Annotated in this window: 51 protein-coding genes and 1 other RNA gene (1 of these 52 only partly in view); 20 read left to right on the plus strand and 32 right to left on the minus strand. The window is 62.0% G+C overall.

From position 1 onward, the window contains the following. Positions 1-312: 312 nt before the first annotated feature. Positions 313-1,182: a LuxR C-terminal-related transcriptional regulator gene (locus tag C4K27_RS25250; protein WP_053262537.1), complete on the minus strand. Its 870-nt coding sequence runs from the start codon at positions 1,180-1,182 to the stop codon at positions 313-315. Next, positions 1,179-3,020, minus strand: coding sequence for a fatty acyl-AMP ligase (locus C4K27_RS25255; protein ID WP_053262538.1), 1,842 nt, complete (start codon positions 3,018-3,020; stop codon positions 1,179-1,181). The genes C4K27_RS25250 and C4K27_RS25255 overlap by 4 nt, the downstream gene beginning before the upstream one ends. Before the next feature lie 346 nt (positions 3,021-3,366). Between C4K27_RS25255 and C4K27_RS25260 the strand changes: the two genes are divergently transcribed. From C4K27_RS25260 to C4K27_RS25270, 3 genes are all read left to right on the plus strand, one after another. Beyond that, a complete protein-coding gene (locus C4K27_RS25260; RefSeq protein ID WP_053262539.1) occupies positions 3,367-4,836 on the plus strand; it encodes an amidase in 1,470 nt (489 codons plus the stop codon). Positions 4,837-4,850: 14 nt separating this feature from the next. Then, positions 4,851-5,993, plus strand: coding sequence for a fatty acid desaturase family protein (locus C4K27_RS25265; RefSeq protein WP_053262540.1), 1,143 nt, complete (start codon positions 4,851-4,853; stop codon positions 5,991-5,993). A 234-nt stretch (positions 5,994-6,227) separates the two neighbouring features. Then, positions 6,228-6,932 carry a hypothetical protein gene (locus C4K27_RS25270; protein ID WP_007929715.1) on the plus strand — a complete coding sequence of 235 codons (705 nt, stop codon included), beginning with the start codon at positions 6,228-6,230 and terminating at the stop codon, positions 6,930-6,932. A gap of 99 nt (positions 6,933-7,031) precedes the next feature. Here C4K27_RS25270 and C4K27_RS25275 read toward each other — a convergent pair whose 3' ends face one another. After that, on the minus strand, positions 7,032-8,387 hold the full coding sequence (locus C4K27_RS25275; protein WP_053262541.1) for a serine hydroxymethyltransferase: 1,356 nt from the start codon (positions 8,385-8,387) through the stop codon (positions 7,032-7,034). A 494-nt stretch (positions 8,388-8,881) separates the two neighbouring features. Here C4K27_RS25275 and C4K27_RS25280 point away from each other — a divergent pair, with 494 nt between their 5' ends. Both C4K27_RS25280 and C4K27_RS25285 read left to right on the plus strand, forming a co-directional pair. After that, on the plus strand, positions 8,882-9,484 hold the full coding sequence (locus tag C4K27_RS25280; RefSeq protein ID WP_053262542.1) for a helix-turn-helix transcriptional regulator: 603 nt from the start codon (positions 8,882-8,884) through the stop codon (positions 9,482-9,484). Next, positions 9,471-10,352, plus strand: coding sequence for a queuosine precursor transporter (locus C4K27_RS25285; protein ID WP_053262543.1), 882 nt, complete (start codon positions 9,471-9,473; stop codon positions 10,350-10,352). Before C4K27_RS25280 ends, C4K27_RS25285 begins: the two co-directional genes overlap by 14 nt. Before the next feature lie 92 nt (positions 10,353-10,444). Here the strand turns inward: C4K27_RS25285 and queC are convergent, their stop codons facing one another. The 10 genes from queC to hmpA form a co-directional block, all read right to left on the minus strand. Beyond that, entirely contained in the window at positions 10,445-11,143 is a 699-nt protein-coding gene (queC, locus tag C4K27_RS25290; protein WP_053262677.1) for a 7-cyano-7-deazaguanine synthase QueC, read from the minus strand. 118 nt (positions 11,144-11,261) lie between these two features. Beyond that, entirely contained in the window at positions 11,262-12,149 is an 888-nt protein-coding gene (cyoE, locus tag C4K27_RS25295; RefSeq protein WP_025806166.1) for a heme o synthase, read from the minus strand. Between the two features lie 11 nt (positions 12,150-12,160). Further along, complete coding sequence (cyoD, locus tag C4K27_RS25300) at positions 12,161-12,496, minus strand: cytochrome o ubiquinol oxidase subunit IV (RefSeq protein WP_053262544.1); 336 nt, start codon at positions 12,494-12,496, stop codon at positions 12,161-12,163. Beyond that, entirely contained in the window at positions 12,496-13,122 is a 627-nt protein-coding gene (locus tag C4K27_RS25305; protein ID WP_007929702.1) for a cytochrome o ubiquinol oxidase subunit III, read from the minus strand. Before C4K27_RS25305 ends, cyoD begins: the two co-directional genes overlap by 1 nt. Before the next feature lie 3 nt (positions 13,123-13,125). Beyond that, the gene (gene cyoB, locus C4K27_RS25310; RefSeq protein ID WP_009045490.1) at positions 13,126-15,144 is read right to left on the minus strand and encodes a cytochrome o ubiquinol oxidase subunit I; all 2,019 of its coding nucleotides are present in this window, start codon (positions 15,142-15,144) and stop codon (positions 13,126-13,128) included. A gap of 3 nt (positions 15,145-15,147) precedes the next feature. Next, on the minus strand, positions 15,148-16,089 hold the full coding sequence (cyoA, locus tag C4K27_RS25315; protein WP_009045491.1) for a ubiquinol oxidase subunit II: 942 nt from the start codon (positions 16,087-16,089) through the stop codon (positions 15,148-15,150). Positions 16,090-16,431: 342 nt separating this feature from the next. Next, positions 16,432-16,593, minus strand: a complete 162-nt coding sequence (locus C4K27_RS31320; protein WP_155500344.1) for a hypothetical protein — start codon at positions 16,591-16,593, stop codon at positions 16,432-16,434. Between the two features lie 289 nt (positions 16,594-16,882). Continuing rightward, positions 16,883-17,392, minus strand: a complete 510-nt coding sequence (locus C4K27_RS25325) for a disulfide bond formation protein B (RefSeq protein WP_053262545.1) — start codon at positions 17,390-17,392, stop codon at positions 16,883-16,885. Between the two features lie 24 nt (positions 17,393-17,416). Further along, a complete protein-coding gene (locus C4K27_RS25330) occupies positions 17,417-17,956 on the minus strand; it encodes an ester cyclase (protein ID WP_053262546.1) in 540 nt (179 codons plus the stop codon). A 275-nt stretch (positions 17,957-18,231) separates the two neighbouring features. Then, on the minus strand, positions 18,232-19,413 hold the full coding sequence (gene hmpA / locus C4K27_RS25335) for an NO-inducible flavohemoprotein (protein WP_053262547.1): 1,182 nt from the start codon (positions 19,411-19,413) through the stop codon (positions 18,232-18,234). A gap of 156 nt (positions 19,414-19,569) precedes the next feature. On the opposite strand from hmpA, the gene norR reads away from it, so the two are divergent. From norR to C4K27_RS25360, 5 genes are all read left to right on the plus strand, one after another. Then, entirely contained in the window at positions 19,570-21,123 is a 1,554-nt protein-coding gene (gene norR / locus C4K27_RS25340) for a nitric oxide reductase transcriptional regulator NorR (protein WP_053262548.1), read from the plus strand. A gap of 273 nt (positions 21,124-21,396) precedes the next feature. Then, positions 21,397-22,299 (plus strand): chemotaxis protein CheV, encoded by a 903-nt coding sequence (locus tag C4K27_RS25345; protein ID WP_053262549.1) that lies wholly within the window; start codon positions 21,397-21,399, stop codon positions 22,297-22,299. Positions 22,300-22,302: 3 nt separating this feature from the next. Then, on the plus strand, positions 22,303-22,794 hold the full coding sequence (locus C4K27_RS25350) for a GNAT family N-acetyltransferase (protein WP_053262550.1): 492 nt from the start codon (positions 22,303-22,305) through the stop codon (positions 22,792-22,794). Positions 22,795-22,982: 188 nt separating this feature from the next. Continuing rightward, complete coding sequence (locus C4K27_RS25355) at positions 22,983-23,318, plus strand: hypothetical protein (protein WP_053262551.1); 336 nt, start codon at positions 22,983-22,985, stop codon at positions 23,316-23,318. A gap of 92 nt (positions 23,319-23,410) precedes the next feature. Next, complete coding sequence (locus C4K27_RS25360) at positions 23,411-24,157, plus strand: YkgJ family cysteine cluster protein (RefSeq protein WP_053262552.1); 747 nt, start codon at positions 23,411-23,413, stop codon at positions 24,155-24,157. Between the two features lie 244 nt (positions 24,158-24,401). Here C4K27_RS25360 and C4K27_RS25365 read toward each other — a convergent pair whose 3' ends face one another. Next, positions 24,402-24,644 carry a hypothetical protein gene (locus tag C4K27_RS25365; protein ID WP_007922116.1) on the minus strand — a complete coding sequence of 81 codons (243 nt, stop codon included), beginning with the start codon at positions 24,642-24,644 and terminating at the stop codon, positions 24,402-24,404. A 239-nt stretch (positions 24,645-24,883) separates the two neighbouring features. On the opposite strand from C4K27_RS25365, the gene C4K27_RS25370 reads away from it, so the two are divergent. The 7 genes from C4K27_RS25370 to C4K27_RS25400 all read left to right on the plus strand — a co-directional run bounded on the left by C4K27_RS25370 (position 24,884) and on the right by C4K27_RS25400 (position 34,794). After that, on the plus strand, positions 24,884-26,053 hold the full coding sequence (locus tag C4K27_RS25370) for an efflux RND transporter periplasmic adaptor subunit (RefSeq protein ID WP_053262553.1): 1,170 nt from the start codon (positions 24,884-24,886) through the stop codon (positions 26,051-26,053). Further along, positions 26,050-29,145 carry a multidrug efflux RND transporter permease subunit gene (locus tag C4K27_RS25375; RefSeq protein ID WP_053262554.1) on the plus strand — a complete coding sequence of 1,032 codons (3,096 nt, stop codon included), beginning with the start codon at positions 26,050-26,052 and terminating at the stop codon, positions 29,143-29,145. Before C4K27_RS25370 ends, C4K27_RS25375 begins: the two co-directional genes overlap by 4 nt. A gap of 9 nt (positions 29,146-29,154) precedes the next feature. Continuing rightward, positions 29,155-29,832 carry a heavy metal response regulator transcription factor gene (locus C4K27_RS25380; protein WP_007922121.1) on the plus strand — a complete coding sequence of 226 codons (678 nt, stop codon included), beginning with the start codon at positions 29,155-29,157 and terminating at the stop codon, positions 29,830-29,832. After that, entirely contained in the window at positions 29,822-31,186 is a 1,365-nt protein-coding gene (locus C4K27_RS25385; protein ID WP_125738111.1) for a heavy metal sensor histidine kinase, read from the plus strand. The genes C4K27_RS25380 and C4K27_RS25385 overlap by 11 nt, the downstream gene beginning before the upstream one ends. Before the next feature lie 234 nt (positions 31,187-31,420). Beyond that, complete coding sequence (locus C4K27_RS25390; protein WP_053262556.1) at positions 31,421-31,645, plus strand: hypothetical protein; 225 nt, start codon at positions 31,421-31,423, stop codon at positions 31,643-31,645. Between the two features lie 230 nt (positions 31,646-31,875). Next, positions 31,876-33,156, plus strand: coding sequence for an OprD family porin (locus C4K27_RS25395; protein WP_053262678.1), 1,281 nt, complete (start codon positions 31,876-31,878; stop codon positions 33,154-33,156). 150 nt (positions 33,157-33,306) lie between these two features. Further along, a complete protein-coding gene (locus C4K27_RS25400) occupies positions 33,307-34,794 on the plus strand; it encodes a sensor domain-containing diguanylate cyclase (protein ID WP_053262557.1) in 1,488 nt (495 codons plus the stop codon). A gap of 127 nt (positions 34,795-34,921) precedes the next feature. Here the strand turns inward: C4K27_RS25400 and lpxC are convergent, their stop codons facing one another. The 18 genes from lpxC to rsmI all read right to left on the minus strand — a co-directional run bounded on the left by lpxC (position 34,922) and on the right by rsmI (position 54,296). Next, positions 34,922-35,833 (minus strand): UDP-3-O-acyl-N-acetylglucosamine deacetylase, encoded by a 912-nt coding sequence (lpxC, locus tag C4K27_RS25405; RefSeq protein WP_009045509.1) that lies wholly within the window; start codon positions 35,831-35,833, stop codon positions 34,922-34,924. A gap of 112 nt (positions 35,834-35,945) precedes the next feature. Next, positions 35,946-37,136, minus strand: a complete 1,191-nt coding sequence (ftsZ, locus tag C4K27_RS25410; protein WP_007922129.1) for a cell division protein FtsZ — start codon at positions 37,134-37,136, stop codon at positions 35,946-35,948. Positions 37,137-37,201: 65 nt separating this feature from the next. Next, positions 37,202-38,461 (minus strand): cell division protein FtsA, encoded by a 1,260-nt coding sequence (ftsA, locus tag C4K27_RS25415; RefSeq protein ID WP_007922131.1) that lies wholly within the window; start codon positions 38,459-38,461, stop codon positions 37,202-37,204. A gap of 14 nt (positions 38,462-38,475) precedes the next feature. Further along, positions 38,476-39,342 (minus strand): cell division protein FtsQ/DivIB, encoded by an 867-nt coding sequence (locus C4K27_RS25420; RefSeq protein WP_007922133.1) that lies wholly within the window; start codon positions 39,340-39,342, stop codon positions 38,476-38,478. Between the two features lie 4 nt (positions 39,343-39,346). Beyond that, a complete protein-coding gene (locus C4K27_RS25425; protein ID WP_053262558.1) occupies positions 39,347-40,315 on the minus strand; it encodes a D-alanine--D-alanine ligase in 969 nt (322 codons plus the stop codon). Beyond that, positions 40,312-41,769 (minus strand): UDP-N-acetylmuramate--L-alanine ligase, encoded by a 1,458-nt coding sequence (gene murC, locus C4K27_RS25430; RefSeq protein WP_007922136.1) that lies wholly within the window; start codon positions 41,767-41,769, stop codon positions 40,312-40,314. Before murC ends, C4K27_RS25425 begins: the two co-directional genes overlap by 4 nt. Further along, positions 41,762-42,832: an undecaprenyldiphospho-muramoylpentapeptide beta-N-acetylglucosaminyltransferase gene (gene murG, locus C4K27_RS25435; protein ID WP_009050717.1), complete on the minus strand. Its 1,071-nt coding sequence runs from the start codon at positions 42,830-42,832 to the stop codon at positions 41,762-41,764. Before murG ends, murC begins: the two co-directional genes overlap by 8 nt. After that, complete coding sequence (gene ftsW / locus C4K27_RS25440; RefSeq protein ID WP_007928477.1) at positions 42,822-44,039, minus strand: putative lipid II flippase FtsW; 1,218 nt, start codon at positions 44,037-44,039, stop codon at positions 42,822-42,824. Before ftsW ends, murG begins: the two co-directional genes overlap by 11 nt. Beyond that, entirely contained in the window at positions 44,036-45,382 is a 1,347-nt protein-coding gene (murD, locus tag C4K27_RS25445; RefSeq protein WP_007928476.1) for a UDP-N-acetylmuramoyl-L-alanine--D-glutamate ligase, read from the minus strand. Before murD ends, ftsW begins: the two co-directional genes overlap by 4 nt. A gap of 5 nt (positions 45,383-45,387) precedes the next feature. Then, positions 45,388-46,470, minus strand: coding sequence for a phospho-N-acetylmuramoyl-pentapeptide-transferase (gene mraY, locus C4K27_RS25450; RefSeq protein ID WP_007928475.1), 1,083 nt, complete (start codon positions 46,468-46,470; stop codon positions 45,388-45,390). Then, complete coding sequence (locus C4K27_RS25455; RefSeq protein WP_053262559.1) at positions 46,470-47,837, minus strand: UDP-N-acetylmuramoyl-tripeptide--D-alanyl-D-alanine ligase; 1,368 nt, start codon at positions 47,835-47,837, stop codon at positions 46,470-46,472. The genes mraY and C4K27_RS25455 overlap by 1 nt, the downstream gene beginning before the upstream one ends. Further along, on the minus strand, positions 47,830-49,293 hold the full coding sequence (locus C4K27_RS25460) for a UDP-N-acetylmuramoyl-L-alanyl-D-glutamate--2,6-diaminopimelate ligase (protein WP_053262560.1): 1,464 nt from the start codon (positions 49,291-49,293) through the stop codon (positions 47,830-47,832). The genes C4K27_RS25455 and C4K27_RS25460 overlap by 8 nt, the downstream gene beginning before the upstream one ends. Beyond that, complete coding sequence (locus tag C4K27_RS25465; RefSeq protein ID WP_164523783.1) at positions 49,293-51,017, minus strand: peptidoglycan D,D-transpeptidase FtsI family protein; 1,725 nt, start codon at positions 51,015-51,017, stop codon at positions 49,293-49,295. The genes C4K27_RS25460 and C4K27_RS25465 overlap by 1 nt, the downstream gene beginning before the upstream one ends. Continuing rightward, positions 51,017-51,310, minus strand: a complete 294-nt coding sequence (ftsL, locus tag C4K27_RS25470; RefSeq protein WP_009050721.1) for a cell division protein FtsL — start codon at positions 51,308-51,310, stop codon at positions 51,017-51,019. The genes C4K27_RS25465 and ftsL overlap by 1 nt, the downstream gene beginning before the upstream one ends. After that, positions 51,307-52,254: a 16S rRNA (cytosine(1402)-N(4))-methyltransferase RsmH gene (gene rsmH, locus C4K27_RS25475; protein WP_053262562.1), complete on the minus strand. Its 948-nt coding sequence runs from the start codon at positions 52,252-52,254 to the stop codon at positions 51,307-51,309. Before rsmH ends, ftsL begins: the two co-directional genes overlap by 4 nt. Then, positions 52,251-52,706: a division/cell wall cluster transcriptional repressor MraZ gene (mraZ, locus tag C4K27_RS25480; protein WP_003205355.1), complete on the minus strand. Its 456-nt coding sequence runs from the start codon at positions 52,704-52,706 to the stop codon at positions 52,251-52,253. The genes rsmH and mraZ overlap by 4 nt, the downstream gene beginning before the upstream one ends. Positions 52,707-53,014: 308 nt before the next feature. Then, an RNA gene (gene rnpB / locus C4K27_RS25485) (RNase P RNA component class A) lies at positions 53,015-53,368 on the minus strand. 73 nt (positions 53,369-53,441) lie between these two features. Then, entirely contained in the window at positions 53,442-54,296 is an 855-nt protein-coding gene (rsmI, locus tag C4K27_RS25490; protein WP_173613364.1) for a 16S rRNA (cytidine(1402)-2'-O)-methyltransferase, read from the minus strand. 237 nt (positions 54,297-54,533) lie between these two features. Between rsmI and C4K27_RS25495 the strand changes: the two genes are divergently transcribed. From C4K27_RS25495 to C4K27_RS25505, 3 genes are all read left to right on the plus strand, one after another. Next, a complete protein-coding gene (locus C4K27_RS25495) occupies positions 54,534-56,345 on the plus strand; it encodes a penicillin-binding protein activator (RefSeq protein WP_053262564.1) in 1,812 nt (603 codons plus the stop codon). Continuing rightward, positions 56,345-56,716 carry a YraN family protein gene (locus C4K27_RS25500; protein ID WP_007928464.1) on the plus strand — a complete coding sequence of 124 codons (372 nt, stop codon included), beginning with the start codon at positions 56,345-56,347 and terminating at the stop codon, positions 56,714-56,716. Before C4K27_RS25495 ends, C4K27_RS25500 begins: the two co-directional genes overlap by 1 nt. A 107-nt stretch (positions 56,717-56,823) precedes the next feature. Then, on the plus strand, positions 56,824-57,262 hold the 5' portion of the coding sequence (locus C4K27_RS25505) for a phosphoheptose isomerase (protein WP_007928463.1). It continues 155 nt past the right edge of the window; 439 of the gene's 594 nt are visible here — the first part of the coding sequence; its start codon is at positions 56,824-56,826; its stop codon lies beyond the right edge, outside the window.

A 57,262-nucleotide genomic window follows, 5' to 3' on the forward strand; every position in this document is an offset into this window, starting at 1 on the left:
AAAAAAGTGACCCGCCGTAAGGGCGGAACCATAAGTGGCCGTGACCGCAGAAACGGATATGTACTCCGTCCAACATCACCAGTGACATCACCACCGCTATCGCGGGCAAGCCTCGCTCCTACAGAAGCCTCCCCCTGCCGCCAGCCAAGAATGGATATGTACACCATCCAAAAAATGCAGCCCCCAAACGGACACCATCACGGCCAATCAAGCGTCGACCGGCCGCTCCTACAGAGGCGCAGGCGACGCCGAAGCACTGACCCCCGTCAGCACTGTGTAAGGGTTACCGGATGAAAGACAGGCAGGCAGCACTCACTCGTCGCAGAACAACGCCGCGATCTGCGCCCGACTCGACGCCTGGAGTTTGGAGAAGATGTTCTGCAGATGGGTTTTCACGGTCTTGTCGCTGATGCCGAGGATCTGGCCAATCTCCCAGTTGGTCTTGCCTCGGGCCACCCAGCGCGAAATCTCCGCTTCGCGGCTGGACAGGATGGACAACAGTTGATGGTTCGGCCCCGGGTTGTGGCGCAACAGTTTGCTACCCAGCGCCCGGTTCAGGGCGATGTGCAGGTACGGGGCGAAGACCATCATGCGCATTTTGCTTTCGTGGGCCACTGTGGCCGAGATGTTGTGAAAGAAGTAGCCGGTGAAGGTGTTGCGGTGCAATCCGGGCAGCAGGGTCCAGCCCAGGTTGCGTATGCCGTGTTCGCGAAAGATCTTCGCCCACACCTGGTCCGGCGAGTTGCCCAGCCGCTCCAGGGTGGTGAACTTGGGGCGCCCGCAGTGCTCGATGGGGTCGATGCCCAGCGGCGGAATCATGCCGTCGCGACCGACGATAGCCTTGATCAGGTCATCGGAGACGCTGTCCGGATGAATCAGGTGCGAAAAGAACACCCGGTGCGCGCGGACCCTGCCGCTGGCGAACACAAAGTTCTCGCACGGCAGGATCTGCGGCAGCGCCAACTGGGTCTGCTGCGTCAGCTCGGCGATGCTGCGCGCCGAGGTGATGCAGTTGAGCACGCTGGTCAGTTGCAGCCGTTGCTGGCTGTCGGTGGGCGGCAACGACAGCACCGACCGCGGGCGGCTGGCCAGTTCCAGCCGCGGTTCGCAGAAGGCCGGCTGGGCAAACAGCAGCGCCGCGGGCTTGGGCGCATGCACCGGGCCGATCGATAGACTGGTCATGCTTCCACGACCTGGCTGTCGACGGTGATGTCACGCAATACCCGGCCGTTGCTCTCCACCGCGATCACCGACTTGTCCAGCGGGTGGGCTTCGGCCGGCGCGGCGCTATCGAGTGCCGCCAGCCAGGGAGCGAACTGCTTGCGGCACTCCTGGCGCTTGATCTTGCCGCTGGAGGTACGCGGCAACGACCCGCCGAACACCAGCAACAGCACCGGCCGCGCCAGTTGGTGCTGTTGCCACAGCCGCGCTTTCAAGTCGCTGAACAACTGTGGCAGGTCGAGACTGCGCAAGGCACGCCGCTCGATTTCCTGGGCGATCACCACCTGCTCGCTGTCGCCGGTCTCGATGCTGAAGGCCGCGGTGCCGTCCGGGCGAAAGCTGTCATGGGTGCGCAGCACGGTGTTCTCGATATCGCCAGGGTGATGGTTGACGCCATTGACGATGATCAGGTCCTTGAGCCGCCCGGTGACGAACAGCTCGCCGTCGAGCAGGAAGCCCAGGTCGCCGGTGCGAAAGTAGCGCGACCAGCCGAGCGCCGGCGGCGCCGGGCGAAAGGCCGCGGCGGTGCTCTCCGGGCGCTGCCAGTAACCGCTGGCGACGCTGTCGCCGAGGATGCAGATCTCCCCGACCCGCCCGTCCTCCAGCGGCTGCTCGGTGTGCGGGTCGCAGATGAACGGGCCCTGCCCGGGAATGCCGCGACCGCTGCTGACCAGGGTGCGCAGGCGCAACTCGGCGTCGCTGCCCGGGCCTTCATGCAGGCGTGCCACATTGTCCTCCAGCAAGCCGGCATGGAACTGGCGGATCACCGGCTCGCGCTTGCTGCCGCCGGCGCTGACCATCAGCGTGCCTTCGGCCAGCCCGTAGCAGGGAAAGGCCGAGGTACTGGCAAAACCGGCGCGGGCGAAACGCTCATGAAAGGCGGCAATGGTCTGCGCCCGCACATGCTCGGCGCCGTTGAACGCCACCTCCCAGCTGCTCAGGTCGAGGCCCGCCAGCTCTTCGTCCTTGATCTTGCGCAGGCACAATTCATAGGCGAAGTTCGGCCCGCCGCTGACGGTGCCGCGGTAGGTGCTGATGGCCTGCAACCAGCGCAGCGGCCGTTGCAGGAAGTGGATCGGCGCCAGCAGGGTCGAGCCGAAGCCGACGAACAAGGATTGCAGGATGCCGCCGATCAGACCCATGTCGTGATACGGCGGCAGCCAGCTGACCAGGTGGCTGTCCTTGTGGGTCAAAAAAACGCGGCTGATGCTGCGCGAATTGTGAATCAGGTTGCCGTGGGTCACCGCCACTCCTTTGGGAATCCCGGTGGAGCCGGAGGTGTATTGCAAAAAGGCGATATCGTCCCGGGTTACCGGGACGGCCCGCCACTCGCTGGCCAGGGCCAGGTCGAGACTCGCCATGTCCAGCACCCGCGGACTCTGCGCCTGCCCCAGCCGGGCGAGGATGGTCGGGACATCCTCGCCACTGGCCAGTGCCGCCGTCGGCTGGCAGTCGTCGATGATGCCGTCCAGCCGGTCCAGGGTCTTGGTCGCCCCCGGCGGGTAGGCCGGCACCGCCACCAGCCCGGCATACAGACAGCCCATGAAGGCGATCACATAGTCCAGGCCTGGCTTGAGCAGGATCAGCACCCTGTCCCCCGCCTGGCAATGCCCCTGCAACCGGGCCGCCGCCGCTCGGGCCGCGCGGTCCAGTTCAGAGAAGGTGATCAGGGTTTCTTCGTCTCGCCCGTTGTGCAGAAAACGATAGGCCAATCGGTCCGGGATCGTATGGGCGTGAAGCTGCAGACATTCCGAAAAATTCGCATACGGAACGTCGCTATCGTGGTCGTTCGTAGTCATTATTTTGTGTCCAGGCAGCCGTACTTAGCCATCTCCCGCAAGGCCCGAAATCTGCGGCCTTGCGCATCCATTACGCTTGATCATCCTCTGGGAGCGCGCAGTCGAAGTTAATACTCCGAACGGCGTATACCCGCAATTTCCGCCCCCGGCGCATATTCGCCTCACAGCTCGATGCATGCATGGCTTTTTGCCATATCACTTGCAGTCATCAGCTTTTTTCAAGGGTGTGAAGCCGATATCCAGGCCCGTGCAAGCCGGGCCTGTGCAACCGGCCATGCCATCAAACCCAGGCCGGAGCGGGAGCGCCCCGGTATCGCCAGCAGCGTGCGCAGCACGGGAGAACAGGATGTCTTTTAGCGAATACGCCACCTTCGATGCGGTCGGCCTGGCCGATCTGGTCAGGACCGGGCAGGTACGCCCCTCCGAACTGCTGGAGGAAGCCATACGCCGCATCGAAGCCTTCAACCCGGCGGTCAACGCCGTGGTCTACAAAGCCTACGACAAAGCCCGGGCGCAGGCCGCCGCACAGGACAAGGCGCCGCCGACCGGCGCGCTGCACGGCGTGCCGTTCCTGCTCAAGGACATCCTCGGCGACTGCCAGGACCTGCCTTCGACCCTCGCCTCGCGCATGCTGCAAGCGCGGGTCATGCCCCAGGACTGTGAGCTGGTGAAGCGCTTTCGCCAGGCCGGACTGGTGTTCGTCGGCAAGACCAACGCCCCGGAGTTCGGCATTCTGCCCACCACCGAAGGCGCCTTCCATGGCCCGGCGCGCAACCCGTGGAACCTGGAGTATTCCACCGGCGGCTCCAGTGGCGGCGCGGCCGCCGCGGTGGCCACCGGCATGGTCCCGGCGGCCCATGGCAACGACGGCGGCGGCTCGATCCGCATTCCCGCGTCCTGCTGCGGCCTGGTCGGCCTCAAGCCGACCCGGGCGCGCAACTCCCTGGCCCCGGACTTCGGCGAGCTGCTCAGCGGCCTGCTGGACGAACATGTGCTGACCCGCAGCGTGCGCGACAGCGCCGCCCTGCTCGACGCCACCCACGGCGTGGTGCCGGGCGACCCGTATCGCGCGCCGCCGATGCAGGGGCGTTTTCTCGACCAGCTCGGTCGCGAACCGGGACGCCTGCGCATCGCCTATTCCAGCACCGACCCGGCCGGGCGGCCGCTGCACCCCGACTGCATCGCAGCGGTGGAAAGCACCGCGCGCCTGCTCGAATCCCTCGGCCACCATGTGGAAGAAGCGGCGCCGCAGCTGGACCTGCAAAGCTTCGCCGAAGCCTTCAGTGCCCTGTGGTTCTCCGGCATTGCCTTCGCCGTGGAACTGATGAGCCTGCAACTGGGACGCGGCCCGTTGCCCGGCGAGCTGGAAAACCTGACCCAGGCCGTGCATCAACGCGGCCTTGGCGTCAGCGCGGTGGAGTACCAGATGTCCGAGCTGGTGTTGCAGCAGGTGGGCCGGGAAATGGCGCGTTTCCACCAGACCTACGACTGCTGGCTGACCCCGACCCTGGCCCGGCCGCCGCTGCGCAATGGCGTGGTGGATATCCATTCCAGCGACCTGGAAAGCACCTACGGCCCGCTGATCGACTACAGCCCGTTCACCGCCATCCACAACGCCTCGGGGCAACCGGCGATTTCCTTGCCGTTGCACTGGAACGCCGAGGGCCTGCCGATCGGCCTGATGCTCAGCGCCGCCTTTGGCGAGGAAGGCTTGTTGTTCCGCCTGGCCGGCCAGTTGGAACAGGCACGCCCGTGGAAGGACCGGCGGCCGCAGTTGTTCCTGCAGCACAGCTCCGACGAAGCGGTTATCGGCTAAGGAGAGCACCGAGCATGCGCACCCTGGACACCTCGACCGCCTCTGCCTGTTGCCGTGCCAGCGCAGGCCAGGAGCAGCCTCTGCCGGGGGCCATCCCCTGGCCCACCGACGGCCTGGACCGCGAGCAACTGGCGCGTTATGGCAAGGAGCTGATTCGCCAGACCCTGCCCTTCACCGTGGAAAACCGCCGCCTGAGCTGGTGGCATTTCTACTCGACGCTGCTGGTGATCGGGCTGTTCGGCGCGGCCGTGGCCCTGCCGCTGTGGTGGCCGCTGCGCCTGGGGTGCAGCGTGCTGCTGGGCTTGTCCCTGGTGCGCATGTTCGTGCTGTACCACGACTACATGCACGGTGCGATCCTCAAGGACTCGCGTTTTGCCGAGGTGTTTTTCAAGACCTTCGGCCTGCTGCTGATGGCCCCGCCGACACTGTGGAAGCAGTCCCACGATTACCACCACGGCCACAGCTGCCAGTATGTCGGCGCGCAGAAAAACCGCCTGCCGCTGCTCTCTACTCACACTGACCTGGGCACCTTTCCCCTGCTGTCCACCGAGGAATATGCCCGCGCCGGGCGCCTCAAGCGCTTGCGCTACCGCGTCGCCCGACACCCGCTGATGATCCTGCTGGCGTCATTCAGTATCTTTATTTTCAGCATCTGCATGGTCTCGCTGATCACCCAGCCGCGGCATCGTCTGTGGTCGCTGCTGGCCCTGGCGCTGAACCTGGCGAGCGCCGTCGCCCTGGCGCTGCTGGCGCCGGACATCCTGCTGTACGGGGTGCTGCTCCCCAGCCTGTCCGGCTCGGCGCTGGGCGCCTACATGTTCTACTGCCAGCACAACTTCCCCGGCGTGCGTTACCCCGAGCGCGCCGACTGGGACTACGCGGCCACCGCGGTGTTCTCCTCCAGCTACATGCGCACCGGCCCACTGATGGCCTGGTTCACCGCCAATATCGGCTACCACCATGTGCACCACGCCAACTCGGGCATCCCCTTCTACCGCCTGCCGCAAGCCATGGCGGCGATCCCGGCGCTGCAATCGCCGATCACCACCTCACTGCACCCGCGGGATATCTACCGCTGCCTGCGGCTCAAGCTATGGGACCCGGCGCGCCAGCGCATGGTCTCGTTCGCCGAGTTTCACCAGCAAGCGCAACGCTGAAGGAAATGCGACAGGAACGGCTGCCGTGCGACGCCAAGCGTTGCCCGGTGAACGCTCGCCAGGGATGATCGGCGCCGGAATTTTCCCGTCGATCGCGGGTCAGTAGAGCCACGCCTTTTCGCACCGGTCCGTTGGTCCGTGACAATGGGGCCTCGGTCCCATAAATTAGGCGCCCTGAAAAGGCCCGGTGCTTTTCTAGCCTCATTTCCAGTTAAACGAAGTAGTGAAATATCAATGTCCGATTCCAATACAGAAGAATCCGTAAACGCCTTGTCGTCCAAAGCGGAATACGAAAACGCCATCAATCTTTCACAGCATGTCTCCCAGGCCAAGACCATCAGCGAGATGGTCCTCGACGCTTTCCAGTCCACCAAGGAAAGCGATCAGATCCGCGAATTGCGCGCCGAGATCCGCCAGGCTCACGACCGCTTCGACGACGACCGCGCCTATGAACTCATGGGCCAGCTCAAACAGCTCAAGGACGCCGAGGCCGCCGACAGCGCCGCCCTGGAAGACCTGAGCAGCAAGTTCCCGATCAGCCGCATCCTCTCCAGCTACAAGGACGACCCGAGCTTCCAGGAGCTGGTCTACGGCCTGGCGCTGAAGGTGCTGAACCAGACCCACCAGGCCATCAGCAGCCCGGGTGGCGGCAAGAGCAAGGCCTCGCGGGCCAAGAAGGAAATGGAAGTGTTCGCCATCAGCAAGGACGGCATCAGCGTCACCTTGCCGATCCGCCCGCGCTCCAAGGCCAACGTCGACCGTGAAGCCTTCGAGTTCCTCGGTTTCGCCTTTGTCGGCGAAGGCGACGAAGCGGAACTGGAAAGCGAAGTGTTCTTCGACAAGGACGGCAACGAACAGCCGGCCACGCGCAAGAACATCGTCACCGCGATCCAGCAGCAGACCGCGTTCGAAGGCTACAGCGCTCTACAACAGCAGTAACCCGTACCCGCGGGCTTGCTCGCGCAGACGGCGGATAGGGCAACAGTGCAGCGCGCCCTTCCGCCGGCTGGCTCCTACGAATCAAAGGCCGGGGTCCCCTCAGTTGCCCCGGTAATCGGCGATGGGATACATCGCGCACAAAGCCTCGGTCTGAAGACGGAACTGTTCCTGCAGCTCAGGCTCCAGGCGGTACTTCTGCTCGCTGAGGGGCGTCACCTTGTCCAGTATCCGGCAGACCAGTTCGACGACTTCACGACAGCCCTGGGGATCGATGTAGCGTTGGGCGATGGAACCCGTGCCGATACACAAGCCATTGGCGACGAATGAGGATCGGGTTTCCCCCAGTGCGCGGTTTTTACTCACGATGATGCCGCATCGCTCCAGTGCCGAGGCGGCAATCGAACCGCTAATTCCCCCACGCAGCCTGAGCAGAATCGTGTGGTTCTCCGTCCCCCCGCCCACAACTTCGTAGTCCTGTGCCATGAATGCGCTGGCCATTGCATCGGCCGTGCTGCGAATCCGTCCCATGTAGGCGTCGAACTCCGGGGTCATCGCGTAGCCCAGCGCAGCCGCCTTGGCGGCGATCATGTTGACCGCCGGCGAGCCCTGCATCCCGGGGAATACCGCTTGTTCAAGGACACGACTGAAGCTCGCCCTCAGGCCGGGAACCTTGGTGTCGGCATCCCGGCCGGAAAGGATGAGGCCGCCACGAGGCCCCGCGAGCTGCTTGTGGGTACACGCGGTGGTGACATGCGCCACGTCGATCGGGCTTGGATGTCGACCCGTTGCGACCAGCCCGGCGATATAAGAGATATCCGCCAGCAGGATGGCCCCGGCCTCGTCGGCAATAGCGCGAAAGCGTTGGAAGTCCACAACCCGGGAATAGGCCGTCGCACCGCAGATAATGATGCGCGGACGATGGGCGAGCGCCAGATGGCGTACCTCTGCGTAATCGATCACGCCCTGCGATGTGGTGCCGTAGCGGATCGCCTTGTAGTTAGTGCCTGTGAATGCGACAGGGCTGCCGTGGGTCAGGTGCCCGCCATGATCGAGGGCCATGCCGAGAATGGTGTCCCCGGGCTCGAGCAGGGCAGCAAGCACCTGATAGTTGGCGTTGGAGGCGGAATGCGACTGTACGCTGGCATATTGCGCCCCGAACAGCTCCCGCGCCCTGCGAATCGCCAGGGACTCGACCAGATCGACGTTCTCGCAGCCGACATGATGGCGCTTGCCTGGTATGCCCTCGGCGGTAACGTTGACCAGTGCCGAGGCAGACGCCGCGAGGATTCGAGGGTTGGCCGCGCAGGAAGATGAAACCAGGGACAGTGTGCGGTGTTGACGCCTGACTTCAGCGTCCAGGATCCCAGCCAGTTCGGCGTCTTCTGCCCGCAGATCCGCCAAACCTCGTCGCAGCAGGTCGGCCTGGTTCCTCAGTGGTGCTGTATAAGCTGCCATCGTTCGGTATTCCTTCCTTGTCGTTTGCGTGCCACGAACGACAGCACGCTTCCTGATTTAACGTTCGCGAGCCGCTAATTAATCAAAGAATTAAACATTTTCCAAACAAAATGCTTCTTTTCCGAGAATCAGGAGGGGACAGCAGATTTGCGTTGCCGCCGAATATTCGTCAATCGAGGCCAGGGCACCGGACGTTTCGGGGCTTTATTGTCATGACTCGGACATGCAACACTTGCCGCCGCGGCGCCTCCGGTCCGGACCCTCCCGACAATTCCGAGCGCGCCCCATACCGACAGCGAAATATCCCAGGATGGATGCAGGCTGGCTAAAGGAGTGCTAGCGAGTTGGTACAGACCACGAAAGAACCCGACAAGCTCTTGCCGCATCAATCCGACTGTTCTCACCTTTGGCGTCGAGCAGTTGAATGTCATGCACGGCACGCATTCCATGAAAGACCCTATGCGTGGCGACTATAAGGAAATGGTGAGCATTTGATGCACAGAAGAGAAAGAACAGAGTATTTGAAGAGCAACATCAAATACCTGATAAAAAGTCGCGGCGAGACGCAACTGTCTTTGTGCAATGCCAGCGGCCTGACCCGAACGACCATCTACAACATCCTGGAAGGCAAGGTCAGCAACGTACAGCAATCCACCATTCGCAAAATCTCCGATTTCTTCGGTGTCTCCTATGAAGAAATAGAAACCGTCGATTTTGAAGAGAAGGAGATCATCGACAGCAGTATTTCCCCACAAGGAAACATGAACCCGGCGGCGGTTCCGATCCTCAAGGAAAGCCTGCTGATGATCAACATGGACAAACGGATTGGCGAACTGGCCATACTTCACCCACTGACCTATTACTTCGGCGCATCCTACAACTTGATAGCGGTGCTGCTCGAGAATGAGATCAAGGGCATGTACGAGGCCGGTGACCTGTTGATCATTCAAAAGGGCACATCGACCGACGACAAGGAAAAACTGGTTTACGACAGGCAGACAAAAAAGCTGTTCATCATCAATGAGCCATGCTCCGACTCAGATCGAGTATTTGTGGTGGGTGACATCATCGAGGAGCGATTCAATGGCAGCTTATGAAGGCGAACTCGAGAACAGCAGATACAAACTTCTGGGCTTTGAAAACAACAAGAACCTGGCCGTGATCATGATCATCGCCACAGGCAAAGTCATAAAGATCAAATTAAGCGAAGTGCTTAACAGCGAAATAATGGAAAACCTGAACAAAATGGAAGTTAAAAACATTTACAAGAAGTTCTACTCCCAAGGAGGAGCACTTACCGCATACGACCTGAACGACCGCCACGAAAGCTCATGGATGATTTATATCATCCTGAACCTATTGCTCTTTACATTTTATATATTCACCAGCATTGCCGCCACCAAGCCCATTTATCTTGAATCACTTGGCATCATTATCACTCCGGGTACCTTTCTTTACCCTCTGACATTCCTGATCGTTGACCTGTTGAACGAAAACTTTGGACTCAGGCTGGCAAGAAAAGCGATTTTCTTTGCCTTTGCCAGCAACGCCATGATTATCATCCTGCTCTATGGCTCGACCTTTCTCCCCGGCCTGCCAGGCTGGAAGCTCGACACCCCGTACAATGACGTCATCATTCATGTGTCATCCGTTCTGGTGGCGTCTTCAGTCTCGTTCCTGGTTTCGGAAAACATAAACTCTTACTTGCTGTGCAAGATAAAAGAGCTGACCAACTCCAGATTCCTGTTCCTGCGGATATTCTTGAGCACGCTGTTCGCGGTCATTATTGACAGCTTCGTGTTTTGCTACATTGCCTTTTACGGCTCGATGGAGAACAACGACATCCTGAACATGATTTATGTGCAGATCGCGATCAAGGTATGTTTTGCCTTCTTCAACATCTTGCCTGCCTATGGCGCAAGGTCACTGTTCAAAAGATATATAACGGACAGCCAGGCAAAATAGTCCAAGCACGCTTTAGCTCAAATGGATGGATTCAACACTCATCTGCCAGGCAAATGCAGTGTTGAATTCCATGAGCACGGTCGATCAGGCCTTCATTGCAGGTTCATCTTGCTTCTCAAGCTGTTCATGACTGCTGCCTTGTTCCCCAGATAATCATTCAGCCCTCTGCTACGAAGATTGCACGCATCGCAATTGGCACAACCGCTGCCGATAACGCCGTTGTAGCAGGTCAGGGTCTGCTCGCGAACCAGGCTCAACTGCTGGTGATGATCCGCCAGCGCCCAGGTCTCCGACTTGTTCAGCCACATCAGCGGAGTCTCAAGGCGCAGGCGGTATTCCATGCCCAACTCGACGGCCTTGTTCAAGGCCTTTACAAACTCGTCACGGCAATCGGGATAGCCGGAGAAGTCCGTTTCACACACCCCGGTAATGACCGTTTCAGCCTTTACCTGGTAGGCATAGATAGAGGCCAGGGTCAGAAACAGAATATTTCTTCCCGGCACGAAAGTGCTGGGCAGGCTTTCACCTGAACTGTTCACCGTGGGAACCGGGATATTGTCCCGAGTGAGACTGCTGATCGCCAATTCATTGAGTAACGAGGCATCCAGCACTTTGTGGACGGTCGCCCCCAATTGCTTCGCGAGTTGCTGCGCTACTTCTATTTCCGCGCGGTGGCGCTGACCGTAATCAAAGGTAATGCAGTGCACTTCATCATAGAACGGCAATGCGTGGATCAGACAGGTCGTCGAGTCCTGCCCGCCACTGAATACGACAACAGCTTTTTTCTTCATCATTCTGCTTCCTGCATGAATAGAGTCATTTGAATATTTAAACAGCCCACTGACTGACACTCAATGAAAAAGCCCCGCGCTTCTCTCGAAGGCGGGGCTTTTTCATAGCGTTTGCAGCTTATGGCGCGTAGGTCAGCAGCAGCTCGCTCGGTACCTTGAAATCCAGGGACATCATCACGCTCAGCGCGGTGATGGTGAAGATCGAGAACACGAACAGCTTGCGCGCCCAGACGGTGTCGTCCACCGCCTTGTAGCCGGTCCAGGCCATGTACAGCCAGTACATGCCCATCGCGGCCGCGACGGCCAGGTAGCTCATGCCGGCATACCCGCTGAAGGTCAGCATCAGGGTCGCCACCAGGAACGCCAGGATGTAGAGCAGGATGTGCTTCTTGGCCACCAGGATGCCGCGCTTCACTGGCAGCACCGGAATCGATGCAGCCAGGTAATCGTTGAAGCGGAAGATCGCGATGGCATAGGAATGCGGCATCTGCCACAGGCTGAACATCACCAGCAGGGTCAGCGCGGCCATGTCGAAGCTGTTGCTCACGGCCACGTAGCCGATTACCGGCGGCATCGCCCCCGACAGGCTGCCCACCAGCGTGCCGTGCACCGACTTGCGCTTGAGGTACAGGCTGTAGAAGCCGACATAGATGACGAAGCCGATCACGGCGAACAGCGCCGCCAGCGGATTGGCCACCTTGTACAACAACGCAACGCCGGCGACACCCAGAATGGTCGCGTAGACCAGTGCCACTTTCAGGGAGATCAGGCCCTGGACCAGCACACGGTTCTTGGTGCGTTCCATCTTCAGGTCGATGTCACGGTCGATGCAGTTGTTGAACACGCAACCGGAAGCTACCACCAGGGACGTGCCGATCATCGCGGCCAGGAAGATGGCCAGATCGACATGTCCCTTGGAGGCCAGGAAAAAACCGCCCGCCACAGAAAGCACGTTACCGAAAATGATCCCCGGTTTGGTGATTTGGATAAAGTGCTTGAGCGACATCGGGTCTTACCTCACTTCGCCATCATGAACGTGTGGATGCTGAACATGATCCACAGCGACAGGCCAACCAGCAGGACGATCACCAGGGCAGCGAAGACGAACGCAATCACGTTGTTACGCTGGGCCTCGGAGCGGTCCAGGTGCAGGAAGTACACCAGGTGAACCAGGACCTGGATCACCGCGAAGGCGAGCACGATCATCAGGGTGATGGACTTCGGCAGGGTCGGGTACATCACCAGGCCGAACGGGATGATCGTCAGGATCACCGACAGGATGAAGCCGATGGCGTACGACTTTACGCTGCCGTGGCCCGCATCATGGCTGTCATGGGAGTGTGCATTAGCCATTACATAGTCCCCATCAGGTAAACAACGGTGAAGACGCAGATCCAGACCACGTCCAGGAAGTGCCAGAACAGGCTCAGGCAGCTCAGGCGGGTCTTGTTGGTTGCGGTCAGGCCGTGCTTGTTGACCTGATACATCATGATCGCCATCCAGATCAGGCCGGCGGTCACGTGCAGACCGTGGGTACCGACCAGGGTGAAGAACCCGGACAGGAAGCCGCTGCGGCTAGGGCCGTAGCCTTCGGAGATCAGCAGGTGGAACTCGTTGATCTCCATGCCGATGAAGCCCAGGCCGAACAGGAAGGTCAGGGCCAGCCAGCCCAGGACCTGCTTCTTGTTGCCCCGGAAGAACGCCAGCATGGCGAAGCCGTAGGTGATCGAACTGAACAGCAGCAAGGCGGTTTCGCCGAGCACGTAAGGCAGTTCGAAGATGTCGTGGCCCGACGGGCCACCCGCTACGTTGTTTACCAGTACCGCGTACACCGCGAAGATCGACGCAAACAGAATGCAGTCGGTCATCAGGTAGAGCCAGAAACCGTATACGGTCATCTCGCCCGAGTCGTGGTGATGGTCATCGTGCCCATGGTCATCGACATGGGTGTGTCCAGCATTGGTCACTAAGTTCGACATGGTTTAAGCCTGTTCCAACGAGGTTTCTACACGGTTGGCCGGAATCTTCTTCTCGGCTACCAGGCGAGCGTGCTGCTCGGCTTCGATGCGTTCGATCACGTCGACCGGCACCATGTAGCCTTGATCATCGCGAGCCGCGTGGATCACGAAATAGATCACGGTACCGGCCAGGCTAGCGATCGCCAGCCACCAGATGTGCCAGATCATCGCGAAACCGAAGACGGTCAACAGAGCACCCATCACCAGGCCGGTGGCGGTGTTGTTCGGCATGTGGATCGGTTCGTAGCGAGCAGGCTTCTGGTACGCGGTACCGTTTTCCTTGGCTTCGGTGAACGGGTCGATGCCATTGGCCTTCGGCAGTACGGCGAAGTTGTAGAACGGCGGTGGCGACGAAGTCGACCATTCCAGGGTGTGGGCATTCCATGGGTCGCCGGAAACACACTGGTTCTGCTTGCGATCACGCACGCTGACGTACAGCTGGATCAGCTGGCAGGCGATACCGATGGCGATCATCACCGCACCGAACATGGCGACGTACAGGTACGGCACCCACTCAGGGTTGGTAGTAGCGTTCAGACGACGGGTCATGCCCATGAAGCCCAGTGCATAGAGCGGCATGAACGCGACGAAGAAGCCCGAGATCCAGAACCAGAATGCAGCCTTGCCCCAGCCTTCGTGCAGCTTGAAGCCGAACGCTTTCGGGAAGTAGAAGCTGAAACCGGCGATGTAGCCGAATACGGCACCACCGATGATCACGTTGTGGAAGTGCGCGATCACGAACAGGCTGTTGTGCAGGACGAAGTCAGCACCCGGGATGGCCAGCAGTACGCCGGTCATGCCGCCGATGGCGAAGGTCACCATGAAGCCCAGGGTCCACAGGACCTGGCTGGTGATACGCAGACGGCCGTGGTAGATGGTGAACAGCCAGTTAAATAGCTTCACCCCTGTCGGGATGGAAATCAGCATGGTCGCCAGGCCGAAGAAGGCGTTGACGCTGGCCCCCGAGCCCATGGTGAAGAAGTGGTGCAGCCAGACCATGAAGCCCAGTACCGAGATCGCGCCGGAAGCGTAGATCATCGAGTGGTGGCCGAACAGGCGCTTGCCCGAGAAGGTCGAGATGACTTCGGAGAAGATACCGAACGCCGGCAGGATCAGGATGTACACCTCAGGGTGACCCCAAGCCCAGAACAGGTTCACGTACATCATTGGATTGCCACCAAGTTCATTGGTGAAAATGTGGAAATCCATGTAACGGTCAAGCGTCAGCAGTGCCAGGGTAGCGGTCAGGATCGGGAACGAAGCCACGATCAGCACGTTGGCCCAGGTGCAGGTCCAGGTGAAGATCGGCATGTCCATCATCTTCATGCCCGGGGTACGCATTTTCAGCACGGTGGCCAGGAAGTTGACCCCCGTCAGCGTCGTCCCTAGCCCTGATAGCTGTAGCGCCCAGATGTAGTAGTCGACACCCACGCCCGGACTGTATTGCAGGCCCGACAGCGGCGGATAGGCAACCCAGCCGGTCTTGGCGAATTCGCCGACGCCCAGGGACAGGTTGATCAGCACGACGCCGGAAACCAGCAGCCAGAAGCTCAGGGAGTTGAGGAACGGATAGGCAACGTCACGCGCGCCGATCTGCAGCGGCACTGCAAGGTTCATCAGGCCGGTGAAGAATGGCATCGCCATGAAGATGATCATGATCACACCGTGGGCGGTGAAGATCTGGTCATAGTGTTCAGGAGGCAGGTAGCCCGGCGAACCCTCGGTGGCCATGGCCAGCTGGGTACGCATCATGATCGCGTCGGCGAAGCCGCGCAGGAGCATGACCATGGCGACGATGATGTACATCACGCCGATTTTCTTGTGGTCGACCGAAGTCAGCCATTCGGTCCACAGGTAGGACCATTTCTTGAAGTACGTGATACCCGCGACAAGCGCCAGACCACCGAGGATGATCATGGCAACGGTCACCATGACAATCGGCTCGTGGAACGGTATCGCGTCCAGACTTAATTTACCAAACATCGTTTACTCCTCTGCCCCAGCAGCTGAATGCGAGCTCATATCAGTCCCTTCCACAGCGGCCACTTCTTTCTTCTCGTGCTTGACCGGCTTGCCTGGTTTCATGCCTTCATACTTGTCGACGATTTTCTGAAACAGGTCCGGCGTGTACGAGGAGTACAGCGCGACAGGGTTGTTCTGGCTTGGCTTGGCAAGGGCTTCGTATTCAGCTTGATCAAGCTGTTTAGGTGCGGCCTTGACTTCGGCTACCCAGGCGTCGAAATCTTCCTGGCTCGTCGAGATCGCTTTGAATTTCATGCCGGTGAAGCCAGCGCCACTGTAGTTAGCGGAGATGCCTTCCATTTCAGCTTTCTGGTTGGCGATCAGGTGCAGCTTGGTCTGCATGCCTGCCATCGCGTAGATCTGGCCGCCCAGCGCAGGGATGAAGAACGAGTTCATCACGGCGTCGGAGGTGATCTTGAAGTTCAGCGGAGTGTGCTCCGGGAACCGGATCTGGTTAACAGTGGCAATACCCTGGTCCGGGTAGATGAACAGCCACTTCCAGTCCAGCGCGACCACTTCGATGTTGATCGGCTTGACGTCGGATTCCAGCGGACGATACGGGTCCAGCGCGTGGGTGGACTTGTAGGTCACATAACCCAGGGCAATGATGATGAGGATCGGGACCAGCCACACCGCGATTTCGATCTTGGTGGAGTGCGACCACTTGGGCGCGTAGGTCGCGTTGGTGTTGGACGCGCGGTATTTCCAGGCGAACGCGAAGGTCATCACGATCACCGGAATCACGACCAGCAGCATCAGCAGGGTAGCGGTGATGATCAGGTTTCGCTCATCCAGACCGACCTGTCCTTTCGGGTCGAGCAAGGTCCACTTGCAGCCTCCCAGCATTAACATCATGCCAAGCAGCGGCAAAAAGCCTAGTAATCGGGGGTACCTGTTTTTACTCATCTCACGACCTCTAAAGCAGCTTGCGCCATGCAGTTGGGTTTTGATCGCCAACACTTCACCGTGCCAAGGGTTGGCATTTTTTCTTCGATTGAATAAGGGCCTGCCCGACGCGTTACGCGTTGTTTGACAAATCCTGGGCCAGCAGTGAGTTCTTATTCGAATTCGTGGTCAAAGGCCTTTTACAGACCAATTCCATTTGGTGCGGATATTTGGAAGGTGCCGACACCTGGGGTCGCATGGAGCGTCCAACGCCCCTCGACCGCCGCCGTATGCTCAGGGGTGAGCAGCGCCGGAAATTCAGTGCGGGCGATTGTAGATATGTAGCGTTTTATAAACCATGTCTTATCCCGAAATAATTTTTATCGGCTCGCGCAACAATGCGTGGCGATTATTGCAACGGGTCGCGATCATATCGAGATTCATTCGCAATAAAAAGCCCCAAAAACGCCTTCCAGCCAGGTCGAAAAAGGCGTCTTTCACCCCTGCAAAATCCACCGATGGCATCGCGCTACCCCTTGTAAAACGAGGGCTGAATCGATTTATTTAGATAGCAGGCTATGCTTGCCTGGCCGTTCACCGCGCCGACACGAACTGACAGACTTTTTTCGCTCCTGGCGCAAGAAAAATCGTCTCGACGTCATCCGCTGAAACACAGCTGCGACACCACCATGTGACAACATGTCGCACTTTTATCGCACATCCGATTGCCCCATATCACGCGCCCTTCACACATTGTCCTACACGCAAAAAAGCCCCGGCCCCGAACATCGGGACCGGGGCTTTTTGCGCCGGGTCAGGCGCTCTGGCGACGGTTACGAATGATGCCCAGCGGCACCAGCACCAGGGTCAGCACAAAGGCCACCAGCGCCCACTGCGCCAGGGACAGGCCCAGCACCGGCGGGTACGGCGTGGAGCAGAAGCCATCGACCTGGAACCCCAGCGGGAAGACAGTCGCCAGCGGCAGGCTGTCGACGATCGGCTGCAACACATCGATGCCGCAGCTGACTGCGGGATGGGCCTGGGTGTAGACGTGATGCCCCGCCACCGCCGCCCCGAACAGCGCGCTGAGCATCACCAGCACTTCCAGCACGGTGAGGCTGCGACGGCTGCGCATGGCCGCGCCGATGAAGGCGAATATCGCGATCAGCAGAAACGCGTAGCGCTGCAGGATACACAACGGGCAAGGCGCCTCGCCCAGCACCACCTGCATGTACAGCGCGCCGCCGATCAGTGCCAGGCAGATCACCCCCAGCAACACCAGAAAACGTCGCTCGCGCCCCAAACGCAGTGTGTCGTCAGTCATCCTCAATTCCTTTCTGTCTGTGGCTCAACCCGATGGCAGCGTTTGCAACTGCTGCATCAGGCTGAGGTTGTCTTCGATATGCCAATTGGCGGTGATCCGGCCATTGGCGATCTGATAAATGTCGGTTGCCCGGAAGTCTACACGCTGACCATGACCTTTGAGTGCATTGAAGGTCCCGCTGAAGTGCCCGCGAAAATGCAGGTGCAGCACCACCCGATCCCCGGCCACGATCATCTGCTCGATGTCTGCGCTCAGGTCCGGCACCGCCGTGCGAAAGAACCGCGACGCCAGTAGCGGCCCCGTCGGCCCCTGGACCCGCCCTTCCGGCGGCGTCATATCGACGAAATTCTCCGCCAGCGCGGCCCTGGCCAGGCTTTCATCGCCGCTGTTCCAGAAACTGCCGTAGCGCCGCGCGGCCAGCTCCATGGCTTCACGCTGGGGCTTGGGCAGGCTCTGATCGACGATCAGGGTCTGCGGTTGGAGCAAGGCCGGCTCGGCGAAAACCAGGGGACTGGCGAGCAGGGTCGCGGCCAGGGTGATGCGGGAAATGGCTGGGAGTTGCATGGGATGATCCTGATCAGTGCGAACGAGCGCCTATCATCAGCATCGGGGAATTAACGATAAACAGGTTAAGAACGGATTAACCTTTAAAGGATTTTTACGAGTGCGCCCTGTAGCCGCTGGCGCAGCCTGCGATCGGTTGCGCAGCGACCGCCAAGCCTGAGTTCGCGGTTTGCCTGAATACTCGGGGGAAAGCATTGCGAGCGCTGCGCGCTCGATCGCAGGCTACGCCAGCGGCTACAGGCGGCCAGCCTCCGGGCGGAGGCTGGCCGGTGGGGTTACTCCAGCGCCGCGGCCGGGCCGAAGAACTCGTAGCGGCTTTGTTTTTCCGGTACACCCAGGGCCTTGAGGTGGCGCTTGATCGCCGCCATGAAGGCTTTCGGGCCGAGGAAATAGGCGTCCAGGTCACGCTCCTGCGGCAACCATTCGGCCAGTTGTTCCTGGCTCAGCAGGCCGACCTTGTCCGCCGCCGGGCTGACGCCGTCGTCTTCGGCGTAGCAGTAGAAGCGCTTGAGTTGCGGATGACGCGCGGCCAGGCCGTCGACCCAATCGCGGAACGCATGCACCCCACCGTTGCGCGCGCAGTGGATAAAGTGCACCGGACGCTCGGTGGCCAGCGCGGCTTCGAGCATCGGCAGGGTCGGGGTAATGCCGACGCCACCACTGATCAGCACCAGCGGCTTGTCGCTGTCCGCCAGGGTGAATTCGCCCGCTGGCGGGAACAGCTGGATGCTGGCGCCGATCTGCAGTTGGTCGTGCAGGTAGTTGGAAGCGCGGCCACCGGCCTCGCGCTTGACACTGATACGGTACTGGCCGGCGTCGGACAGGGCCGACAGCGAGTAGTTGCGGCGGATTTCCTCACCCTCGAGGAACAGCTGCATGCCGATGTACTGACCCGGCTCGGCGGCGAGAATCGGGCCGTTATCCACAGGCTCGAAATAGAACGAGGTGATTTCCGCGCTCTCCTGCTCGCGGCGGACCAGCTTGAATTCCCGCGCACCACGCCAGCCGCCCGGGGCCTGGGCCTTCTGGTCGTAGATCGCGCCTTCGGCACCGATCAGGATGTCCGCCAGCTGGTTATAGGCCGCGCCCCAGGCGCTCATCACCGCCGGCGTGGCGATCTCTTCGCCCAGCACTTCGGAGATGGCGCGCAGCAGGCAGCTGCCGACGATCGGGTAATGCTCCGGCAGGATCTGCAGGGCCACGTGCTTGTTGATGATCTTGGCCACCAGGTCGCCCAATTGGTCGAGCTGGTCGATGTGCCGGGCGTACATCAACACGCCATTGGCCAGGGCCCGAGGCTGGTCGCCGCTGGCCTGGTGCGCCTGGTTGAACAGCGGGCGCACTTGCGGATACTCGGAGAGCATCATCCGGTAGAAGTGGGTGATCAGGGCTTCGCCACCGCTTTCCAGCAACGGAACGGTGGATTTGATGATGGCACGATCTTCGACGCTAAGCATAAGTACAACTCCTGAGCTTTCTGACTACTTGCAGGTTGCCCTTTACCAATCAGTTTTCGTGCCAACAATAAAAACCATATAAATCAATTGCTTGAAATAATTGTAGTCATATCGACAAAGCCGCATTTATAGTCATTAAGACCATACGGAGTCATTATGACCGCAAAATCCCTGCTCACCGCCTTGTTGCCCCTGGTCTCCGACCTGTCCCGCGAACTGCCCGAAGGCGAGCGCTACCGCCGCCTGCTGGAAGCCATGCGCGCCCTGCTGCCCTGCGACGCCGCCGCGCTGTTGCGCCTGGATGGCGAATGGCTGGTGCCGCTGGCGGTGGACGGCTTGAGCACCGACACCCTGGGCCGACGCTTCAAGGTCAGCGAACACCCGCGTTTCGCCGCCCTGCTCAGCCACCCCGGCCCTACCCGCTTCGCCAGCGACAGCGAGTTGCCGGACCCTTACGACGGCCTGGTGGATGGCCTGCACGAACATCTGGAAGTCCACGACTGCATGGGCTGCCCGCTGTTTATCGACGAGCGCCCCTGGGGCTTGCTGACCCTGGATGCCCTCGACCCGCAGCGCTTCGAGCCGATCGAACTGGATGCCCTGCAGGCGTTCGCCAGCCTGGCGGCGGCCACCGTCAACGCCGCCGAGCGCATCGAGCGCCTGGCCCTGCGCGCCGAAGACGAACACCAGCGCGCCGAGGTCTATCGCCAGGCCAGCGGCCAGAACCGCGAGATGATCGGCCAGAGCAAAGCCCACAAACGCCTACTGGAGGAAATCGGACTGGTCGGCGGCAGCGACCTGACGGTGCTGATCACCGGTGAAACCGGGGTCGGCAAGGAACTGGTGGCCCAGGCCATCCACGCCGCCTCGCCCCGTGCCGACAAACCGATCATCAGCCTCAACTGCGCCGCCCTGCCCGATACCCTGGTGGAAAGCGAACTGTTCGGCCATGTGCGGGGCGCCTTTACCGGCGCCACCAACGACCGCCGCGGCAAATTCGAGCTGGCCAATGGCGGCACGCTGTTTCTCGATGAGGTGGGCGAGTTGTCGCTGACCGTGCAGGCCAAGCTGCTGCGCGTGCTGCAAAGCGGCCAGCTGCAACGCCTGGGGTCGGACCAGGAACATCAGGTCGACGTGCGGCTGATCGCCGCCACCAACCGCGACCTGGCCGAAGAAGTGCGCAGCGGCCGCTATCGCGCGGACTTCTATCACCGCCTCAGCGTCTACCCGCTGCTGGTGCCGGCCCTGCGCGACCGCGGCCGCGATGTGCTGCTGCTCAGCGGCTACTTCCTCGAACAGAATCGCTCGCGCATGGGCCTGGGCAGCCTGCGCCTGACCAGCGATGCCCAGGCGGCGCTGCTGGCCTACGCCTGGCCGGGCAACGTGCGTGAGCTGGAACACCTGATCGGCCGCAGCGCCCTCAAGGCCCTGGGCAATTGCCGCGAACGGCCGAAGATCCTCAGCCTGAGCGCCTCCGACCTGGACCTGCCGGACGCCTCGGCACCGCTCACGCCCCAGCCCCCGGCTGCGACGGCCATGGCCGACCTTCCCGGCACCGGCGATCTACGGCAGGCCACCGAAAACTACCAGCGCCAACTGATCAGTGCCTGCCTTGAGCGCCACCAGCACAACTGGGCCAGCGCCGCCCGCGAGCTGGGCCTGGACCGCGCCAACCTGGGGCGCATGGCCAAGAGGCTAGGCTTGAAGTGACTCACCTGTAGCCGCCGAAGGCTGCGATCGGCTTGGGCGGCATTGCCACGAAACGGCCATGAACCCGATACATGAGGTGTGACCGAAACGACGCAGTGGCTGATCTTGCGAGGACTGCGTCCTCGATCGCAGCCTTCGGCAGCGGCTACAGATTGCGCGGGTCGCGGATATTGGGATTAAGCCTAAAGCCAGCCCTTTGCGCGTCGATAACCCGTTATCGCTAGCTGTTCGCGGCCCATGGCGCGAACCACCTTTTTTCCACAGAAGGTTTTTATGTCTTCCAACAAAGCCCGCGCAGACTCTCTTTCGCTTCTGCTGTTCACCTTGCGCAGCGGCAAGCTGATGGCGATCAACCTGCTCAAAGTCAGTGAAATCATTCCCTGCCCACCGCTGACCAAACTGCCGGAATCGCACCCGCACGTGAAAGGCATCGCCACCCTGCGCGGCAATTCGCTGTCGGTCATCGACCTGAGCCGGGCCATCGGCGAACGGCCGCTGGAAGACCCGGAGGGCGGCTGCCTGATCGTCACCGACGTCAGCCGTTTCAAGCAGGGCCTGCATGTGCAGGCGGTGAGCAAGATCGTGCATTGCCTGACCACCGATATCCGCCCGCCGCCCTATGGCTCCGGCGGGGTCAAGTCCTACATCACCGGGGTCACCCAGGTCGACGGCACCCTGGTGCAGGTGCTGGACATCGAGAAAGTCATCCATGGCATCGCCCCGGCGCAGATCGAAACCGCGCCGACCGAGCTGAGCATGCAAGACGCCGAACTGCTGGGTAACGCGCGGATCCTGGTGGTCGACGACAGCCAGGTGGCCCTGCAGCAGTCGGTGCATACCCTGCGTAACCTCGGCCTGCAATGCCACACCGCGCGCAGCGCCAAGGAGGCCATCGACTGCCTGCTGGACCTGCAAGGCACCGCCCAGGAGATCAACCTGATCGTCTCGGACATCGAGATGTCGGAGATGGACGGTTACGCCCTGACCCGCACCCTGCGCGAGACCCCGGACTTCGCCCACCTCTACGTCTTGCTGCATACCTCGCTGGACAGCGCCATGAACGCGGAAAAGGCCCGCCTGGCTGGCGCCAACGCGGTGCTGACCAAGTTCTCCTCGCCGGACCTGACCCGCTGCCTGATCGAAGCGGCCCGTCACGTCGCCGCCCAGAGCGCCTGAGCCATGGCCGACGACTACTGCCTGCTGATGCGCCGCGACCTGACCGGGCAACCGGCTCCCGCCAGTTGGCCGGCCGCCTTCAGCCTCGACAGCTATCGACCGGAGCTGGCCGCAGCGGTGCATAACCTGATGCACCTCGGCTACCAGGACGGCGGCGGGAGCGTGCCGGAGCTGGACAGCTGGCGCCAGCGTTTCGAAAGCGACGCCGAATACAACCCGCAACTGTGCCTGGTGGCCCAGGACGGTGAAGGCGTCGTCGGGGTGATCCAGTGCTGGACCAGCGCCTATATCAAGGACCTGGTGGTGCATCCGCGGGCCCGTGGCCAGGGCCTGGGACGGGCCTTGCTGCTGCAGGCCTTCGAGGTCTTCCGCCAGCGCCGCGAAGCCTTTGTCGACCTGCGGGTGCTGGAAGACAACCAGCGAGCCCGCGGGCTGTACGACAGCGTCGGCATGGTCGCGATCCGCCGTGAGCAGGTTCCCCACACGCCGCTGTAACCTGTAGCCGCTGCCGCAGGCTGCGATAAGGTCCGCAGGACCTTCAGCGATTTCAAGATCGCCGCGGCCGTTCCGGCCGATCGTCCGAACGCGGCCCGAGCCTGCGGCAGCGGCTACAGGAATATCTTTCATCGTCGGTGCCTCAGGCATACTCCCGCGCACACTCGTGAACGAAGGAGCGCCCCGCCATGAAAGCCCTGTCCCTGAGCTTCGCCTGCCTCACCGCCCTCCTCGCCAGCCAGGCCCAGGCCTCCAGCCCGGACGCCTGGGCGACCTTCGACAAGCAGGTGCGGGCCAGCTGCACCAAGGCCAGCCAGTTGAAGAATGTCAAAGTGCTGGGCAACGCCGCGCAGTTCGACGACCGGGTCGGCTACAGCGCATTGCTGCTCCAGGGCCAGTACCCGCAAAAACACATGAAGGGCCAGATTGGCGTGGAACTGTGCCTGTACGACAAACAGCGCAAGAACGCCCACGTCACCGAGTGGGATTCGATCCGTCCTGCCCTCGAGGCCAAGGGCCGGTGACTGGCGCATAACTTGCTTCGAGAGCGCTATTTAGAGGGCGATGTGAGTCATTCCGTCGCCGCTTCCGCCTTTCGACTATGGCTGCCGGCTCAATGAATACTCGTTTTTCCTGCGTAGGCTGCGGCAAGTGCTGCAACGATCACCACGTTCCCCTGACCCTCGGCGAAGCCCACCAGTGGGCGCTGGATGGCGGCCAGGTGATCGTGCTGGTGGAAGGCTTCCTGAGCAATGGCCTGGGGCTGCCGGCCCAACAGCGTGAGCACGCCGAACGGCGTTCCTGCGTGGTGCCCAGCGGCAATGCCCAGGCCCACGTGGCGATCACCTTCGCCGCCTACAACGTCGGCCCCTGCCGGAATCTTGACGAAGACCAGCTGTGCCGGATCTATGAACGCCGGCCGCTGGTGTGCCGCATCTACCCGATGGAAATCAATCCGCACATCCCGCTCAACCCGGCGGTCAAGGATTGCCCGCCCGAATCCTGGGAAAAAGGCCCGCAGCTGATCGTCGGTGGCGAACTGGTGGACCGGGAACTGGCCGAACTGATCCAGCGCTCGCGCCAGGCCGACCGCGACGATATCCACAGCAAACAAGCCATCTGCCAACTGCTGGGCATTCACACCACCGCCCTCAAGGGCGACGGCTTTACCGCCTACCTGCCGGACATGGCAGCCCTGGCCGAAGCCATCGAGCGAGTCCAGGCGCAACCGCTGACGCCGGCCGGCGAGTGGCTGTTCCATGTATCCGGTGAAGACATTGCCGGGCAAGTGCAGGACGCCGGCGCCCAGGTGGTGACCGAGGCGCCGCTCACCTACGCCTTCATTTCCTTGCGGGCAGCATGAAGCCCTGCCGCTGACCCGCAGAGTCTCCGGTGTCCGTCAAATCATTGCGAGCGTGCCGCTCGTACGCAGCCTGCGGCAGCGGCTACACGGATTGGGATATCGCGGCATTCGCGGAACTTGTAGCCGCTGCCGCAGGCTGCGATAAGGCCGAAGGCCTTCGGCGATCTTAAGGTCGTGCGCCCGCTTCGCGGTCGATCGTCCGAACGCGGCCCAAGCCTTCGGCAGCGGCTACAGAAGTTTGGACTCAGCGCTTGCCCATCGAGCGGCGGGTGCCGGGTGGCGCCGCGCCTGGGGTCTTGGTGTGGCCGTTGGTGGCGCCGTTCTTGTACCAGGGTTGCTGGGCATTCTTGGCCTGGGCGAACTCGGACGGCTTGAACGGAAACTTGAACGGCGCGATCGCCGGCTTGCCTTCGCCAGGCGCGCTGGCGTCATCGACCTGGTCGGCGCTGGGCGCGTCGGACACAGGCGGTTGTGCTGGGGTAGTCATGGAAGCTCCGGGTGAAAAGCAAAGGCCGGGCCCGGGGAAGCGGGCCGCGAAGGCCGGCAGTATACCCGCGTTGCGGATCGTTGAGCGGCCGCGACCGTCATCGGCCAAAGGTCATCGGTCGGCCTTTGCTGACAGCGCTGTCAGGCAGGCGTCACGTTGCTGACCGGGTCGGCCGGCTATAAAGGGGTCATCGATTCTGGCCATCCTCCCGTCCCCCTTGCCCCCCGGCGCTGGCGTCCATGCGTAATCGAAAAACAACCCTTGTGCTCGCAGGCGTGCTCACCGTTCTCGCCGCCGCTGGCCTGTGGTACCTGCTCAAGCCACCCAGCACCAAGCTGGCGGCGCCGACCGCGGTGCCGGTGCGGGTGATCAGCGTCGCCCAGCAGGATGTACCGCGGCATGTCAGTGGCATCGGCTCGGTGCTTTCGCTGCACAACGTGGTGATTCGCCCCCAGGTGGACGGCATCCTCACCCGGCTGCTGGTCAAGGAAGGCCAGTTGGTCAAGGCCGGCGACCTGCTGGCAACCATCGACGACCGCTCGATCCGCGCCAGCCTCGATCAGGCCCGGGCGCAACTGGCGGAAAACCAGGCGCAACTGCAAGTGGCCCAGGTCAACCTCAAGCGTTACAAGCTGCTGTCGGTGGATGACGGCGTGTCCAAGCAGACCTACGACCAGCAGCAGGCGCTGGTCAACCAGCTCAAGGCCAGCGTCCAGGGCAACCAGGCCGCCATCGATGCGGCGCAGGTGCAGCTGTCCTATACCCAGATCCGCTCGCCGGTGTCCGGCCGCGTCGGCATCCGCACCGTCGACGAAGGCAATTTCCTGCGCACCAGCGATACCCAGGGCCTGTTCTCGGTGACCCAGATCGACCCGATCGCGGTCGAGTTTTCCTTGCCGCAACAGATGCTGCCGACCCTGCAGGGGCTGCTGGTCGCCGAGCACCCGGCCTCGGTGGACGCCTACCTGGGCGCCGATACCGACTCCGACACGGGCGAGCGCCTGGGCGAAGGCCACCTGAGCCTGATCGACAACCAGATCGACACCAACACCGGGACCATCCGCGCCAAGGCCGAATTCAGCAACCCCGGGCAAAAGCTCTGGCCCGGCCAACTGGTGACCATCCAGATCCAGACCGCCGTGGAAAAAGCCGCCCTGGTGGTACCACCCGGCGTGGTGCAGCGTGGCCTGGACAAACACTTCGTGTATCGGGTCAAGGACGACAAGGTGGAAATCGTCCCGGTGCAGATGGTCTATCAGGACAGCGGCCAGAACATCATCAAGGGCGTGCAGGCCGGCGACCTGCTGGTCAGTGACGGCCAGTCGCGGCTCAAGGCCGGCTCACATATCGAAGTGCTCAGCGAACCGCCGCAACAGATCCAGGCGGCGAACGCGGAGCCACAGCCATGAAGGGCCACGGCTCGATCTCCGCCTGGTGCGTCGACCATCCGGTCGCCACCCTGCTGCTGACCTTCGCCCTGGTGCTGCTGGGCGCCATCGCCTTTCCCCGGCTGCCCATAGCGCCGCTGCCGGAGGCCGAATTCCCGACCATCCAGGTCACCGCGCAGCTGCCCGGCGCCAGCCCGGAAACCATGGCTTCCTCGGTGGCCACACCGCTGGAGGTGCAGTTCAGTGCCATCCCCGGCATGACCCAGATGACCTCCAGCAGCGCCCTGGGCTCGACCAACCTGACCCTGCAATTCACCCTCGACAAGAGCATCGACACCGCCGCCCAGGAAGTGCAGGCGGCGATCAACACCGCCTCGGGCAAGCTGCCCAACGACATGCCGAGCCTGCCCACCTGGCGCAAGGTCAACCCGGCGGACAGCCCGGTGCTGATCCTCAGCATCAGTTCCACGCAGATGCCCGGCACTGAACTGAGCGACTACGTGGAAACCCTGCTGGCCCGGCAGATCAGCCAGATCGACGGTGTCGGCCTGATCAATATCACCGGCCAGCAACGCCCGGCGATCCGCGTCCAGGCCTCGCCCGACCGGCTGGCGGCCATCGGCCTGACCCTGGCCGATATCCGCGTCGCCCTGCAGCAGGCCAGCCTCAACCTGGCCAAGGGTGCGCTGTATGGCGAGTCCAGCATCTCGACCTTGTCGACCAACGACCAGCTGTTCCATCCCGAGGACTACGGCCAGTTGATCGTCTCCTACAAGAACGGCGCACCGGTGCAGCTCAAGGACGTCGCCCGGGTCATCAGCGGCCCGGAAAACGCCTACGTGCAGGCCTGGTCCAACGACCAGCCGGGGCTCAACCTGGTGATCTTCCGCCAGCCGGGGGCCAACATCGTCGACACCGTGGACCGCATCCAGGGCGAGTTGCCGCGCCTGGAGGCCATGCTGCCGGCCTCGGTGGACGTGACCGTGCTCTCGGACCGCACCAAGACCATCCGCGCGTCCTTGCATGAAGTGGAAATCACCCTGCTGATCGCGGTGCTGCTGGTGGTGGCGGTGATGGCGCTGTTCCTGCGCCAGCTGTCGGCGACGCTGATCGTCTCCAGTGTGCTCGGGGTGTCGCTGGTGGCCAGTTTCGCGCTGATGTATGTGATGGGCTTCAGCCTGAACAACCTGACCCTGGTGGCCATCGTGATCTCGGTGGGCTTCGTGGTCGACGACGCGATTGTCGTGGTGGAGAACATCCATCGCCATCTGGAGGCCGGCGACGGCATGCGCGAGGCGGCGATCAAGGGCGCCGGCGAAATCGGCTTCACCGTGGTGTCCATCAGCTTCTCGCTGATCGCCGCGTTCATTCCCCTGCTGTTCATGGGTGGCGTGGTCGGGCGGCTGTTCAAGGAGTTCGCCCTGACCGCCACCTCGACCATCCTGATTTCGGTGGTGGTGTCGCTGACCCTGGCGCCGACCCTGGCGGCGCTGTTCATGCGCGCGCCGACTGATCATCCCCATGATCGCCCGGGCTTCGGCGAACGCCTGCTGGCACTCTACGAACGTGGGCTGCGCCGAGCCCTGGCCCATCAACGGCTGATGCTCGGCCTGTTCGGCCTGACCCTGGGCCTGGCCATCGCCGGCTATGTCTTCATTCCCAAGGGTTTCTTCCCGGTCCAGGACACCGGCTTCGTGCTCGGCACCAGCGAAGCGGCGGCCGATATTTCCTACCCGGACATGGTGGCAAAGCACCTGGCCCTGGCGAAGATCCTCGGCGCCGACCCGGCGGTGGAAACCTTCTCCCACTCGGTGGGCGTCACCGGCAACAACCAGACCATCGCCAACGGCCGCTTCTGGATCGCCCTCAAGGACCGCGGCCAGCGGGACGTCTCCGCCAGCCAGTTCATCGACCGCATTCGCCCGCAGCTGGCCAAGGTCCCGGGCATCGTCCTGTACCTGCGGGCCGGCCAGGACATCAACCTCAGCTCCGGGCCGAGCCGCAGCCAGTACCAGTACGTGCTCAAGAGCAACGACGGGCCGACGCTGAATACCTGGACCCAGCGCCTGACGGAAAAACTGCGGGCCAACCCGGCCTTTCGCGACCTGTCCAACGACCTGCAACTGGGCGGCAGCATCACCCATATCAGCATCGACCGCAGCGCCGCGGCGCGTTTCGGCCTGACCGCCACCGATGTCGACGAAGCGCTCTACGACGCCTTCGGCCAGCGCCAGGTCAATGAGTTCCAGACCGAGACCAACCAGTACAACGTGATCCTCGAACTGGACGCCCAGCAGCGCGGTAAGGCCGAAAGCCTGAATTACTTCTACCTGCGCTCCCCCCTGAGCGGAGAGATGGTGCCGCTGTCGGCGCTGGCCAAGGTCGACCCGCCCACCGTCGGCCCGTTGTCCATCGCCCACGACGGCATGTTCCCGGCCGCCAACCTGTCGTTCAACCTGGCCCCCGGCGTGGCCCTGGGCGACGCGGTGATCATGCTCGACCAGGCGAAAAACCAGATCGGCATGCCCGCCTCCATCGCCGGCAATTTCCAGGGCGCGGCCCAGGCCTTCCAGAGTTCCCTGGCCAGCCAGCCGTGGCTGATCCTCGCGGCGCTGGTGGCGGTGTACATCATCCTCGGCGTGCTCTACGAGAGCTTCGTCCACCCGCTGACGATCATTTCCACCCTGCCCTCGGCCGGCCTTGGCGCACTGATCATGCTCTGGCTGCTGGGCCAGGACTTCTCGATCATGGCCCTGATCGGCCTGGTGCTGCTGATCGGCATCGTCAAGAAAAACGGCATCCTGATGATCGACTTCGCCCTCGAAGCCCAGCGCAAGGGCGGGCTGTCGCCGCAGGAGGCGATCTACCAGGCCTGTATCACCCGTTTCCGGCCGATCATCATGACCACCCTCGCCGCTTTGCTCGGCGCCTTGCCGCTGATGCTCGGCTATGGCGCCGGCGCGGAGTTGCGCCAGCCGCTGGGGATCGCCGTGGTCGGTGGCCTGCTGGTGAGCCAGGCGCTGACGCTGTTCACCACTCCGGTCATATACTTGTGGCTCGAGCGGCTATTCCATCGGCCCACACCAGCGCCAGCGCTGGCGAGCACATCCTGAGGCGGGGTCATGCGCGTTCTGATTATCGAAGACGAAGAGAAAACCGCGGACTATCTGCACCGCGGCCTGACCGAACAAGGCTACACCGTGGACCTCGCGCGCGACGGCGTCGAGGGCCTGCACCTGGCGCTGGAAGGCGACTACGCGGTGATCGTACTCGACGTGATGCTGCCCGGCCTCGACGGCTTCGGCGTGCTGCGGGCGCTGCGCGCGCGCAAACAGACACCGGTGATCATGCTCACCGCCCGCGAGCGCGTCGAAGACCGCATCAAGGGCCTGCGCGATGGCGCCGACGATTACCTGGGCAAGCCCTTTTCCTTCCTCGAACTGGTGGCGCGCCTGCAGGCCCTGACCCGCCGCAGCGGCGGCCACGAACCGGTGCAGATCAGCATCGCCGACCTGTGGATCGACCTGATCAGCCGCAAGGCCAGCCGTGCCGGCACGCGCCTGGACCTGACCGCCAAGGAGTTCTCGCTGCTCAGCGTGCTCGCCCGGCGCCAGGGCGAGATCCTTTCGAAAACCGCGATCGCCGAGATGGTCTGGGACATCAACTTCGACAGCGACGCCAACGTCGTCGAGGTGGCGATCAAGCGCCTGCGGGCCAAGCTCGACGGGCCATTCGAACAGAAACTGCTGCACACCATCCGCGGCATGGGGTATGTGCTGGAGAACCGCGGTGCCTCGTAATTCGATTGCCCTGCGCCTGAGCGGGCTGTTCACCCTGGTCGCCCTGCTGATCTTCCTGCTGATCGGCGGCGCGCTCTATCAACAGGTGGACAAGGGCCTGGGCCTGCTGCCCGAGGCCGAGCTGGACGCGCGCTACAGCGTGCTGGAGTCGGCCCTGACGCGCTTCGGCAACCCGGAGCACTGGGCCAAGATCAACAACAAGCTCAAGCTGCTCAGCGAAGAAGACAAGCGCATCCGTTTCTGGGTGGTCAGCGGCGATCCCGCCTACGAATACGGCAACCCCGACCCGCAGATCCGCCGCTTCGCCCAGGGCCCACTGGGCATGCGCGACCTGACCCTGCCCGGGCATCCCTATCCGCTGAAAGTGCTGGTCAGCCAGCTGCCGGCCAAGGAGCTGCGCCCGCCGCTGCGCTTTCTGATCGCCATCGACACCGAGACCTTCTACGAGACCCAGCACCAGCTGCTGATTGCCCTGATCAGCCTGGCCATCGTCGGCGTGCTGCTGGCCTCGGCGCTGGGCTACTGGGTGGCGCGCATCGGCCTCAAGCCCTTGATCGGGCTGTCCGAAGAGGCCCAGCGTCTGGCCCCGCCGAGGCTTTCCGGACGCCTGCAGCTGTCGTCGCTGCCGCCGGAGCTGACGCAGTTCGCCAACTCGTTCAACTCGACCCTGGAGCGGGTGGAGCAAGCCTATTCGCGCCTGGAATCCTTCAATGCCGACGTCGCCCACGAACTGCGCTCGCCCCTGACCAACCTGATCGGCCAGACCCAGGTGGCGCTGACCCGCGGGCGTTCCGCCGAGCATTATTTCGAGGTGCTGCAATCCAATCTCGAAGAGCTGGAACGGCTGCGCTCGATCATCAACGACATGCTGTTCCTGGCCAGCGCCGACCAGGGCAGCAAGGCCACCAAGCTCACCAGCACCTCCCTGGCCAGCGAAGTGGCGACCACCCTGGACTACCTGGACTTCATCCTCGAAGACGCCCAGGTCAAGGTCGAGGTCCGCGGCGATGCCCAGGTGCAGATCGAGATCGCCCACCTGCGTCGGGCGCTGATCAACCTACTGAGCAACGCCGTGCAGCACACCGAGCCCGGGCAGGTGATCCGGGTGCAGATCGATGTGCAGGAACACCAGGTGACCATCGCCGTGAGCAACCCCGGCCAGGCCATCGCCCGCGAGCATCTGCCACGGCTGTTCGAGCGCTTCTACCGGGTCGACGCCTCCCGCAGCAACAGCGGCGCCAACCACGGCCTGGGGCTGGCAATCGTCAAGGCCATCGCTCTGATGCACGGCGGCGACGTGTTCGTGCGCAGCGATGACGGCATGAACACCTTCGGCCTCTACCTGCCGACCTGAGCTCTCCCTCTCCTCTGTAGGAGCAGCCGGTCGACGCTCGATTGCTCGCGATGGCGGCATGTCAGATACATCGCATTACCTCTATCGCCGGCAAGTCTGACTCCTACAGAAGCGGTGTCAACTATTGCTTTTGGCGTAACAGTGCTTATCCTGTTCGGCGCTTTTTCCAGCCGTCTTGAAGTTATATTTTTGTCGCACCTAATTTGAACTTGCTCTGCAAGAAGGTCTTCAGAAATGTCCAACAGTATGGGTATTGCCAGCGCGTTTGTTTTGTCCTCCCTGTTCTTGGCCCCTATGGCCATGGCCGAAGAATCGCAGACTTTCGCCGCGCATAACGCCGCACGCGCCGCTGCCTTCCAGGACGCCCAGGAAGCGCTGGCTGCCAAGCAACAAAACGGCAAGCAGCCGCAGGAGATCACGGCGGAACAACGCCAGCCGGACGTTCAGAAGGACAGCTGACACCTGCTACCGACTCGTTTCCCTCGACAACTTCTCTGCTCTAACCCTGGAGTAAGTTGTCTTAAAGCCGCTGATAACAGCGGCTTTTTTTTGCCATGTAGAACTGCCTGTTTCATTCGTTTCACCCAGAACAAGAAACACCCGAATCGACAATAACAACTGTCATCATTCATCCAAGGAGCTTTTTACCGGTGAAGGTCACTTCCACTCTCAGCCCGTTGTTCATTGCAATGGCTGCAACTATCGCCCCCTGTGTTCAGGCCGCCGACGAGGCCAGCCCCGAAGGCTTCGTCGAAGGCGCAAGCCTCAAGCTCAACGCCCGCAACTACTACATGAATCGCAACCGCCACCAGCAGGCTCCCGACAATATCGAGTGGGGCCAAGGTTTCCTGGGGATCTTCGAGTCGGGTTATACCCAGGGCACGGTCGGTTTCGGCATCGATGCCAACGCCATGCTCGGCTTGAAACTCGATGGTGGTGGCGGCACCGACAGCTCGAGCATCCTGCCGGTCAGCGATGGCAGCGGCAAAGCGCCGACCTCGTTTTCCACTGCTGGCGCCACCCTGAAAATCCGCGCCTTCGACACCGAGCTCAAGGCCGGCGATCTGTTCCTCAACAATCCGGTGATCGCCGGTGGCCAGAGCCGCATGCTGCCGCAGACCTTCCGCGGGGTCAGCCTGGCCAACCACAGCTTCGACGGCTGGCTGCTCGAAGGCGGCCAGGCCAGCTTCACCAAGCCCTATAACCAGAGCGGCCGTCGACGTATCGACACGGCCTACGGCAAACTGGCGAATGGCGACGAAAGCCGCCACCTGAACTGGGCCGGCGTGGCCTGGAGCGGCGTGCCCGGGCTGACCAGCAGCCTGTACGCCGCCGAACTCAAGGACATCTGGAACCAGTACTACTACGACCTCGACTACAGCTATGCGCTGAACGAGCTGGTGACCCTGAACCCAGGCCTGCACTTCTATCACACCCAGGACACCGGCGACGCGCTGCTGGGCGACATCGACAACAACACCTACAGCCTGCATTTCACCCTGGGCGTCGGTCACCATAGCCTCACCGCCGCTTACCAGCGGGTGAATGGCAACACCCCGTTCGACTACATCAACCAGGGTGACAGCATCTACCTGGACAACTCCCAGCAGTATTCGGATTTCAACGGCCCCAACGAGCGTTCATGGAAACTCAAGTACGCCTACGACTTCGCCGGCCTCGGCCTGCCGGGCCTGACTTCGGCGCTCTCCTACTCGCGCGGTGAGCTGGACCTGACCAAGGTCGACCCGCACAGCCGTGGCTACGCCAACTGGTACAGCGCCGGCGGCGAGCACGCCAGGCACTGGGAACGCGACCTTGACCTCAAGTACGTGGTGCAGGGTGGAAAGGCCAAGGATCTGGCGGTCCGCCTGCAGTGGGCCACCAACCGTGGCGGCAACGGTTATGGCGCGCTGGACAATGACACCGACGAATACCGGGTGATCGTCGATTACCCATTCAGTGTGTTCTAAGCTCGAATAAGCAAAAGGCCAGCATCATTTTGCTGGCCTTTTTTTTGTCTGCGATTTATACATGCGCCCGCAGGCGCGATCGGTCTCTGCAACTCTGCTTGCTTCATCCGGAAACACCCCTGAAACGTACACACCGCAGAAGTCAGAACCATGAGTGTGAGTAGTGCGACACCCCGCAACACGACCACTTTGACCCGGTCGGAAAGGATGCTGATTCTTGGAAGCTCACTGATGGTCATCTCCATCCTGAGCATCGTGACCTTCTTGCTGATTCGCGAACGCGGCAGCGCCGAAATGGCCGCCACCCGCGCGGCCTCCAACATCGTGCAATTGATCGACGCCGACGTGCTGCGCAATGTCGAGCTGTACGACGTATCCCTGCGTGGCCTGATCAGCGCCTCGCAACGCGACGACCTGAAACAGGTATCGCCGACCATTCGCCATATGGCGCTGTTCGACCGGGCCACCGCGGCCCCCTACAAGGGCAACATCCTGCTGCTCGACTCGCGCGGCGACGTGCTTGCCGACTCCGCCTCGGTCGAACCGCGCCAGGGCAACTTTTCCGACCGGGAGTATTTTCAGTCCCATGTGAATAACCCTGATCCGGGCATGCTGATCAGCCGACCGTTCCGCGCCCGCCCGCCCGAGCTGGATTGGCGCATCAGTTTCAGCCGGCGGGTGTCCGGCGAGCGCGGGGAGTTCCTCGGCGTGGCCGAAGCAGCCATGCGCCTGGACTACTTCAGCCAATTGTTCAAAAGCCTGAATGTCGGCCGCGACAGCTCGGTCAACCTGATCAGTCGCGACGGTATCCTGCTGGCCCAGGAACCACCGCGAGCGGACAACCTGATCGGCCAGGACTTCAGCCAACGGCCCAATTTCATCCGCATCCTGCGCGAGGGGAACGGCAGCTTCAAAGGCATGTCCAGCACCCAGCAGCCGCGCCTGTATACCTTCTCCCAGGTCGGAGACCTGCCGCTGATCGTGATCGTGGCGCTTTCCAGCAATGAAGTCTTCGCCTCCTGGCAGCGTACCGCGCTGGTGGTCGGCGGCGCCACCGGTGCGCTGTGCCTGGGCCTGTTGTGGCTGACCTGGCTGCTTTGCCGGGAATTGCGCCGCCGCCAGAGCGCCGAGCAGGAACTCGCGCAACTGGCCGCCACTGACGCTCTCACCGGCTTGGACAACCGCCGCAGCCTGGACCAGACCCTGGCCCGCGAATGGGGACGCGCGCAACGCTCCCACAGCGCCCTGTCGCTGCTGATGTTGGACGTGGATCACTTCAAGGCCTTCAACGACCGCTACGGCCACCCGCTCGGCGATGAAGCCCTGCGCATCGTGGCCCGGGTGATCAGTGACAATATCCGTCGCCCCGGCGACCTGGCCGCACGCTACGGCGGCGAAGAGTTCGCCGTGGTCCTGCCGGAGACCGATAACGAAGGCGCCCGGCGTATCGCCGAGCATATCCGCCTGGCGATCGAGCGCCTGCCGCCGATCCGGGACGGCGCCTCGCCGATCACCATCAGCATCGGCCTCAGCACTTGGGCAGGCACGCCGAAGTCCAGCCTGGAAGCGCTGTGCTCGATGGCCGACAAAGCGCTGTACCAGGCCAAGGCCGAGGGGCGAAACCGGGTGGTGGGTTAAGGGCCTCATCGCGGGCAAGCCTCGCTCCTACGGGTCCCGTGACCTCATCAGCCGTGCAGCAATCTGCAGGCATAAAAAAAGGCCACCCGAAGGCAGCCTTTAAAAACTAAAGGAAAGAGAGTGTTACTTACACGGCCGCAACCGGACGCATGTAAGAGATCGGTGCAGTGCTGGCATCTTCGAAGGTCACGACTTCCCAAGCGTCTTTCTGCTCAATGAGCTTGCGCAGAAGCTGGTTGTTCAGTGCATGGCCCGACTTGAAGCCTTTGAACTCACCTATCAGGCTGTTGCCCAGCAGGTAGAGGTCACCAATTGCGTCGAGGATCTTGTGCTTCACGAATTCGTCTTCGTAGCGAAGGCCGTCCTCGTTCAGTACACCATCCGCGTCGACCACGATGGCGTTTTCCACGCTGCCGCCGAGTGCGAGGTTGTGCTTGCGCAGGTACTCGATATCACTCATGAAACCAAAGGTACGGGCGCGGCTGACTTCTTTTACGAACGAAGTGCTGGAAAAGTCCACGCTTGCACTCTGGGTGCGGTCACGGAAAACCGGGTGATCGAAATCGATCTCAAAGCTCACTTTAAAACCGTCGAAAGGCACGAAAGTGGCGCGCTTGTCGCCGTCTTCCACTGTCACCTCGCGAAGGATGCGGATGAACTTCTTGGCTGCGTCCTGTTCTTCCAGGCCGGCAGATTGAATCAGGAATACGAAGGGTCCAGCGCTGCCATCCATGATCGGGACTTCGGACGCGGAGAGCTCGACGTAGGCGTTATCGATGCCCAGGCCAGCCATGGCCGAGAGCAAGTGCTCCACCGTGTCCACTTTGGTGTCACCGTTGACCAGGGTGGTCGACATAGTGGTTTCACCAACGTTTTCCGCGCGAGCAGGAATCTGCACCACAGGGTCCAGGTCGGCACGACAAAACACAATGCCGGTGTCGACAGGCGCAGGCTTGAGGGTCAGGTAAACCTTCTCCCCGGAGTGCAGGCCTACACCTGTGGCACGGATAATATTCTTCAGGGTGCGTTGTTTAATCATGGCTTGGGCCGCTTCAGCGCAAATTGCGAACTGGTATCAACAAAGGCTGGCGATAATAGCAGACCAGACCTTTGCTGAACACCAATCACCCTAATACCCCTGATACATTCCATCAATCGGCCTGGCGACGCAGGAAAGCCGGGATGTCCAGGTAGTCCAGATCATCTTGCGGATTCAGCTTCGCCGCAGTCGCAGCACTGGCCTGGGCCTGGTTGCGCATGACGGTCGGACGGTCCAGATCACGGTAGTTGACCGACGGCAGTTCCTGACGCGCAGGTGCTGGCGCCTGTGCAGCGGCCATGGAGGTTTGCACGGTATTGTCGATGACCTTCACAGGTTTCTCGATTTTCGCGCCCAGACCTGTGGCAACCACAGTCACGTGCAGCTCGTCGCGCATGTCCGGATCGATAACGGTACCGACCTTGACCATCGCGTGCTCGGAAGCAAAGGCTTCGATGATGCTACCCACGTCGGAGTACTCGCCCAGGGACAGGTCGGGACCGGCGGTGATGTTCACCAGGATGCCGCGTGCGCCTTGCAGGTTCACGTCTTCCAGCAGCGGGTTGCGGATCGCCGCTTCGGTCGCTTCACGTGCACGGTTAGGACCGCTGGCGCAGCCAGTGCCCATCATTGCCATGCCCATTTCGCTCATCACGGTGCGTACGTCGGCGAAGTCGACGTTGATCATGCCCGGACGCTTGATGATGTCGGAGATACCGCGAACGGCACCGGCCAGCACGTCGTCGGCCTTGGCGAAAGCCGACAGCAGGCTGGCGTCTTTGCCGAGGATGGTCAGCAGTTTTTCGTTGGGAATGGTGATCAACGAATCGACGCTTTCGCTCAGCGCGCGGATGCCTTCATCGGCGATCTGCATGCGCTTGCGGCCTTCGAACGGGAACGGACGGGTCACCACCGCAACGGTGAGGATGCCCATTTCCTTGGCCACTTCGGCGATGATCGGCGCGGCACCGGTACCGGTACCACCGCCCATGCCGGTCGTGATGAACACCATGTTGGTGCCCGCCAGCACTTCAGCGATACGCTCGCGGTCTTCCAGGGCGGCTTGACGGCCGACTTCAGGATTGGCGCCAGCACCCAGGCCCTTGGTCACGCCGGTACCCAGTTGCAGGATGGTCCGCGCGCCGATGTTTTTCAGCGCTTGAGCATCAGTGTTGGCGCAGATGAATTCGACGCCTTCGATGTTGCTCTTGACCATGTGATTGACGGCGTTGCCGCCGCCACCGCCGACACCGATAACCTTGATTACCGGACTTGCGGGGACGTTGTCTACGAGTTCGAACATTTTCCCTCTCCTTTCATTTCTCTAGTTTTTTCGCCTACTGCTTACAACGGTGTTGCGGTAAATCTTCAGAAATTGCCCTGCACCCAGCTCTTGATGCGATCGAGCAAGGCGGCCTTGGGTTCGTCGCTGCTGTAGCTGTCCCGGCTACCGATGCCGGAGAACGAGATACCGTCGGACTGCTTCTGCAGCCCGTACAACAGCAAGCCCACGCCGGTGGAGTAGATCGGGTTGCGCACCACGTCGGACAGGCCTTTGACGGTGTGCGGCACGCCCAGGCGGACCGGCATGTGGAAAATCTCTTCGGCCAGTTCGACCGCGCCTTCCATTTTCGAAGTACCGCCGGTCAGCACGATGCCGGCAGGGATCAGGTCTTCGTAGCCGCTGCGACGCAGTTCGGCCTGGATCAGGGTGAACAGCTCGTCGTAACGCGGCTCGACCACTTCGGCCAGAGCCTGGCGGGACAGCTCGCGCGGCGGACGGTCGCCGACGCTTGGCACCTTGATGGTTTCGCCGGCACCGGCCAGCTTGGCCAGGGCGCAGGCATAACGAATCTTGATTTCTTCGGCGTACTGGGTCGGCGTACGCAGCGCCATGGCGATGTCGTTGGTCACCTGGTCGCCGGCAATCGGGATCACCGCGGTATGGCGGATCGCGCCTTCGGTGAAGATCGCGATGTCGGTGGTACCGCCACCGATATCCACCAGGCACACGCCCAGCTCTTTCTCGTCGTCGGTCAGCACCGAATACGCCGAGGCCAGTTGTTCGAGAATGATGTCGTCGATTTCCAGGCCGCAGCGACGCACGCACTTTTCGATGTTCTGGGCGGCATTCACCGCGCAGGTCACCACGTGCACCTTGGCTTCCAGGCGTACGCCGGACATGCCCAGTGGCTCGCGCACGCCTTCCTGGTTATCGATCACGTAATCCTGCGGCAGGGTGTGCAGCACCCGCTGGTCGGCCGGAATCGCCACGGCCTGCGCCGCGTCGAGTACCCGCTCCAGGTCCGCCGAGCTCACTTCGCGATCACGAATCGCCACGATGCCGTGGGAGTTCAGGCTGCGAATGTGATTGCCCGCCACGCCGACGAACGCCGAGTGGATACGGCAACCGGCCATCAGTTGCGCTTCTTCTACCGCGCGCTGGATCGATTGAACGGTGGACTCGATATTCACCACCACGCCCTTCTTCAGGCCGCGCGATGGATGGGTGCCGATACCGACGATTTCCAGCGTGCCATCGGCCGCGACCTCGCCTACCAGCGCCACCACCTTGGAGGTGCCGATATCCAGACCGACGATCATTTTGCCGCTTTGCACGTTTGCCATGGTCCTGCCTCTTCTTAATTCTTCGCGACGGCGGGTTGGGCCGTCGTGGGCGCTACAGGTTCCCGCCAGCCGACGGCCAGGCCGTTGGCATAACGCAGATCGATGCGCGCGATGTTCGTAATCTGTTCTTTCAGCGTTTTTTCATAAATGGCAATGAAGCGGCGCATCTTCTCCACCAGGTGATCGCGTCCAAGCAACAGTTCGATACCAGGACCGGCGCTGCCGGCCCCCGTGGTCAGGAACCAGCTGCCGCGCTCGCGCAACTCCAGACGGGCAATGGAGAAACCCATCGGGCGAAGCATCTGGCTCAACACCTGGTACTGCTGCATCACCTGCTGCTGGGCCCGCTGCGGGCCGAACAACTGTGGCAAATGCTCGTAGTTCGCCAGCTCACGCGGGGTGAAGGCCTGGCCCTGGTTGTTCAACAGCGCCTCGTCGCCCCAACGGGCCACCGGCAACTGCTCTTCCAGGCGAATCACCACCTGGTCCGGCCACACACGCCGTACCTCGGCATGAGCGATCCATGGCATCTGTTCCAGCTCGGTACGCATGCTCGCCAGGTCGATGGTGAAGAAGCTCGCCGCGACGTAGGGCGCGATCCGCTGCTGCACCGCCTGCTGGCTGATGTAACTCAGGTCGCCCTGCACCGCGACCTTGGTGATCGGCCGGTCGGCATAGGGCAACAGGCGCTGCGCGCCCTCGTAAGTGCCGAAGCCCAGCGCGACCAGCAGCACCGGCCACATCAGGCTTTTCAGCACGCCAAAGTTGGCTTTCGGCAGGCGCGCCGACATCGGCTCCTTGGCCACCATCCGGCTGGCACCACGCGGCACCGGCTTGCGGCCGGGAGCGGGTTGCTGATGACGTAGCTGGGCGCCTTGCATGGCCTTAACCTCGCGGCTCTGCGTTACTGACGACACTCTCCGCCAGGATGGCCAGAACCAGCTGCTGGAAATCCAGACCGGCGGCACGGGCCGCCATCGGAACCAGGCTGTGATCGGTCATGCCGGGAGCGGTGTTCACTTCCAGGAACCAGAACTGGCCATCGGCGTCCTGCATCACGTCGGCACGCGCCCAACCGGCGATACCGAGCGCCCCGCAGGCTTTCGCCGTCAGGTTCATGAGCTCCTGCTCTTTGTCACTGTCGAGGCCGCACGGAATCCGGTACTGGGTATCGGAAGCCAGGTACTTGGCGTCGTAGTCGTAAAACGTGTGGGGCGTGCCCAGGGCGATCGGTGGCAATACCTGGCCGCGCAGCGTGGCGATGGTGAACTCCGGACCTTGAATCCATTGTTCAACCAAGACTTGCGAGTCGTAGGTGCTGGCCGCTTTCCATGCGTCGATCAGTTCGGACGCGGATGTCACTTTGGCCATACCAATACTGGAACCTTCATGCGCCGGTTTGACGATCAAAGGCATGCCCAGTTCCGTAGCCGCAGAAATACAATCGGCCTCGGAGCCAAGTACGGCGTGACGTGGCGTCGGAATACCGAGGCTGTGCCAGACCTGCTTGGTACGCAGTTTGTCCATCGCCAACGCCGAAGCCAGGATGCCGCTGCCGGTGTAGGGAATGCCCATGCATTCCAGCAGGCCCTGCATGCTGCCGTCTTCGCCGCCACGACCGTGGAGGATGATGAAGGCACGGTCGATCTTCTCGTTCAGCAGGCGCTGCAGGAAGTCGTCACCGACGTCGATGCCGAAGGCGTCCACACCGGCGCTCAGCAAGGCTTCGAGCACGGCATTGCCGGACTTCAGCGAGACTTCGCGCTCGGCGCTCTTGCCGCCGAACAGCACGGCGACGCGACCGAAATCCTTCGGCGCGAGGGTCGAAAACAGAGAGGCGTAGGCGGCGGTCATTTCGACTTCCCCTGACCGGCAGGCACGGCGCCCGCGAACAACGGACTGCCCAGCAGCTTCGGCGCAAGACCGCCGATATCACCGGCGCCCTGGCACAGCAGGATGTCGCCGGCGCGCAGCAGCGGCTTGACCAGCGGCGCGAGGTCGACCCCACGCTCGATGTAGATCGGGTCCAGCTGACCGCGCTGACGGATGCTGTGGCACAGCTGACGGCTGTCCGCCCCCGGGATCGGCTCTTCGCCCGCTGGATAGACTTCCATCAACAGCAGGACGTTGGCGTCCGCCAATACCTGGACGAAATCATCGTACAGGTCGCGGGTGCGGCTGAAACGGTGCGGCTGGTAGACCATCACCAGGCGACGCTCAGGCCAGCCACCGCGCACGGCCTTGATCACCGCCGCGACTTCGGTCGGGTGGTGGCCGTAGTCGTCCACCAGCATCACATTGCCGCCATCCACCGGCAGTTCGCCGTAGACCTGGAAGCGACGTCCCACGCCCTGGAAGCCCGACAGGCCCTGGACGATGGCCTCATCGCTGATGCCTTCGTCGGTGGCGATGCAGATGGTCGCCAGGGCGTTCAGCACGTTGTGGTTGCCCGGCATGTTCACCGAGACATCCAGCGGCTCGCGATCGGGACGCAGCACGGTGAAGAAGGTCTGCATGCCCTGCTGGCGTACATTGATCGCCCGCACGTCGGCGCCTTCGTTGAAACCGTAGGTGACGGTCGGACGCTTGACCTGTGGCAGGATCTCGCGCACCACCGGGTCGTCCAGGCACAGCACGGCCAGGCCATAGAACGGCAGGTTGTGCAGGAATTCGACGAAGGTTTTCTTCAGCTTGTTGAAGTCACCGTCGTAGGTCGCCATGTGGTCGGCGTCGATGTTGGTCACCACGGCCACCAGCGGCTGCAGGTGCAGGAAGCTGGCGTCGCTTTCATCGGCTTCGGCGATCAGGTAGCGGCTGGTGCCCAGCTGTGCATTGGTGCCAGCTGCATTCAGCCGGCCACCGATGACGAAGGTCGGGTCCAGGCCACCGGCGGCGAACACCGAGGCCAGCAGGCTGGTGGTGGTGGTCTTGCCGTGGGTACCGGCAACGGCGACGCCGTGGCGGTAGCGCATCAGCTCGGCGAGCATTTCCGCTCGCGGCACTACCGGGATACGGCGTTCCAGGGCGGTGGCCACTTCCGGATTGGAGGTGTTCACGGCGCTGGACACCACCAGTACATCGGCGTTGGCGGCGTTCTCGGCACGGTGGCCGATGAAGATCTGCGCACCAAAGGACTCGAGGCGCTCGGTGACCGGCGACGCCTTGAGGTCGGAGCCGGAAACCTGGTAGCCCAGGTTCAGCAGTACTTCGGCGATCCCGCACATGCCCACGCCACCGATACCGACGAAGTGGATGCGACGGATACGGCGCATTTCCGGTTGTGGCATGGCTTTCTGATTCTCAACCATGGGCCACCTCCAGGCAGATATCGACCACGCTACGGGTGGCATCGGGTTTGGCCAGGCGACGTGCGGCGTCGGCCATGCTGTTGAGTCGTTCCGGTTGCATCAAAACCTCTGTCAGGCGAGCGGCAAGGTCCGCTGCGCCAGTCGTTCTTTGCGGCATCAGGAAGGCAGCGCCTTCACGAGCCAAATAATCGGCATTGCGGGTCTGGTGATCGTCGATGGCGTGAGGCAAAGGCACGAGCATCGAAGGCAGACCGGCGGCAGCCAGTTCACTGACGGTCAACGCACCTGCGCGACAGACCACCAGGTCAGCCCAGCCGTAGGCTTGGGCCATGTCTTTGATGAACGGCTGCACCTGCGCCTCGACGCCGGCGGCGCGATAGCGCTCTGCAGTCACTTCATCGTGGTTTTTGCCGGCCTGATGAAACACTTCCGGACGCAGCTCGGGGGAGACCAGCGCCAGGGCTTCAGGCAGCAACTTGTTCAACGGCTCTGCTCCCAGGCTTCCACCCAGGATCAGCAAACGCGCCTTGCGTCCGGCCAGGGCCTCGCGCGGTGTATCGAGGAACAGCTCGGTGCGCACCGGGTTGCCGGTGGTACGCCGGCTGCTGGAGGCACCAAAGGTGTCCGGGAAAGCTTCGCAGACTCGGGCCGACAACGGCACCAGCAGCCGATTGGCGGTACCGGCGACCGCGTTCTGTTCATGAACGATCACTGGCACGCCGGACAGTTTTGCCGCGACGCCACCAGGGCCGGTCACATAACCGCCAAAGCCCAGCACGCAGACCGGCTTGAGCTGACGAATGATCCGGCGCGCCTGCAGCACTGCCTTGAGCAGCACGAATGGCGCCTTGAGCAGCGACAGCTTGCTCTTGCCCCGCAGGCCGCTGACGTTGATCAGGTGCAGTTGCAGGCCGGCATTCGGCACCAGCTCGTTTTCGATGCCGCGCGGGGTGCCGAGCCAGTGCACGGTATAACCGCGCGCCTGGAATTCGCGGGCACAGGCCAGCGCCGGGAACACGTGACCGCCGGTGCCACCGGCCATGATCAGCACATTAGCGCCCATGGCTTGGCTCCTCGGCGAAGTCGCTCTCGCTGAACTCCATCTCTTCGCTGCCCAGGTGGGTCCGACTCTCCCACTCGATGCGCAGCAACAGGCCAAGACAGGCGCAACAGATCACCAACGAACTGCCGCCATAACTGAGGAACGGCAAGGTCAGACCTTTGGTCGGCAACAGGCCGACGTTCACCCCGATGTTGATCAGGAACTGGCCGATCCACAGGAACGACAAGCCATAAGCGACATAGGCGGCAAAGAACTGCTTGGCTTTCTCGGCCCACAGACCGATGTACATGCCACGGATACAGACGAAGACGAACAACGCCACCGTGCACAGGGAACCCACGGCGCCCAGCTCTTCGGCCAGGACCGAGAACACGAAGTCGGTGTGGGCTTCCGGCAGGTAGAACTGCTTCTGCACGCTGTTGCCCAGGCCAACGCCCAGCCATTCGCCGCGGCCGAAAGCGATCAAGGCCTGGGACAACTGGTAGCCCGCGCCGAACTGGTCGGCCCAGGGGTCGGCAAAGTTGGTCAGGCGCGCCATTCGATAGGGCTGCATCTGAATCAGCAGGACCACCGCCGCGACCGCCAGGACCACCATCAAGGAGAAACGGAACAGCCCGACCCCACCGAGGAACAGCATCGCCGCCGCGGCCCCCATCATCACCACGGTGGCGCCGAAGTCCGGCTCCATCAGCAGCAGGCCAGCCATCGGCAACAGGACGATGAATGGCTTGAAGAAGCCCATCCAGCTTTCGCGCACTTCTTTCTGGCGACGCACCAGGTAACCGGCGAGGTAGATCACCACGAACACCTTGGCGATCTCGGAAGGCTGGACGTTGAAGAAACTGAAGCCGATCCAGCGCATCGAACCGTTCACCTCGCGGCCGATCCCCGGGATGATCACCATCACCAGCAAACCGAAGGCACCGAGCAGCATCATCCAGCCCAGGCGTTGCCAGGTGGCGATCGGAATCATCATGGTGACGATGCAGGCACCCAGGCCCAGCACCACGTAGATCAGGTGGCGAATCATGTAATACAGGGCGCTGCCCGATTGCACCGCCGCCACTTCGGTGGAGGCCGAGGCGATCATGATCAGCCCGAGGCCGAGCAGCGTCAGGCAGCCGGCGAGCATCGGGAAGTCGAGGTCGACGCCGCGCCCGGTGATGATCGGCGATGGATAAGGCTTGATGATGTCTCTCAGGTTCATGCCAGATCCTCCACGGCGCGGACGAACTGGTGACCACGGTCTTCGTAGTTCTTGAACATGTCGAAACTGGCGCAGGCAGGCGACAGCAGCACCACGTCGCCGGACTGGGCGGCGGCACGGCATTGCGCCACGGCGTCGACCAGGGAGCCGACACGAATCAGCGGCACGGCATCGCCGATGGCCTCGCCGATCTTGTCGGAATCGCGGCCCATCAGGATCACGGCGCGACAGTTGGCCGCCACCGGATCGCGCAGGTCCTTGAACTCGGCACCCTTGCCGTCGCCACCGGCGATCAGCACGATCTTGCCTTCGATATCCGCGCCCAGGCCTTCTATGGCCGCCAGTGCGGCACCCACGTTGGTGGCCTTGGAATCGTTGTAATAACCCACGCCATCCAGGTCGCGAACCCACTGGCAGCGGTGCTCGAGGCCGGCGAAGGTGCGCAGGGCCGAGAGCATGGCATCGAACGGCAGGCCGACCGCATGTCCCAGGGCCAGCGCCGCCAGGGCGTTGGACTGGTTATGGGCGCCACGGATCTTCAGTTCGCGCACCGGCATCAGGTTCTGGAATTCGAAGGCCAGGTATTTCTCGCCATTCTCTTCACGCAGGCCGAACGCCTTGAAGTCGGGTTTGCTCAGGCCGAAGGTCCAGCACGGCAGGCCTTCGCCGATCAATGGCCGGGTCAGGGCATCCTGGCGGTTGAACACCACTTGCCGGGCGCCACGGAAGATCCGGTGCTTGGCCAGGTGATACGCCGGCAGGCCGCTGTAGCGGTCCATATGGTCTTCGCTGATGTTCAGCACGGTGGCCACTTCGGCCCCCAACTGGTCGGTGGTTTCCAGCTGGAAGCTGGACAGTTCCATGACATACAGCTCGACATCGTCGCTGAGCAGGTCCAGGGCCGGCGTACCCAGGTTGCCGCCCACGGCGACCCGCTTGCCCGCCGCCGCGGCCATTTCCCCCACCAGGGTGGTCACAGTGCTTTTCGCGTTGGAACCGCTGATGGCGACGATCGGCGCCTTCGCGTTACGCGCGAACAGCTCGATATCGCCGGAGAGTTTCACCCCACGGGCAGCGGCGGCTTGCAGGGCCGGGGTCGCCAGGGCCAGGCCGGGGCTCACGTAGAGCTCGTCGGCGCGGCACAGGAAGTCGACGTCCAGCTCGCCACAACGCACTTCCACATGCGGATAGTCACGGCGCAGCGTGGCCAGTTCCGGTGGATTTTCCCGCGTATCGGCGACGGCAAACGACACGCCCCGGTTCGCCAGGAAGCGAACCAGGGACATGCCGCTCTTGCCGAGGCCGACAACGATGCGGAAGTGGTCAGAAGCGATCAGAGACACTCGTTCTACCTCAGCTTCAGGGTGGCAAGGCCGATCAGCACGAGAATCACGGTGATGATCCAGAAACGGACGATCACACGCGGCTCGGGCCAGCCCTTGAGTTCAAAGTGGTGATGAATCGGCGCCATGCGGAAGACACGACGACCGGTCAATTTGAAGGAAGCAACTTGAATGACCACCGACAGGGTTTCCATCACGAACACACCGCCCATGATGAACAGAACGATTTCCTGGCGAACGATCACCGCGATGGTGCCCAGGGCCGCGCCCAGCGCCAGCGCGCCGACGTCGCCCATGAAGACTTGTGCCGGGTAGGTGTTGAACCACAAGAAACCGAGCCCGGCGCCGATCAGCGCGCCGCAGAACACAATCAGTTCACCCGCGCCCGGAACGTAAGGAATCAGCAGGTACTCAGCGAATTTCACGTTACCCGACAGGTAGCAGAAGATGCCCAGGGCGCCGCCTACCATCACGGTCGGCATGATCGCCAGGCCGTCGAGGCCATCGGTCAGGTTGACCGCGTTACTGGAGCCGACGATCACGAAATAGGTCAGGACCACGAAGCCGATGCCCAGCGGAATGCTGACGTCCTTGAGCATGGGGATCAGCAAGGTGGTTTCGACCGGGGTTTGCGCGGTGACATACAGGAAGATCGCCGCGCCCAGGCCAAATACCGACTGCCAGAAGTACTTCCAGCGGCTCGGCAGGCCACGGGAGTTCTTCTCGATCACCTTGCGATAGTCATCGACCCAGCCGATGGCGCCGAACAGCAGGGTGACCAGCAACACCACCCACACATAACGGTTGCTCAGGTCGGCCCACAGCAGGGTGCTGATACCGATGGCCGAAAGAATCAACGCGCCGCCCATGGTCGGAGTACCCGACTTGGAGAGGTGCGATTGCGGACCGTCATTACGCACGGCCTGGCCGATCTGACGGGTCTGCAGAGTGCGGATCATCCACGGCCCCAGCCACAAGGACAGCACCAGTGCAGTCAGTACCCCGAGAATCCCGCGCAGGGTCAGGTACTGAAAGACCGCGAAGCCTTTGTAGAACTGTTGCAGGTACTCCGCTAGCAGCAGCAGCATCAATGTTTCTCCGTGCTGGAACCACACAAAGCCGCGACGATGTTTTCCATCACCGCGCTGCGCGATCCCTTGATCAAAATAGTGGTGTTTGTATCTTGCTCGGCACCCAGGGCGGCAATCAGCTCGGCCTGGCTGGCGAAGTGTCGGGCGTGCTCACCGAAGGCGGCGACCGCGTGGGCCATCATTGGACCCACGGCATAGAGCGCCGACACCTTGCCGGCGGCATAAGCACCCACTTCGCGGTGCCCCTGCTCCGCCCAATCGCCCAACTCGCCGATATCTCCGAGCACCAGGACGGTGCGACCGGAAAAGCCGGCGAGTATATCAACGGCCGCGCACATTGACGTGGGGTTCGCGTTATAGGTGTCGTCGATTACCCGCATACCGTTTTTCGCCAGTTGGGCGACAGTGCGGCCCTTGACTGGCTGCACCGCGTTGAGCCCGGTGGCGATGCCGAACAGGGACACGCCCAGGGCATGCGCGGCGGCGGCAGCGGCCAGGGCATTGGCAACGTTATGGGTACCCAGCAGGTTCAACTGGACACGCTCAGAACCGTTGCCCGCGTGCAGGGTGAAGTTCGGACAGCCACGGGCATCGCGCTGGATATCCGAGGCGTAAAAGTCGGCGGCATTGTTGGTCAGGGCAAAACTCAGCACCTGACGGCCAGCGGCGCGGCCTTTCCAGATCGGGAATGCCTTGTCGTCGAGGTTGAGCACAGCGGTACCGGAAGCATCCAGCCCTTCAAGGATCTCGCCCTTGGCCTCGACGATTTTCTCCGGCCCGCCAAACTCACCCACATGAGCGGTACCGGCATTATTGATGATGGCGACCTGCGGCTTGGTCATCGCCACGGTGTAGGCAATTTCGCCGATGCGCGAAGCCCCCAGCTCGATCACGGCCGCGGTGTGCTCCGGGGCCAGTTCCAGCAGGGTCAAGGGCGCGCCCAGGTCGTTGTTCAGATTGCCGCGTGTGGCAAGCACCGGCCCGCGCGTGCGCAGGATGCTCGCAAGCATTTCCTTGACTGTGGTCTTGCCGCTGGAGCCGGTAATCGCCGCTACCGGCTTGGTGAAAGCCGCGCGATTCAACGCCCCCAGTTGGCCGAGCGCCTGCCGGGTATCGCTGACCAGCAGCTGCGGCAGCGTGCTGTCTGGCACTTCGCGTTCGACCAGGGCCCCGACGGCGCCTTTGGCGGCGACTTCATTCAGGTAGTCGTGCCCGTCGAAACGTGGGCCGGCCAGGGCAATAAAGAGTTGGCCCGGCTTGATCGCCCGGCTGTCGATGCTCACGCCATCGAAGCTGCAATCGCCAGCCAGCAGGCGCCCCGCCAGCGGTCCGCTCAGTTCACTGAGTTTCAGGGCCTTAAGCATGGGCCACCTCCCACGCGGTCAGCGCTCGATCGGCTTCCACCAGGTCGGAGAAGTCGAGACGCACGCCATTGATTTCCTGATAGTCCTCATGACCTTTACCGGCCAGGACAATCACGTCGTCCGCCGAAGCGCCGGCGACCAACTGGGCGATGGCCAGGCCGCGACCGGAAACGAACTCGACCTTGTCCACTGCGCTGAAGCCGGCACGAATGTCGTCGAAAATCTGCGCCGGATCTTCCGTGCGCGGGTTGTCGTCGGTGACCAGCACGCCGTCGGCCAGGCGCTCGACCACTTCCGCCATCAGCGGACGCTTGCCGCGATCGCGATCGCCGCCGCAGCCGAACAAGCACAGCAAACGGCCCTTGGCATGGGGACGCAGGGCCAGCAATACCTTTTCCAGGGCATCCGGGGTGTGGGCGTAATCGACCACCACCAGCGGTTGCGAACCACCGCCCAAGCGCTGCATGCGACCGGCCGGGCCTTCCAGTTTCGGCAGTACGTTAAGGATTTCGTCGAGGGCGTAATCCAGGCCGAGCAAGGCGCCGACAGCGGCCAGCACGTTGCTCAGGTTGAAACGACCGAGCAAGGTGCTACGCAGATGATGTTCGCCCTGCGGAGTCACCAGGGTTGCACGCACGCCTTCGTCGTCGAATTGCGCTTCGCGGCAGTACAGATAAGCCCGCGGATCCTCGAGACTGTAGGTAATCAACCGCGAATCCTGTTCGTCACTGGCCAGCAGCCGACCGAAGTCATCGTCGAGGTTGATGACACGGCACCCCAGATCGGTCCAGCCGAACAGCTTGGCCTTGGTGGAGCCGTAGGCTTCCATGGTGCCGTGATAATCCAGATGATCGCGAGACAGGTTGGTCAGCACCGCCACGTCGAAGGCCAGAGCACTGACTCGCCCCTGGTCCAGACCATGGGACGACACTTCCATCGCCACGGCCTTGGCGCCGGCCTTTTTCAGGTCGGCCAGGGTGGCCTGCACGGCAATCGGGTTCGGCGTGGTGTGCATGCCGCTTTGCAGCGCGCCATAAAAACCGCTGCCGAGGGTGCCGACAATGCCGCAGTGCTGGCCCAGCAGGTCGAGTGCCTGCGCCACCAACTGGGTCACGCTGGTCTTGCCGTTGGTACCGGTCACGCCAATCAGGTTGAGGTTGCGGCTCGGGTCGCCATAAAAACGCCCGGCGATATCCGACAGCTGCGCCGCCAGGCCTTTGACCGGAATCAGCGGCACGTCGGTAATCGGCAGGACGGTCGCGCCTTCGACTTCATAAGCCACCGCGGCCGCACCGCGCTGCAAGGCGTCGGCGATGTGCGCACGACCATCGAACTTGCCGCCAGGCACCGCGAGAAACAGATCGCCGGCGCGCACATTGCGGCTGTCCAGGGTCAGTTCGCGAATCAGCAGATCACGACCAGCGTGGGCGAAAATCTTGTTCAGGCTAAGAGACATCAGCCGCGCCCTCCTTTAGCTGGTGCCGCATTGGCTTGTTGGGTAGGTGGCAGGTTGTCCGGCGAGATATTCATCAGACGCAGGGTGCCGGACATCACTTTGCTGAACACCGGCGCCGATACCAGACCACCGAAGTAACCGGCCTTGCTCGGCTCGTCGATCACCACGACGATGGCGTAGCGCGGATCGCTCATCGGACCGAAACCGGCGAACAGCGAGCGGTAGGAGTTCTCGGCATAACCCTTGGTACCGACCGAAGTCTTACGTGCAGTACCACTCTTGCCGGCCACGTGATAAGCCGGTACCTGGGCACGGAACACACCGCGCGGAGCCTCGATCACCTGCTGCAACATGCCTTGCATGGTCTTGGCGACCTTTTCCGGAATCACCTGGGTGGTTTCCGGCGTCCTGTCGGTTTTGATCAGGGTCAGCGGAGCGATGCGACCGTTATTGGCCAGGGCCGAGAAGGCGTGAACCAGCTGGATCGCGGTCACCGAAATGCCGTAGCCATACGACAGCGTGGCTGTCTCAGCCTTGCGCCACTCGCGGTAGTTCGGCAGGTTGCCAACTCGCTCACCCGGGAAGCCGAGACCGGTGTCCTGGCCAAGACCGATTTTCTGGGCCAGGCGGAAGATGGCTTCGCCACCGATATCGAAGGCGATCTTGCTCATGCCGACGTTACTGGAATTGATCAGAATCCCGGTCAGGTCGAGTACCGCGCCTTCAGTCTTGGATACGTCACGAATGGTGTATTTGCCGATCTGCAGCGTGCCTGGATACACCTCGACGGTGTCGCTCGGTTTCCAGCGCCCGGTTTCCAGCGCCGCGCTCATGGAGATGGCCTTCATGGTCGAACCCGGCTCGAACACGTCGATCATGGCGCGGTTACGCATCATCGCTGGTTGCAGGTTGCGACGGTTGTTCGGGTTGTAGGTCGGCTGGTTGACCATGGCCAGGATCTCGCCGGTCTTCACGTCCATGATGACCAGGCTGCCGGCCTTGGCGCCGTTCTCGACGATGGCATTGCGCAGCTCGCGGTTGGCCAGGTATTGCAGGCGCAGGTCAATCGACAACGCCAAGGGCTTGCCGGCCTTGGCGTTTTTGGTGACCTGGACATCCTTGATCAGTCTGCCGCGCCGGTCCTTGATGACCTGGCGCTTGCCCGGAACTCCGGCGAGCCACTCGTCATAAGCCAGTTCGACCCCTTCGCGGCCGCGATCGTCGATGTCGGTAAAGCCGACCATGTGCGCGGTCACTTCGCCGGCTGGGTAGAAGCGCCGGAACTCTTCGATGCCATACACCCCCGGCACTTTGAGATCGAGAACTTGCTGGCCCTGCTCGGGCGTCAGGCCGCGCACCAGGTAGATGAATTCTTTATTGGCTTGCGCTTCAAGGCGCTCGGCCAGCGCCTTGGGGTCTTGCCCCAAGGCAGCAGCCAATGCCGGCCACTTGTCCTTGGCCAGCTGCATTTCCTTGGCGTTGGCCCACAGAGTGGTCACTGGCGTACTGACCGCCAGCGGCTCGCCGTTACGGTCGGTGATCAAGCCACGGTGAGCCGGGATCGGAATATGCCGAACGCTGCGTGCATCGCCCTGCCCCTTGAGGAAGTCGCGATCGACGACCTGCAGGTCGATGATGCGCCAGGCGATCGCCGCCACCATGATGCCGAGCAAGCCCAGCACCAGGCGGAACCGCCAGGGGAAGAGTGCGCCTTCAAGCTTCATCATGGCGCCACCATCTGGACTTCTGCCGCGCCGGGAATGCGCATTTTCAGTTGCTCGGTGGCCAGCACTTCGATCCGGCTATGGGCGGTCCAGGTGCTTTGCTCGAGAATCAGCCGTCCCCACTCCGCTTGTGCCTTGTCACGCACACTCAACTCGCCGTACAGCGTGTTGAGCAGTTGGCGATTCCAGTGGGCGCTATAGGACACCGCAATCGCGGACACCAGGACGCCGATGAACAGCAGAAGCATGAAAAAGCTTCCGCCTGGAAGTGGCTTGGCGAAAAGCTTGCTCACCGCAGCTTCTCCGCAACGCGCATGACAGCACTACGGGAACGCGGGTTGGCCTTGAGCTCGGCGTCGGAGGCCGTCTGCGCTTTGCCATGGACTTTGATTTTCGGCTCGAAAGCCACGTGGCGCACCGGCAGGTTGCGAGGCAGGTTGTCCGCCTCGCCCTTCACCAGCTTGCGCATGAACAGTTTGACGATGCGATCTTCCAGCGAGTGGAAACTGATGACCACCAGACGGCCGCCGACCTCCAGGCATTCCAGCGCGGCTTCGAGGCCGGCTTCCAGATCGCCCAGTTCGTTGTTGACATGAATGCGCAACCCCTGGAACGCACGGGTTGCCGGGTTCTTGCCCTTTTCCCAGGCCGGGTTGGCGACTTTCAAGACTTCCGCCAGGTCGGCGGTGCGTTCGAACGGCTTGATATCGCGGCGCTCAGCCACGGCGCGGGCCATACGACCGGAGAAACGCTCTTCGCCGTATTCCTTGAACACTCGGGCGATTTCTTCCACCGGTGCGGTGTTGACGAACTCCGCCGCGCTGATGCCGCGGGACGGGTCCATGCGCATATCTAGGGGACCATCATTGAGAAAACTGAAGCCGCGCTCAGGATCGTCGAGCTGCGGCGAAGACACGCCCAGGTCGAGCAGCACGCCGCTGACCTTACCATCCAGGCCACGCTCGGCCACCTCCGAGCCTAGCTCGGCAAAGCTGCGCTGCACAACGACAAAGCGGCCGTCTTCGGCCGCTAGCGCTTGCCCGGTGGCAATCGCTTGAGGATCTTTGTCGAATCCGAGCAGCCGGCCATCCGGCCCGAGCTTGCTGAGGATCAGACGACTATGACCACCGCGACCGAAGGTGCCATCCAGATAGCAGCCATCAGGACGTACGGCGAGAGCCTCGACGGCTTCGTCAAGCAGTACGGTGATGTGGTTAAAGCCGCTATCAATAGTCACAGGATCAAATCACGCAGTTCATCAGGCATGGCGCCCGGTTGTTGAATAGCTGCCAGGTCCGCTGCGGAAACAGCATTCCAGGCATCCTCGTCCCACAGTTGGAACTTGTTCAGTTGGCCTACCAACATTGCGCGCTTATCCAACTTGGCATATTCGCGCAGACGCGGCGGAACCAGAAAACGACCACTGCCATCGAGTTCGAGGTCGACGGCATTACCAATCAGCAAACGCTGCAAGCGACGGTTTTCTTCACGTAGCGAAGGCAGCGCGCGCAGCTTGGTTTCAATAATTTCCCACTCGTCGAGGGGGTAGACACACAAACACGGATCAACGGCATCAATAGTGACGATAAGTTGCCCGGAACTACGCGAAACGAGCTCGTCACGGTACCGGCTCGGCATGGCGAGACGGCCCTTTGCGTCGAGACTGATAGCGTTAGCTCCGCGAAACACGTCAGCGTTTCTCCAAATTTTAGCGTTTTACGTCCAAAAAACCCACTTCATGCCACTTTCCGCCACTTGCGCACACTATAGGAATGCGCCCACCACACCGTCAAGGCACGGAGCGACGGAAAAGCCTTATAGAACGGAGATTTAGGAGACTAAAAGGAGGGGTAACGGGAATCTGGCGAAGGATTTGGTGCAATAACTTCAATCAGCTCAAGAAGCTGTATTGCGAAGTTAAAGTAATTTGTTAAGAGTAAGATCTTTTCGGTATTACAAAAGCGCTTCTGCTATTGATTCAAGCAGGGAGGGAAAAGGTGGAGAGTCGATCTGTAAGCCGGGTTCTGTCGAGGACAGTCATTCCTCTACGATGGCCATCACTGGACATCTTTAGCAACCTACCCGGTTCCAGCGCGGGCCACGCCTTGGAACCCTATTTGGTCTTGCTCCGAGTGGGGTTTACCTAGCCACGAACTGTTGCCAGACGTGCGGTGCGCTCTTACCGCACCTTTTCACCCTTACCGGCACCGAAGTGCTTAGGCGGTTATTTTCTGTGGCACTTTCCGTAGGCTCGCGCCTCCCAGGCATTACCTGGCACTCCGCCCTATGGAGCCCGGACTTTCCTCCCCCCTCTAATTTTCATAGAGGGCAGCGACTGTCCAATCGACTCTCCGCCGCGCAGGTTAACGGCAGAGCGGCGGAAGAACAAGTGATAAAAGCCTTTTGCCATTCCGCCGATCGCGTTTACTCGCCTTTCTGTTTATCCAGCGCCACTTGATAGAGCACATTCTTGCGCACGCCGGTAATTTCCGCCGCCAATGCTGCGGCACGCTTGAGCGGCATCTCTTTGAGCAGCAGGTCGAGAACCCGCATCGCCTCACTGCTCACAGCCTCGTCGCTCTCCGGCGCTGACCATCCCGCTACCAGCACCACGCATTCGCCGCGCTGCTGATTGCTGTCTGCCTCAACGAAAGCCCGCAACTCCGAAAGCGGCAGCCCCTTGAGGGTTTCAAAGGTCTTGGTCAGCTCCCGGGCCAGCAATGCCGGACGCTCGCCACCGAACACCGACTCCATATCCTGCAAGCACTCGAGAATACGGTGTGGCGCCTCATAGAAAATCAGCGTGCGCGGCTCTTCCTTTAATAGTTCAAGACGCCCGCGCCGCCCTACCGCCTTGGCCGGCAGAAAACCCTCGAAGATAAAACGATCGGAAGGCAGCCCCGCCGCCGACAAGGCCGCAATCAGAGCGCAGGCCCCAGGAACAGGAACGACATTGATACCCGCCGCACGCGCCTGACGCACCAGGTGGTAACCCGGATCGGAGATCAACGGCGTGCCCGCGTCGGAAATCAGCGCAACGCTGTCTCCCGCCAACAGACGCGTGAGAAAACGGCCGCCTTCATCCCGTTCGTTATGTTCATGGCAGGCGGCCAGCGGCGTGGAAATCCCGAAGTGCTGCATCAAGCGTTGCGAGTGGCGCGTGTCTTCGGCGGCAATCAGCGCCACCTCACGCAAGATCTTCAAGGCCCGGGCACTGATGTCGTCCAGGTTGCCGATGGGCGTCGCCACCACATAAAGCGAGCCAGCAGCGGAATTCAAAGGACCTGGAGCAGTCAAAGCGCACACCTCTTGATCGGTAAAAGCGCCATTGTAGCGCGTAGAAGCCTTCGGAATGCGTGTCGCAGGCACCTCACGCCTGCGACAGCGCCAGCCGCTCTAAAGCACTGCAACATTTGCTCGACCTAAAATAGACGGTTTATTGCCAGTAACATCGCGCCCCGGCCAGTGCTTGGGTACAATTCCACGCTAATTTGATCGAGTATCAGGAACACTTACATGATCGCTTGCCTGCGGCTGTTCTCTGCCTTATGCCTTGCCGCCCTCCTGGCGGCTTGCGCCAGCTCGCCCTCCTCCAGCCTTGGCGAACTTCCACGGACCCCGGATGCCAGCATCGAGCAACTGCTCGAACAGGCCGCCAACAGCAAAACACCCGACAAGGCAGCCCTGCTGCGCTTGAGCGCTGCCGACCTGGCCTATCGCCAGGGCAACGCCGGCCAGGCCGCGCAAATCCTGCAACAAGTGCCGATGGAGCAACTCAAGCCCGGCCAGCAGGTTTTCGCCAGCACCCTGGCCGCCGAACTGGCCATGACTCGCAACCAGCCAAAGGCCGCCCTGACTGCCCTGAGCCACCCGAGCCTGCAACGCCTGAGCGAACTGCCGGAAGAGCAGCAAATCCGCACCGGCACTGTCCACGCTCGCGCACTAGAGGCTGACGGCCAGGCCCTCGCCGCGACACGGGAGCGCATTTTCATTGCGCCACTGCTCAAGGACGACGCCGCGAGCAAGAACCACGAAGCCATCTGGGCATTGATTGCCAGCCTGCCGACCGATCAACTGCAAGCCGTCGGCAACGATGACCTGGGCGGCTGGATGAGCCTGGCGCTGGCAGTGAAGACCGCCGGCACCCTGGAACAACAGCAGGCCGCCATCGACAACTGGCGCGCACAGAACCCCAAGCATCCGGCGGCCATTCAGCTGCCGCTGCCGCTGACCAAACTCAAGGAACTGGCCAGCCAGCCGCTGTCCAAGATCGCCCTGCTGTTGCCGCAGGACGGCCCGCTGGCCGCGGTCTCCAAGGCCCTGCGCGACGGCTTCATGGCCGCGCACTATCAGGCTCAGCAAGCCGGTCAGAAGCCTCCCAGCATCGAGTTCTACGACAGCTCGCGCCTGACTTCGCTGGATGACTTCTATCGCAAGGCCCAGGCAGATGGCGTGCAACTGGTCGTCGGCCCGCTGGAAAAACCGCTGGTCAAACAGCTTGCCGCGCGCCCGCAACTGCCTATCACCACCCTGGCGCTGAACTACAGCGAAGGCGAACAAGGCCCCGCGCAACTGTTCCAGTTCGGCCTGGCCGCCGAAGATGAGGCTCGCGAAGTCTCCCGCCGCGCCCGCGCCGACGGCCTGCACCGCGCTGCGGTCCTGGTGCCACGCGGCGAATGGGGTGATCGTGTGCTCAAGGCTTTCCGTCAGGACTGGGAAAGTAACGGCGGTAGCGTGGTAGGTATCGAACGCGTCGATCAGCCGGTAGCCCTGGCCCAGCAGATTGCCGACCTGTTCCAACTGCGCCAGAGCGAAGCCCGCGCCAAGAGCCTGCAGAACGCCGCTGGTACTCAAGTGGCCGCACAACCTTCACGTCGCCAGGACATCGAGTTCATTTTCCTGGCATCCACTCCGCAACAGGCACAACAGATCAAGCCGACCCTGAACTTCCAGTACGCCGGCGATGTACCTGTCTACGCCACCTCTCATGTCTTCAGCGCCAGCGGCGACCAGAACCAGTACAACGACATGAACGGCATACGCTTCTGCGAGACGCCTTGGCTGCTGGATGCCAATGACCCGCTGCGCCGACAGGTCGCCGCGCAGTGGCCACAAGCCGGTGGCAGCCTGGGTCGACTGTATGCGATGGGCGCCGACGCCTACCGCCTGGCACCACGCCTGGGGCAACTCAAAGCCCTGCCGGACAGCCGCATCGAAGGCCTGTCGGGCAGCCTGACCATGAGCCCGAGCCAGCGCGTTCAACGCCAGCTGCCATGGGCCGAGTTCGTCAGCGGCCAGATCACTCGCCTGCCTGACACCCAGCGCTAATGCCACAACGATCACGTCAGCAAAGCGGTCAGGATGCCGAAGCCCAAGCGCTCCGGCATCTTGAACAACAGGGGCTGCGCCTGCTGGCGCAGAACTGGTTGTGCAAACGCGGCGAGCTTGATCTGGTCATGCTTGACGGCGATACAGTAGTATTCGTCGAAGTCCGCTACAGACAACACACGCAATGGGGTGGCGCACTAGGCAGCATCGACGCACGCAAGCGTCAGAAACTGATACTCGCCGCACAGTTTTTCCTGCAGCGCGAGTCGCGCTGGTCCAACCACCCTTGCCGTTTCGATGTGGTCGCCATAGACAGCGCCCCAGGTACGACCACTCATTTGAACTGGCTACGGAATGCCTTTGAAAGCTGATCGACGCTCTCGGGCCGAGCCGGACATTTTCACTCAACATTTTTGCTCTTTGCTTTGCGGGCAGCACATTCATGTGCCAGAAAGCCGCGCCACTTAAGGTCACACAGATGGACATGCAATCCCGAATTCGCCAGCTTTTTCAGGCCAGTATCGACACCAAGCAACAGGCGATGGACGTACTTGCACCGCACATCGAGCAAGCCAGCCAGGTCATGGTCAACGCCCTGCTCAACGAAGGAAAAATGCTTTCCTGCGGCAATGGTGGCTCAGCCGGCGATGCCCAGCACTTCTCCTCCGAACTGCTCAACCGTTTCGAGCGCGAGCGCCCGAGCCTGCCAGCCATTGCACTGACCACCGACAGCTCGACGATTACCTCGATCGCCAACGACTACAGCTACAACGAAGTCTTTTCCAAGCAGATTCGCGCCCTGGGCCAGCCTGGCGATGTCCTGCTGGCGATTTCCACCAGCGGCAACTCGGCGAATATTATTCAAGCGATCCAGGCCGCACATGATCGCGAAATGATTGTCGTAGCATTGACCGGTC

Source organism: Pseudomonas chlororaphis subsp. chlororaphis (assembly GCF_003945765.1).
GTDB lineage: Bacteria > Pseudomonadota > Gammaproteobacteria > Pseudomonadales > Pseudomonadaceae > Aquipseudomonas > Aquipseudomonas chlororaphis.

Excerpts from the sequence above, each read along its gene's own strand:
- C4K27_RS25365 (WP_007922116.1), bottom strand. The coding sequence starts at position 24,644 with ATGACTACCCCAGCACAACCGCCTGTGTCCGACGCGCCCAGCGCCGAC.
- C4K27_RS25345 (WP_053262549.1), top strand. The coding sequence starts at position 21,397 with ATGTCTTCCAACAAAGCCCGCGCAGACTCTCTTTCGCTTCTGCTGTTC.
- lpxC (WP_009045509.1), bottom strand. The coding sequence starts at position 35,833 with ATGATTAAACAACGCACCCTGAAGAATATTATCCGTGCCACAGGTGTA.
- murC (WP_007922136.1), bottom strand. The coding sequence starts at position 41,769 with ATGGTTGAGAATCAGAAAGCCATGCCACAACCGGAAATGCGCCGTATC.
- C4K27_RS25305 (WP_007929702.1), bottom strand. The coding sequence starts at position 13,122 with ATGTCGAACTTAGTGACCAATGCTGGACACACCCATGTCGATGACCAT.
- norR (WP_053262548.1), top strand. The coding sequence starts at position 19,570 with ATGACCGCAAAATCCCTGCTCACCGCCTTGTTGCCCCTGGTCTCCGAC.
- cyoE (WP_025806166.1), bottom strand. The coding sequence starts at position 12,149 with ATGTCGCTCAAGCACTTTATCCAAATCACCAAACCGGGGATCATTTTC.
- C4K27_RS25495 (WP_053262564.1), top strand. The coding sequence starts at position 54,534 with ATGATCGCTTGCCTGCGGCTGTTCTCTGCCTTATGCCTTGCCGCCCTC.
- C4K27_RS25280 (WP_053262542.1), top strand. The coding sequence starts at position 8,882 with ATGCACAGAAGAGAAAGAACAGAGTATTTGAAGAGCAACATCAAATAC.
- C4K27_RS25355 (WP_053262551.1), top strand. The coding sequence starts at position 22,983 with ATGAAAGCCCTGTCCCTGAGCTTCGCCTGCCTCACCGCCCTCCTCGCC.
- C4K27_RS25265 (WP_053262540.1), top strand. The coding sequence starts at position 4,851 with ATGCGCACCCTGGACACCTCGACCGCCTCTGCCTGTTGCCGTGCCAGC.
- mraY (WP_007928475.1), bottom strand. The coding sequence starts at position 46,470 with ATGCTGCTGCTGCTAGCGGAGTACCTGCAACAGTTCTACAAAGGCTTC.
- C4K27_RS25400 (WP_053262557.1), top strand. The coding sequence starts at position 33,307 with ATGAGTGTGAGTAGTGCGACACCCCGCAACACGACCACTTTGACCCGG.
- C4K27_RS25325 (WP_053262545.1), bottom strand. The coding sequence starts at position 17,392 with ATGACTGACGACACACTGCGTTTGGGGCGCGAGCGACGTTTTCTGGTG.
- murG (WP_009050717.1), bottom strand. The coding sequence starts at position 42,832 with ATGGGCGCTAATGTGCTGATCATGGCCGGTGGCACCGGCGGTCACGTG.
- C4K27_RS25285 (WP_053262543.1), top strand. The coding sequence starts at position 9,471 with ATGGCAGCTTATGAAGGCGAACTCGAGAACAGCAGATACAAACTTCTG.
- C4K27_RS25460 (WP_053262560.1), bottom strand. The coding sequence starts at position 49,293 with ATGTCTCTTAGCCTGAACAAGATTTTCGCCCACGCTGGTCGTGATCTG.
- C4K27_RS25455 (WP_053262559.1), bottom strand. The coding sequence starts at position 47,837 with ATGCTTAAGGCCCTGAAACTCAGTGAACTGAGCGGACCGCTGGCGGGG.
- C4K27_RS25380 (WP_007922121.1), top strand. The coding sequence starts at position 29,155 with ATGCGCGTTCTGATTATCGAAGACGAAGAGAAAACCGCGGACTATCTG.
- cyoD (WP_053262544.1), bottom strand. The coding sequence starts at position 12,496 with ATGGCTAATGCACACTCCCATGACAGCCATGATGCGGGCCACGGCAGC.
- C4K27_RS25270 (WP_007929715.1), top strand. The coding sequence starts at position 6,228 with ATGTCCGATTCCAATACAGAAGAATCCGTAAACGCCTTGTCGTCCAAA.
- hmpA (WP_053262547.1), bottom strand. The coding sequence starts at position 19,413 with ATGCTTAGCGTCGAAGATCGTGCCATCATCAAATCCACCGTTCCGTTG.
- C4K27_RS25395 (WP_053262678.1), top strand. The coding sequence starts at position 31,876 with ATGGCTGCAACTATCGCCCCCTGTGTTCAGGCCGCCGACGAGGCCAGC.
- C4K27_RS31320 (WP_155500344.1), bottom strand. The coding sequence starts at position 16,593 with ATGCCATCGGTGGATTTTGCAGGGGTGAAAGACGCCTTTTTCGACCTG.
- queC (WP_053262677.1), bottom strand. The coding sequence starts at position 11,143 with ATGAAGAAAAAAGCTGTTGTCGTATTCAGTGGCGGGCAGGACTCGACG.
- C4K27_RS25275 (WP_053262541.1), bottom strand. The coding sequence starts at position 8,387 with ATGGCAGCTTATACAGCACCACTGAGGAACCAGGCCGACCTGCTGCGA.
- C4K27_RS25250 (WP_053262537.1), bottom strand. The coding sequence starts at position 1,182 with ATGACCAGTCTATCGATCGGCCCGGTGCATGCGCCCAAGCCCGCGGCG.
- cyoB (WP_009045490.1), bottom strand. The coding sequence starts at position 15,144 with ATGTTTGGTAAATTAAGTCTGGACGCGATACCGTTCCACGAGCCGATT.
- C4K27_RS25255 (WP_053262538.1), bottom strand. The coding sequence starts at position 3,020 with ATGACTACGAACGACCACGATAGCGACGTTCCGTATGCGAATTTTTCG.
- C4K27_RS25425 (WP_053262558.1), bottom strand. The coding sequence starts at position 40,315 with ATGACCGCCGCCTACGCCTCTCTGTTTTCGACCCTCGCGCCGAAGGAT.
- cyoA (WP_009045491.1), bottom strand. The coding sequence starts at position 16,089 with ATGAGTAAAAACAGGTACCCCCGATTACTAGGCTTTTTGCCGCTGCTT.
- C4K27_RS25330 (WP_053262546.1), bottom strand. The coding sequence starts at position 17,956 with ATGCAACTCCCAGCCATTTCCCGCATCACCCTGGCCGCGACCCTGCTC.
- C4K27_RS25390 (WP_053262556.1), top strand. The coding sequence starts at position 31,421 with ATGTCCAACAGTATGGGTATTGCCAGCGCGTTTGTTTTGTCCTCCCTG.
- C4K27_RS25420 (WP_007922133.1), bottom strand. The coding sequence starts at position 39,342 with ATGCAAGGCGCCCAGCTACGTCATCAGCAACCCGCTCCCGGCCGCAAG.
- C4K27_RS25375 (WP_053262554.1), top strand. The coding sequence starts at position 26,050 with ATGAAGGGCCACGGCTCGATCTCCGCCTGGTGCGTCGACCATCCGGTC.
- C4K27_RS25500 (WP_007928464.1), top strand. The coding sequence starts at position 56,345 with ATGCCACAACGATCACGTCAGCAAAGCGGTCAGGATGCCGAAGCCCAA.
- C4K27_RS25260 (WP_053262539.1), top strand. The coding sequence starts at position 3,367 with ATGTCTTTTAGCGAATACGCCACCTTCGATGCGGTCGGCCTGGCCGAT.
- ftsA (WP_007922131.1), bottom strand. The coding sequence starts at position 38,461 with ATGGCAAACGTGCAAAGCGGCAAAATGATCGTCGGTCTGGATATCGGC.
- ftsW (WP_007928477.1), bottom strand. The coding sequence starts at position 44,039 with ATGAACCTGAGAGACATCATCAAGCCTTATCCATCGCCGATCATCACC.
- C4K27_RS25350 (WP_053262550.1), top strand. The coding sequence starts at position 22,303 with ATGGCCGACGACTACTGCCTGCTGATGCGCCGCGACCTGACCGGGCAA.
- C4K27_RS25360 (WP_053262552.1), top strand. The coding sequence starts at position 23,411 with ATGAATACTCGTTTTTCCTGCGTAGGCTGCGGCAAGTGCTGCAACGAT.
- C4K27_RS25370 (WP_053262553.1), top strand. The coding sequence starts at position 24,884 with ATGCGTAATCGAAAAACAACCCTTGTGCTCGCAGGCGTGCTCACCGTT.
- C4K27_RS25465 (WP_164523783.1), bottom strand. The coding sequence starts at position 51,017 with ATGAAGCTTGAAGGCGCACTCTTCCCCTGGCGGTTCCGCCTGGTGCTG.
- ftsZ (WP_007922129.1), bottom strand. The coding sequence starts at position 37,136 with ATGTTCGAACTCGTAGACAACGTCCCCGCAAGTCCGGTAATCAAGGTT.